General features: G+C 53.9%; 52 protein-coding genes and 1 pseudogene (1 of these 53 only partly in view). 22 read left to right on the top strand and 31 right to left on the bottom strand.

The genetic code is table 11. The annotated features are described in order from the left end of the window. Positions 1 to 563 carry the 5' portion of a histidine phosphatase family protein gene (locus tag AC0VXT_RS20915; protein WP_475546936.1) on the bottom strand. The gene continues 46 nt to the left of window position 1, outside the view, so only the first 563 of its 609 coding nucleotides appear in the window; its start codon is at positions 561 to 563; its stop codon lies beyond the left edge, outside the window. 58 nt (positions 564 to 621) lie between these two features. Continuing rightward, positions 622 to 1,443 carry an adenosylcobinamide-GDP ribazoletransferase gene (cobS, locus tag AC0VXT_RS20910; RefSeq protein ID WP_475546935.1) on the bottom strand — a complete coding sequence of 274 codons (822 nt, stop codon included), beginning with the start codon at positions 1,441 to 1,443 and terminating at the stop codon, positions 622 to 624. 287 nt (positions 1,444 to 1,730) lie between these two features. Between cobS and cobT the strand changes: the two genes are divergently transcribed. Continuing rightward, entirely contained in the window at positions 1,731 to 2,759 is a 1,029-nt protein-coding gene (gene cobT / locus AC0VXT_RS20905) for a nicotinate-nucleotide--dimethylbenzimidazole phosphoribosyltransferase (RefSeq protein ID WP_022733785.1), read from the top strand. Positions 2,760 to 2,825: 66 nt separating this feature from the next. Here cobT and AC0VXT_RS20900 read toward each other — a convergent pair whose 3' ends face one another. Beyond that, positions 2,826 to 4,055 carry an EAL domain-containing protein gene (locus AC0VXT_RS20900; RefSeq protein ID WP_022733784.1) on the bottom strand — a complete coding sequence of 410 codons (1,230 nt, stop codon included), beginning with the start codon at positions 4,053 to 4,055 and terminating at the stop codon, positions 2,826 to 2,828. Positions 4,056 to 4,290: 235 nt separating this feature from the next. Here AC0VXT_RS20900 and AC0VXT_RS20895 point away from each other — a divergent pair, with 235 nt between their 5' ends. From AC0VXT_RS20895 to rfaE1, 3 genes are read left to right on the top strand one after another with little or no spacing between them, the layout of a single operon-like run. After that, positions 4,291 to 5,244 (top strand): UDP-glucuronic acid decarboxylase family protein, encoded by a 954-nt coding sequence (locus AC0VXT_RS20895; protein WP_475546934.1) that lies wholly within the window; start codon positions 4,291 to 4,293, stop codon positions 5,242 to 5,244. Positions 5,245 to 5,283: 39 nt separating this feature from the next. Continuing rightward, the gene (locus AC0VXT_RS20890) at positions 5,284 to 5,868 is read left to right on the top strand and encodes a D-sedoheptulose 7-phosphate isomerase (RefSeq protein ID WP_475546933.1); all 585 of its coding nucleotides are present in this window, start codon (positions 5,284 to 5,286) and stop codon (positions 5,866 to 5,868) included. Positions 5,869 to 5,909: 41 nt separating this feature from the next. Beyond that, entirely contained in the window at positions 5,910 to 7,382 is a 1,473-nt protein-coding gene (gene rfaE1 / locus AC0VXT_RS20885) for a D-glycero-beta-D-manno-heptose-7-phosphate kinase (protein ID WP_475546932.1), read from the top strand. Between the two features lie 2 nt (positions 7,383 to 7,384). Here the strand turns inward: rfaE1 and AC0VXT_RS20880 are convergent, their stop codons facing one another. Both AC0VXT_RS20880 and cbiB read right to left on the bottom strand, forming a co-directional pair. Further along, entirely contained in the window at positions 7,385 to 7,987 is a 603-nt protein-coding gene (locus AC0VXT_RS20880) for a nucleotidyltransferase family protein (RefSeq protein WP_475546931.1), read from the bottom strand. Further along, entirely contained in the window at positions 7,984 to 9,039 is a 1,056-nt protein-coding gene (gene cbiB / locus AC0VXT_RS20875; RefSeq protein ID WP_475546930.1) for an adenosylcobinamide-phosphate synthase CbiB, read from the bottom strand. Before cbiB ends, AC0VXT_RS20880 begins: the two co-directional genes overlap by 4 nt. Before the next feature lie 393 nt (positions 9,040 to 9,432). On the opposite strand from cbiB, the gene AC0VXT_RS20870 reads away from it, so the two are divergent. The 13 genes from AC0VXT_RS20870 (at position 9,433) to bioB (ending at position 22,629) form a co-directional block, all read left to right on the top strand. Then, a complete protein-coding gene (locus AC0VXT_RS20870; RefSeq protein WP_475546929.1) occupies positions 9,433 to 10,443 on the top strand; it encodes a sirohydrochlorin chelatase in 1,011 nt (336 codons plus the stop codon). A gap of 32 nt (positions 10,444 to 10,475) precedes the next feature. Next, positions 10,476 to 11,159 (top strand): precorrin-8X methylmutase, encoded by a 684-nt coding sequence (locus AC0VXT_RS20865; protein WP_475546928.1) that lies wholly within the window; start codon positions 10,476 to 10,478, stop codon positions 11,157 to 11,159. After that, positions 11,156 to 12,409, top strand: a complete 1,254-nt coding sequence (gene cbiE, locus AC0VXT_RS20860) for a precorrin-6y C5,15-methyltransferase (decarboxylating) subunit CbiE (RefSeq protein ID WP_475546927.1) — start codon at positions 11,156 to 11,158, stop codon at positions 12,407 to 12,409. Before AC0VXT_RS20865 ends, cbiE begins: the two co-directional genes overlap by 4 nt. After that, positions 12,406 to 13,152 (top strand): precorrin-2 C(20)-methyltransferase, encoded by a 747-nt coding sequence (gene cobI, locus AC0VXT_RS20855; RefSeq protein WP_102785164.1) that lies wholly within the window; start codon positions 12,406 to 12,408, stop codon positions 13,150 to 13,152. The genes cbiE and cobI overlap by 4 nt, the downstream gene beginning before the upstream one ends. Continuing rightward, entirely contained in the window at positions 13,143 to 15,089 is a 1,947-nt protein-coding gene (cobJ, locus tag AC0VXT_RS20850; protein ID WP_475546926.1) for a precorrin-3B C(17)-methyltransferase, read from the top strand. The genes cobI and cobJ overlap by 10 nt, the downstream gene beginning before the upstream one ends. Next, positions 15,089 to 15,850, top strand: coding sequence for a precorrin-4 C(11)-methyltransferase (gene cobM / locus AC0VXT_RS20845; RefSeq protein ID WP_475546925.1), 762 nt, complete (start codon positions 15,089 to 15,091; stop codon positions 15,848 to 15,850). The genes cobJ and cobM overlap by 1 nt, the downstream gene beginning before the upstream one ends. 174 nt (positions 15,851 to 16,024) lie before the next feature. Next, complete coding sequence (locus tag AC0VXT_RS20840; protein WP_475546924.1) at positions 16,025 to 17,428, top strand: circularly permuted type 2 ATP-grasp protein; 1,404 nt, start codon at positions 16,025 to 16,027, stop codon at positions 17,426 to 17,428. An 18-nt stretch (positions 17,429 to 17,446) separates the two neighbouring features. Beyond that, a complete protein-coding gene (locus tag AC0VXT_RS20835; protein WP_475546923.1) occupies positions 17,447 to 18,394 on the top strand; it encodes an alpha-E domain-containing protein in 948 nt (315 codons plus the stop codon). A 1-nt stretch (position 18,395) separates the two neighbouring features. Beyond that, positions 18,396 to 19,214 carry a transglutaminase family protein gene (locus AC0VXT_RS20830; protein WP_475546922.1) on the top strand — a complete coding sequence of 273 codons (819 nt, stop codon included), beginning with the start codon at positions 18,396 to 18,398 and terminating at the stop codon, positions 19,212 to 19,214. Between the two features lie 16 nt (positions 19,215 to 19,230). Continuing rightward, a complete protein-coding gene (locus tag AC0VXT_RS20825) occupies positions 19,231 to 19,980 on the top strand; it encodes a proteasome-type protease (RefSeq protein ID WP_475546921.1) in 750 nt (249 codons plus the stop codon). Between the two features lie 84 nt (positions 19,981 to 20,064). After that, positions 20,065 to 20,736, top strand: coding sequence for a GntR family transcriptional regulator (locus tag AC0VXT_RS20820; protein ID WP_475546920.1), 672 nt, complete (start codon positions 20,065 to 20,067; stop codon positions 20,734 to 20,736). A gap of 272 nt (positions 20,737 to 21,008) precedes the next feature. After that, positions 21,009 to 21,605 (top strand): biotin transporter BioY, encoded by a 597-nt coding sequence (locus tag AC0VXT_RS20815; protein ID WP_475546919.1) that lies wholly within the window; start codon positions 21,009 to 21,011, stop codon positions 21,603 to 21,605. Between the two features lie 25 nt (positions 21,606 to 21,630). Further along, positions 21,631 to 22,629, top strand: a complete 999-nt coding sequence (gene bioB, locus AC0VXT_RS20810) for a biotin synthase BioB (protein WP_475546918.1) — start codon at positions 21,631 to 21,633, stop codon at positions 22,627 to 22,629. Positions 22,630 to 22,746: 117 nt separating this feature from the next. Here bioB and AC0VXT_RS20805 read toward each other — a convergent pair whose 3' ends face one another. Further along, the gene (locus AC0VXT_RS20805; protein ID WP_475546917.1) at positions 22,747 to 23,316 is read right to left on the bottom strand and encodes a CHAP domain-containing protein; all 570 of its coding nucleotides are present in this window, start codon (positions 23,314 to 23,316) and stop codon (positions 22,747 to 22,749) included. 94 nt (positions 23,317 to 23,410) lie between these two features. Then, on the bottom strand, positions 23,411 to 24,697 hold the full coding sequence (locus AC0VXT_RS20800; protein WP_475546916.1) for an MFS transporter: 1,287 nt from the start codon (positions 24,695 to 24,697) through the stop codon (positions 23,411 to 23,413). Between the two features lie 306 nt (positions 24,698 to 25,003). On the opposite strand from AC0VXT_RS20800, the gene AC0VXT_RS20795 reads away from it, so the two are divergent. Beyond that, positions 25,004 to 27,355 carry an alpha/beta hydrolase gene (locus tag AC0VXT_RS20795; RefSeq protein ID WP_475546915.1) on the top strand — a complete coding sequence of 784 codons (2,352 nt, stop codon included), beginning with the start codon at positions 25,004 to 25,006 and terminating at the stop codon, positions 27,353 to 27,355. Positions 27,356 to 27,607: 252 nt separating this feature from the next. Beyond that, positions 27,608 to 28,069 carry an OsmC family protein gene (locus AC0VXT_RS20790; RefSeq protein WP_475546914.1) on the top strand — a complete coding sequence of 154 codons (462 nt, stop codon included), beginning with the start codon at positions 27,608 to 27,610 and terminating at the stop codon, positions 28,067 to 28,069. Between the two features lie 306 nt (positions 28,070 to 28,375). Here AC0VXT_RS20790 and AC0VXT_RS20785 read toward each other — a convergent pair whose 3' ends face one another. Next, entirely contained in the window at positions 28,376 to 29,167 is a 792-nt protein-coding gene (locus AC0VXT_RS20785; RefSeq protein ID WP_475546913.1) for a class I SAM-dependent methyltransferase, read from the bottom strand. Positions 29,168 to 29,346: 179 nt separating this feature from the next. Between AC0VXT_RS20785 and AC0VXT_RS20780 the strand changes: the two genes are divergently transcribed. The 3 genes from AC0VXT_RS20780 to AC0VXT_RS20770 are packed head-to-tail and all read left to right on the top strand — an operon-like array spanning position 29,347 to position 32,356. Continuing rightward, positions 29,347 to 30,477, top strand: a complete 1,131-nt coding sequence (locus AC0VXT_RS20780; protein ID WP_475546912.1) for an ABC transporter substrate-binding protein — start codon at positions 29,347 to 29,349, stop codon at positions 30,475 to 30,477. A 35-nt stretch (positions 30,478 to 30,512) separates the two neighbouring features. Beyond that, positions 30,513 to 31,538 carry a FecCD family ABC transporter permease gene (locus tag AC0VXT_RS20775; protein WP_240626367.1) on the top strand — a complete coding sequence of 342 codons (1,026 nt, stop codon included), beginning with the start codon at positions 30,513 to 30,515 and terminating at the stop codon, positions 31,536 to 31,538. Further along, positions 31,532 to 32,356, top strand: a complete 825-nt coding sequence (locus AC0VXT_RS20770; protein ID WP_022733758.1) for an ABC transporter ATP-binding protein — start codon at positions 31,532 to 31,534, stop codon at positions 32,354 to 32,356. The genes AC0VXT_RS20775 and AC0VXT_RS20770 overlap by 7 nt, the downstream gene beginning before the upstream one ends. Positions 32,357 to 32,464: 108 nt before the next feature. On the opposite strand, the gene AC0VXT_RS20765 is transcribed toward AC0VXT_RS20770, so the two are convergent. The 23 genes and pseudogenes from AC0VXT_RS20765 to AC0VXT_RS20655 all read right to left on the bottom strand — a co-directional run bounded on the left by AC0VXT_RS20765 (position 32,465) and on the right by AC0VXT_RS20655 (position 57,637). Next, positions 32,465 to 32,749 carry a YciI family protein gene (locus tag AC0VXT_RS20765; RefSeq protein ID WP_101301301.1) on the bottom strand — a complete coding sequence of 95 codons (285 nt, stop codon included), beginning with the start codon at positions 32,747 to 32,749 and terminating at the stop codon, positions 32,465 to 32,467. A gap of 69 nt (positions 32,750 to 32,818) precedes the next feature. Beyond that, a complete protein-coding gene (locus AC0VXT_RS20760) occupies positions 32,819 to 33,247 on the bottom strand; it encodes a rubrerythrin family protein (protein ID WP_022733756.1) in 429 nt (142 codons plus the stop codon). A 240-nt stretch (positions 33,248 to 33,487) separates the two neighbouring features. Further along, positions 33,488 to 33,934, bottom strand: a complete 447-nt coding sequence (gene irrA / locus AC0VXT_RS20755; RefSeq protein ID WP_276654863.1) for an iron response transcriptional regulator IrrA — start codon at positions 33,932 to 33,934, stop codon at positions 33,488 to 33,490. Positions 33,935 to 34,127: 193 nt separating this feature from the next. Beyond that, entirely contained in the window at positions 34,128 to 35,522 is a 1,395-nt protein-coding gene (locus tag AC0VXT_RS20750; protein WP_028791762.1) for an NAD(P)H-dependent flavin oxidoreductase, read from the bottom strand. Positions 35,523 to 35,621: 99 nt separating this feature from the next. Next, entirely contained in the window at positions 35,622 to 37,745 is a 2,124-nt protein-coding gene (gene pnp, locus AC0VXT_RS20745; protein WP_475546911.1) for a polyribonucleotide nucleotidyltransferase, read from the bottom strand. A 208-nt stretch (positions 37,746 to 37,953) separates the two neighbouring features. Next, the gene (gene rpsO / locus AC0VXT_RS20740; RefSeq protein ID WP_022733752.1) at positions 37,954 to 38,223 is read right to left on the bottom strand and encodes a 30S ribosomal protein S15; all 270 of its coding nucleotides are present in this window, start codon (positions 38,221 to 38,223) and stop codon (positions 37,954 to 37,956) included. A 17-nt stretch (positions 38,224 to 38,240) separates the two neighbouring features. Continuing rightward, a complete protein-coding gene (gene truB / locus AC0VXT_RS20735) occupies positions 38,241 to 39,167 on the bottom strand; it encodes a tRNA pseudouridine(55) synthase TruB (RefSeq protein ID WP_022733751.1) in 927 nt (308 codons plus the stop codon). Next, complete coding sequence (rbfA, locus tag AC0VXT_RS20730) at positions 39,167 to 39,586, bottom strand: 30S ribosome-binding factor RbfA (protein WP_022733750.1); 420 nt, start codon at positions 39,584 to 39,586, stop codon at positions 39,167 to 39,169. Before rbfA ends, truB begins: the two co-directional genes overlap by 1 nt. A 17-nt stretch (positions 39,587 to 39,603) precedes the next feature. Beyond that, positions 39,604 to 42,286, bottom strand: a pseudogene (gene infB, locus AC0VXT_RS20725) (translation initiation factor IF-2). An 80-nt stretch (positions 42,287 to 42,366) separates the two neighbouring features. Further along, on the bottom strand, positions 42,367 to 42,957 hold the full coding sequence (locus AC0VXT_RS20720) for an RNA-binding protein (RefSeq protein ID WP_022733748.1): 591 nt from the start codon (positions 42,955 to 42,957) through the stop codon (positions 42,367 to 42,369). 18 nt (positions 42,958 to 42,975) lie between these two features. Next, on the bottom strand, positions 42,976 to 44,544 hold the full coding sequence (gene nusA / locus AC0VXT_RS20715) for a transcription termination factor NusA (RefSeq protein ID WP_028791761.1): 1,569 nt from the start codon (positions 44,542 to 44,544) through the stop codon (positions 42,976 to 42,978). A 9-nt stretch (positions 44,545 to 44,553) separates the two neighbouring features. Further along, positions 44,554 to 45,093: a ribosome maturation factor RimP gene (gene rimP / locus AC0VXT_RS20710; RefSeq protein WP_022733746.1), complete on the bottom strand. Its 540-nt coding sequence runs from the start codon at positions 45,091 to 45,093 to the stop codon at positions 44,554 to 44,556. Between the two features lie 137 nt (positions 45,094 to 45,230). Next, positions 45,231 to 45,857, bottom strand: coding sequence for a biliverdin-producing heme oxygenase (locus AC0VXT_RS20705; protein WP_475546910.1), 627 nt, complete (start codon positions 45,855 to 45,857; stop codon positions 45,231 to 45,233). Between the two features lie 125 nt (positions 45,858 to 45,982). Beyond that, positions 45,983 to 46,852 (bottom strand): HlyD family type I secretion periplasmic adaptor subunit, encoded by an 870-nt coding sequence (locus AC0VXT_RS20700; protein WP_475548610.1) that lies wholly within the window; start codon positions 46,850 to 46,852, stop codon positions 45,983 to 45,985. A gap of 45 nt (positions 46,853 to 46,897) precedes the next feature. Beyond that, on the bottom strand, positions 46,898 to 47,347 hold the full coding sequence (locus tag AC0VXT_RS20695; protein WP_475546909.1) for a hypothetical protein: 450 nt from the start codon (positions 47,345 to 47,347) through the stop codon (positions 46,898 to 46,900). Beyond that, positions 47,344 to 48,996, bottom strand: coding sequence for a type I secretion system permease/ATPase (locus tag AC0VXT_RS20690; RefSeq protein ID WP_475548609.1), 1,653 nt, complete (start codon positions 48,994 to 48,996; stop codon positions 47,344 to 47,346). Before AC0VXT_RS20690 ends, AC0VXT_RS20695 begins: the two co-directional genes overlap by 4 nt. Positions 48,997 to 49,189: 193 nt before the next feature. Continuing rightward, on the bottom strand, positions 49,190 to 49,924 hold the full coding sequence (locus AC0VXT_RS20685) for a calcium-binding protein (protein WP_475546908.1): 735 nt from the start codon (positions 49,922 to 49,924) through the stop codon (positions 49,190 to 49,192). A 175-nt stretch (positions 49,925 to 50,099) separates the two neighbouring features. After that, positions 50,100 to 52,817 carry a TonB-dependent receptor gene (locus AC0VXT_RS20680; RefSeq protein ID WP_475546907.1) on the bottom strand — a complete coding sequence of 906 codons (2,718 nt, stop codon included), beginning with the start codon at positions 52,815 to 52,817 and terminating at the stop codon, positions 50,100 to 50,102. A gap of 211 nt (positions 52,818 to 53,028) precedes the next feature. Then, positions 53,029 to 53,949 carry a FecR family protein gene (locus AC0VXT_RS20675; RefSeq protein WP_475546906.1) on the bottom strand — a complete coding sequence of 307 codons (921 nt, stop codon included), beginning with the start codon at positions 53,947 to 53,949 and terminating at the stop codon, positions 53,029 to 53,031. A gap of 120 nt (positions 53,950 to 54,069) precedes the next feature. After that, positions 54,070 to 54,570 carry an RNA polymerase sigma factor gene (locus AC0VXT_RS20670; protein ID WP_417824849.1) on the bottom strand — a complete coding sequence of 167 codons (501 nt, stop codon included), beginning with the start codon at positions 54,568 to 54,570 and terminating at the stop codon, positions 54,070 to 54,072. Positions 54,571 to 54,805: 235 nt separating this feature from the next. Further along, positions 54,806 to 55,525: a tRNA (guanine(46)-N(7))-methyltransferase TrmB gene (gene trmB / locus AC0VXT_RS20665; RefSeq protein ID WP_475546905.1), complete on the bottom strand. Its 720-nt coding sequence runs from the start codon at positions 55,523 to 55,525 to the stop codon at positions 54,806 to 54,808. A gap of 136 nt (positions 55,526 to 55,661) precedes the next feature. Continuing rightward, the gene (metK, locus tag AC0VXT_RS20660; protein WP_417824851.1) at positions 55,662 to 56,834 is read right to left on the bottom strand and encodes a methionine adenosyltransferase; all 1,173 of its coding nucleotides are present in this window, start codon (positions 56,832 to 56,834) and stop codon (positions 55,662 to 55,664) included. Positions 56,835 to 57,142: 308 nt separating this feature from the next. Then, a complete protein-coding gene (locus tag AC0VXT_RS20655; protein WP_198413508.1) occupies positions 57,143 to 57,637 on the bottom strand; it encodes a helix-turn-helix domain-containing protein in 495 nt (164 codons plus the stop codon). Between the last annotated feature and the right edge of the window lie 34 nt (positions 57,638 to 57,671).

Here is a 57,671-nt window from a genome sequence, read left to right as displayed (position 1 = left end):
ACACCGTCAATATATTCCAGTCGCGTTAGCCCAAGTGTGTCGATGTGAAACGACAAGGCGGTTTCAAGCGATAGGCCAAGTGCATTGGCAAGCACCGCACGCACGGTCCCGCCGTGGATCACGGCGACAATATCGCGTCCCGCCCAATAGCGGTTTAGCCGACTGAAAATCGGCCCTACACGGGCAACAACATCAGAGAAACTTTCCCCGTTCGGGGGATGCTGACGGGCGAAATCCGTCCAGAATTTTGTTGTTTCGCCTTTGGGTAAATCATTCCAATGCTGCAATTCCCAAGCCCCGAAATGTTGCTCGGCAAGGGCTGTTTCGCGCGTTGGAACGACGTCTTCGTCAATCAGTTCCTGCAATTTAAGGGCGGTATCAAGTGTCCGCGATAAATGGCTCGTCACCCAGACGGCATCTTTTGGCAAATGGCGGGCCAGAGCACGTAGTGCTTTTTCGTCTGACAAATCAACGGGCATGTCGCTTCGGCCATAGACCAGCCGTTCCGGGTTAAGAACCGGCGCATGACGGACCAGCCACCAGCGTGTTGTTTGACTTTTCATAGTTCCCCCGCGGACTGCGTCTTTCTATCGACCCGAAGATAATGACATCAGATACCTCTTAGATATTGCCCATCGTCGCGACAAATCCAATAGCAACAAACAGTTCAGCCACCATTTGTGTCGCCCCCAAGACATCCCCGGTTTGTCCGCCAATTTGCCATCTGGCGATCCCCCCCATCAAAGCCGTCGCCAGCATCGCAGCCACAACAACCGAAACCATCACGACAGGCCCGGACAAAAGCCAAACAATCGCGATGGCAATCGCGACACCCAGCATCACATGACGCCATTTGGGTTGACCGGCATTCTTGCCAAGTCCGTTATCGCGCGCCGGTGAAAGAACCGTCATTAAAACTGGCATCGCACCGCGCGATGCCACCGCCATCACTAGCAAAAGCATAACCGCCTGCCCAGCGTCAGCAGCCCGCACCAGCAACGCAATGCGCAGCCCAAGACACAAGACAAGGGCCACCACGCCATACGTGCCAATACGGCTGTCACGCATGATTTCAAGTTTTCGAGCACGATCAAGCCCGCCGCCAAAACCATCGGCGCAATCGGCCAGACCATCTTCATGCATCGCCCCCGTCAACAGAACCAACGCAAGGACGGCGACAATGGCAAAAACCACCGCACTTTCCGTCAAATAAGCTGCCAACTGGGCCGGTATGAGGGCAATGCCGGCCAAAAACAGCCCAACCAAGGGCCAGCACCAGACCGACCGGGCAATCAAGGCTGGGTGAAAATCATTGATCTGGAAAACCGGCACCCGACTGAGCAGCACGAGCGCACGAAAGAAATCAGACACCACCGGAATCTTGCCTACAACAAAGGTGCTGTCTTCTGGTGGGTTTTCGGTGCCACCATCAGAACTTTGCATATTTGTTTCGTTTTGATTATGATCTTTAGATGCCGTCATTTTTCGATTTTCGATCTGGTGTTATGGTGACCATAGGCCTAGGTTGAGGCCTCAATTATTTAGAAGGTTTCGTTGTTGCTCAAAGACCGCGCATCAAAACACTTTTCACTGCTAGCTTAAGCTGTTTGCCCCCAAACGACAGCTTATAGCGAAACGTCCTAAGCAATTGGGCTCTCAACCTAATCTTTACCGTAACAGAAGCCAAGCGGAACACGCTTGACGCCACCGCCTGCCAGCCGGAGACCAACATGTTCAACCCGAAGCACCCGCCGCAAAACCTTGACGAAATCCGCGCCCTCCTTGCCGATCTGCCATCAGCAGACAGTGAGGCACAGGCAGCCGTTTTGCAGCGTGAGCCAACTCTGACAAAACCGGCAGGATCGCTGGGACGGCTTGAAGATTTCAGCCTGTGGCTGGCGGGATGGCAAGGAACGTCGCGCCCCAATATGTCGCGCCCGCGCGTCACTGTCTTTGCTGGCAGCCATGGTGTCGTGGCACAGGGTGTTTCGGCCTTTCCGGCAACGGTCAATCAGCAGATGGTTGAAAACTTTATCAATGGCGGGGCCGCCATCAACCAGATTTGCAAATCGGTTGATGCCGAACTGCGTGTGATGGAAGTCGCCCTTGAAATTCCCACCAATGATTTCAGCCAAGAACCTGCCATGGATGATGAGGGCTGTGCGGAGGCCATGGCGTTTGGCATGAGTGCGATTGAAAAGGGGCTCGATTTGTTTGTCCCCGGCGAAATGGGCATTGGCAACACCAGCTCGGCCGCGGCCATTGCGCACGCGTTGTATGGTGGTGAGGCTGCTGACTGGACCGGTCGGGGAACCGGAATTGATGACGAAACCCTGATCCGTAAAACCCGTGTCGTGGGTGATGCCATCATTCTGCACAAAAATCAGATGCATGACGGGCTTGATGTTCTGCGCTGTGTCGGGGGACGTGAAATTGCCGCCATGGCCGGGGCGATTATTGCCGCCCGTTTTGCGCGTGTGCCGGTTCTACTTGATGGATATGTGTCCTGTGCGGCGGCCGCCGTCTTGGCCGCCATCCGCCCCGATGCACTTGATCACTGTCTGGTTGGCCATGTGTCGGCAGAGCCCGGCCACAGTCGCCTTATTGAAAAGCTGGGCAAGAAGGCGCTGATTGATTTCGGGATGCGCCTTGGTGAAGGATCGGGTGCCGCATTGGCGATCCCGCTTCTGCGCGCGGCTGCGGAATGCCACAACAACATGGCGACCTTTGACAAGGCAGGCGTTGACGGCAAGGATTAGGACTTAAAGCCTGAACCCACTGAGCAAAGCCAAGGATGCACAACAATAGCGCCGATTAAATCGGTGCTATTTTTTTGTCCGTTCGCTCATCAGGTGCTCAACATGGCGGCCCTGGAACATGGTGATATTGATCCCGTGACCAAATTTGATCGCCCGTTCATCATCACAACGACACAGGATCACACGGGTATCACCGGACTCGGCAACCGCATCACGCATGGCTGTTTTATGCTCGTCATCCATGCTTTCCATGTCCGTATCCCAGATCATTTTGATCATATCAACGCCAAGCTTGTTGCGGTTGATATAGGGCAGCGACAGATGACTGATGCCGTCAATACAGATGCGATAGCCACGATCCCGGCAGAAATCACGCGCAAAGAAAAACGCCCCAAGATCAGCGAAAATATCGATCTTTTGCAGTTCCAGAACAATCGTGCCGCGTTGACCGGCCTTAACGTTACTATCGAACGTCAGAAAATCAGGGGATAACAGGGTCGATACATTTAGATTAATACTGACCGACCCGGTAACCGACGCATCATTGCTGCGCGTCAGCAGCGACAGCATGCGACGGTCCAGGATTTCTGTGAGATGCTGGAACAGCCAGCGATTGGACAACACATTGACATCGGGCAGCAGGGTTTCCTGCAAATCCTTGATTGAAATGAACAGTTCGTGGAAGACCGGCGTCGGGTTGGCGTCCCCAACCACCGCACAAATTGCCTGACGGCGCATCAGATTTGATAAATCGGCCCGCCGCAGGGATTCATCAATACGCCCCAGAATTTTGGGCGTTAACGGCATCCTATCATCACCATAATCGGGATGATCATTGTGACGTTCGGCGGCCTTGCTGACCACACGCGGGCGATTGGCGTTGGAGCGCACCAGTGTCTGGGTCAGATGCAGGAAATCCTTATATTCCTGCCCGACATCGAAATAATCGGTAAAGGTTGCCGGTGCGCCACTTTCATCCTTGCCATCGCTGATCAACGGATCATCGTTAAACAGGAATTTCAGCCGGAAAATGACCGCATTGACCTCATCCATCTCGGCGGCATCGAAAATGAAAATCAGATCCTGATTGGACAGGGTAAAGATGCGCCCGGTGACTTCAGGGACGATTTCTTCAAAGGCGCCAATGGCCGTGCGGATATGATGGTCACGGCGGTTAAACGCCAACAATTTTGAAAAATGCACATGAATAGCCCCCACCCCTTCCTTACGCCGTTCAAGGCGTCGCACATAGTCGACGAGGAAGGCTTCAGGTGATGGAAGTGAGCTATCAGACATAAATATGATGACCAGATTGTGTGTTGCGCCGGAAACAGAGCCGATACTCCGCCCGTATTATCATAGGGCCTGCTAATTAACAGCTTATGTATTTATCATCCCCACCTATTGAAACCAAAGGTGAAAATCGGACAAATTCAGGCGACGATCCGAAAAAGATAAGTCGTAGCTTTCCGCTATTCAAACTGATAGTTTCAGCGCGATTTAGCATCTAACAAACAGGGTTGAAAACAATATGTGGCGACGCAAACGCATTCTGGTAACCGGTGGTGCGGGATTTCTAGGTTCGCATCTGTGCGAACGCCTGCTTGGAGAAGGGCATGACGTGCTTTGCGTCGATAACTTCTTCACCGGAACCAAGGATAATATTGTCCATTTGCTCGAAAACCCACATTTCGAGCTGATGCGTCACGATGTAACCTTCCCGCTCTATCTTGAAGTTGACGAGATTTATAACCTCGCCTGCCCGGCTTCCCCGATTCACTATCAGCACGACCCGGTCCAGACGACCAAAACCAGCGTGCATGGTGCGATCAATATGCTCGGCCTCGCCAAACGTGTTGGTGCCAAAATATTCCAGGCATCCACCAGCGAAGTTTACGGTGACCCGGAAGTCCATCCGCAAACCGAAGATTACCGCGGCAGCGTCAATCCAATTGGTCCGCGCGCCTGCTATGACGAAGGCAAGCGCTGCGCTGAGACACTGTTCTTTGATTACCATCGCCAGCATGGCCTTGAAATCAAGGTTGCCCGTATCTTCAACACCTATGGCCCGCGCATGCACCCGCAAGATGGCCGGGTAGTATCAAACTTTATCATTCAGGCCCTTCAGGGCGAAGACATCACCATTTATGGCAATGGCGAACAAACCCGTTCGTTCTGTTTCTATTCCGACCTTCTGGAAGGGTTCATTCGTTTGATGGCCACCGATCCGTCGGTCAGCGGTCCGATGAACCTTGGCAATCCGCATGAAATCACCATTCGCGAACTGGCCGAACGCGTGATTGACATGACCGGGGCAAAATCCAAACTGATCTTTAAGGACCTGCCAGCAGACGATCCGTTGCAGCGCAAGCCCGACATTACCTTTGCCCGCAATACTTTGGGGTGGGAGCCGACTGTCGCCCTTGAAACCGGTCTCGGGTCTACCATCGACTATTTCCGCAATCTGATTGCCCAACACGGCTGATCCCACGTCTTGTGATCCCACGTCCTTGGATTTGGAAAAATGGATATCAAAGCTTTCTTCGATGCTGAATTTGACGAGCATCTTGATCTGGTCAACAAGACCCGCGAAGTAACCCGCGATGCCTTTATCGAATTGGTCGAGATTTGCACCGATGCCTTAAACGACGGCAACAAATTGCTGTTTTTTGGCAATGGCGGATCAGCCGCAGATGCCCAGCATATCGCGACTGAATTTACGGTGCGCTATGTTCATGACCGCCGTGCCCTTCCGGCGATTGCGTTGACGACCGATAGCTCCACATTGACGGCAATCGGCAATGATTTCGGGTTTGATCATTTGTTTTCGCGCCAGATTGAGGCGCTTGGCAATCCTGATGACGTCGCGATTGGCATTTCGACATCGGGCAACAGCAAGAACGTCAATCTTGGTCTGGCCAAGGCGCGCGAGATGGGACTGGTTGCGACCGGCTGGACCGGCAAGACTGGCGGCGACATGGTTGATCTTTGCGACCCACTGATGATTGTGCCCAGCAATACCACTGCCCGTATTCAGGAAATGCACATTCAGATCGGTCAGATGCTGGTGGGCGCACTTGAACATACGCTTGGTTTGGCCAAGAAATAATTCGATCCTTTCGCGATAACGACACAGCAAAGACATCAAAAATGACCGATCTCAGCCATCTGGCCCTTCAGGTTGAACAACTCACCAACGCCAAGGTCCTGTGCATTGGTGATGTCATGCTCGATCGGTTTGTCTATGGCACGGTAAACCGCATTTCCCCCGAAGCCCCGATCCCGATCATTCGGGTCGAGCGCGAAAGTGCGATGCTGGGCGGGGCGGGCAATGTCGCGCGCAATGCCACCGCCCTTGGGGCGGCTGTGCAGTTCTTATCACTGGTCGGTGATGACCTTCCCGGACGCGAAGTCATGGAATATGTCGCTAATGACGCCGGTGTTGAGCCCTATATCCAGACAGAGCGCAACCGTCCAACCACGATCAAGACCCGCTATATCGCCAGCGGGCAGCAATTATTACGATCTGACAACGAAACCACATCGCCCATTGCAGCAGATACCATCAGCAACCTTTCCGCCCTTGCCGGTCAGCTGTCCCCGGATGTCGAAGCGATCATTCTGTCGGACTATGGCAAGGGTGTCTTGCATCCGGATGTTGTCGCAAGTGCAATCAATGCGGCCCGTGCGGCAGGCAAACCGGTGATTGTTGACCCCAAAGGGACCGATTACAGCATCTATCGCGGGGCCACGGTTGTGACGCCAAACCGCGCCGAAGCACAGGCTGCCACTGGCATTGCTGTTAACAGCGACGAAGATGCCATTGCCGCCGCGACCAAAATCATCACCGATTGCGGCATTGATAACGTCCTTCTGACCAGAAGCCAGGACGGTATGACGTTGGTGACCAAAGACGGAGAGGCCATTCATCTTCCGACCGAAGCACGCGAAGTTTTTGATGTCTCAGGGGCCGGGGATACGGTTGTTGCCTGCCTTGCAGCGGCGATTGCGGCGGGATCGAGCCTTTCAGATGCGGCGCGCATTGCCAATGTGGCGGCGGGCATCGTGGTCGGTAAAATCGGCACGGCGATTGTTTACCCCGATGAGTTGATTTCCGCCCTGCATCACCATGACCTGATGATTGGCGAAGCCAAACTGATGCCACTTGATCGCATGGTGGACCGTGCGGAGCGTTGGCGGCGTAAGGGATATAAGGTCGGCTTTACCAATGGCTGCTTTGATCTTTTGCATCCCGGTCATCTTAGCTTGCTCAAACAAGCGCGCGCGGCCTGTGACCGGCTGATTGTCGGGCTTAATTCCGATGCATCGGTCAAACGGCTTAAGGGCGAAGCCCGCCCGGTTCAGTCCGAAGCGGCCCGTGCGGCTGTACTTGGATCGCTTGAAACCATCAGTGGCGTGGTGATTTTTGGTGAAGACACCCCGGTTAACCTGATTTCGGCGATCAAACCCGACATTCTGGTCAAGGGCGCGGATTACACCATTGATAAGGTGGTCGGGGCCGAGATCGTTCAAGGGTATGGCGGCAAGGTGGTTCTGGCCAATCTGGAAGACGGTTTTTCAACCACATCGACCATTGCACGCATGAACAAGGGCAAGGACTGACCTTAAGCGTCATCCGGCCACGGCATCACGCGAAGGTCTGGCCAGATGCTTTGCCATCTGGCGGTTTTGGCTTCATAGACCTGACGGATCGGCAAGACCGGGTTGGGGATGATCGTGCCGCTTAAAACTGCGTCCAGCCCAAACGGGACATACAGACGATATCCATCAGGATCTTTGCGCAGTCCGATGGCGGTTGTGCGATAGGCAAACCGGTCAATGCCGTCACTGGCGGCATCCACCGCGCCATATTCAATGCCGAACTTTTGCCGATACCAAATCGGCACGCGGGCCTGATTGCGCACTTCAATCCGGATTGGCAGGTCTGACAACAGCTCGGTAATCGCGGTAATGACGTTATCCTCGGCATCCCAACTGGTATCGGGATCGTAATAAAACAGGTCGTAATCAGCTATTCCGTTTTCCGCCGGACGATTGGTTGATACATTCCAGACCGATTGCGCCAAACACCCGGCGGTCAGCCACCAATCATCAAACCCAAAATCACACCACCGATCCAGTATGATGCGATTGAACCGGTTGCGCAAAACCAAATCAAGGAAGGTCTGCCCGTTCGCAACCTGATTGATCGGAACGCCGGTGCTCATAGCAGGACCCAAAGCGCCTTTAGCGCGACCGGCCATGCCGCATTGATCAGGCAAGATATTGTATAAAGCGAAAGAGCGCGGTCGATATCAGCCGCCGACGCATTGCGCCTGCCCAACCCGATATAGGGATCATCGACGACCTCATCACCATATTGGCGCGGCCCGGCAAGCGATAGACCGAGCGCCCCGGCAAAGGCGGCTTCCTGCCAGCCGGCATTGGGGGATTTGTGTTTTTTCGCATCGCGCATCAATGTGTGCCACCCAGCCCGGCCACTGGTTTTTGAACCCAGTGCCGCGGCCAGACAAATCACAGCCCCGGCAAGGCGGGCCGGAATGAAATTAACCACATCATCAAGCCGGGCGGCAAACCGCCCGAAATAAAGATAGCGGGCATTGCGATGACCGATCATCGAATCAAGGGTGTTGATCGCCTTATAGGCACACAGCCCAATCGGCCCGCCGAGCACATACCAAAACAGCGGGGCGACCACGCCATCGGAAAAGTTTTCCGCACAGCTTTCAATCGCCGCCCGGCTGACCCCGGCCTCATCCAATGTATCGGGATCGCGCCCGACAATCATCGATACTGCCGCCCGCCCGCCCGAAAGCCCATTCTTTTTCAGCGCGACCGATACCGCCTTAACATGCTGATACAGTCCTTTTTGTGCGATCAAAACCGCCAGCAGGAAAACCTCGGCCGCATAAAAAACATCACCGATGGCTGAAATCTGCGCAATAACGGCCCCAAACAGGCCCGCCGCACCGATCACCGCAAGGCTGGTGATCGTACCGCGCACGATCAGGTCCATATTGCTGCGGTCAGAACGGTTGAGACGTTTTTCGAACCAGCCAATCAGGTTCCCAACCCAGACAACCGGATGGGGCACCCGGCGAAACAGCCAGGGAAAATCACCACAGATCGCATCCAACACCAGTGCCAGCACCAGTATTGTAAAAAGCGGGCCGGAAAATCCGGACGTTGGGATCAGAAAATCAGTAAGAAACGCATCCATGGCGGCAATGTGCGCGGTGACAGGCAAACCGTCAATCACAATGAGATTTTCGCACCATAACGACCTGTGGCTACACCGCGATTTGCAAAATTTGGCTTAGCTTGCTAAAAGAAATTCATACAAAATGAATTTTCTTCATACTATAACTCACTGTCATTTTGATGATCCCGTGATGCGCTTTGTTCGTATCAAATTTAAGTAAAATAAATCCCAAGAGGCATTTCGCACACACAACATCTTTGGCATGCCGATGCATTCGCCACACAATAACTGGTATTTTTCGCACCTGACCCATCTTCGGCACATGTTATGTTACCTGCCGCTTGCATTCCGCAGGCCAATCGGTGAAAACGGGGGTGGCTTCGGGTACCGCGATTGCGAAAACGCATCGCGCAGCACCACCATCAGAGAGAGACAAAGGAGCAGCCTTTTATGTCCCCCAAAGGCGCAGTAATGATTTGCGGTCATGGTTCGCGCGACGAGCGCGCGGTTTCACAGTTCAACGCCATGGTTGAAACGATGAAACACACCCACCTGGCCGACTATGATGTCGAAAGCGGCTTTCTCGAATTTGCGCACCCGATCCTGCGCGATGGTTTTGAAAAGCTCAAAGCCATGGGTCACAAAAAGATTTATGCGCTTCCGGGCATGCTGTTTGCCGCTGGTCACGTCAAAAATGACCTGCCGAGCGAGGTCAACAATTTCGCCAATGAAAACCCAGATATCGACGTAAAATTTGGCCGCGATCTGGCGATTGACCCCAAATTGCTGAGTGCCGCCAAAGACCGCATCGAAGAAGCACTTGCCTCTGTCGATGACAGCATCGCGCGCGAAGATACGCTTTTGATGGTTGTTGGTCGCGGCACGAACGACCCGGATGCCAATTCGAACGTCTATAAAGTCGCCCGGATGCTGCAAGAAGGTCTTGGTTTTGGCCGCACCGAAATCAGCTATTCCGGTGTCACCCATCCGCGGGTAAATGCCGGTCTGCGCGAAGCGATGAAACTGGGCTATAAACGCGTTGTCGTTTTCCCCTATTTTCTGTTTGCGGGCATTCTGATCGACCGAATTTACACCCACACCGACGAAGTTGCCGCCGAGTTTGGCGATGTAGAGTTCATCAAGGCCGGGTACCTCAAGGACCATCCGATGGTTCTGGCAAGTTTTGCCGAACGGTTGGCCGAGATCGATACCGGCGATAACAACATGAACTGCCAGCTGTGCAAATACCGCGAACAGATCATTGGCTATGAAGGCGATGTTGGCACACCGCAGGTTGGCCATCATCACCATGTGATGGGGATCGGCACGGATGGTGGCCATAGTCACGGTCATGGGCATGGGCACGGACATCACCACCACGGTCATGGACATAGCCATGATCATGATCACGGGCACAGCCACGATCATGCCCATGACGACGCGAAATCGACCGGTTCATAACCGGTTGACACGACCACCTGAAAGGCACGGCAATGTTTGACTATCTGCGTGATCCGCAGGAAATCTATGCCAAAAGCTTTGCCACCATCGAAGCCGAGGCCGACCTTGCCCGCTTTTCAGATGATCAGCGGCCCGTTGCCATACGCATCATTCATGCCTGTGGCATGGTGGAAATCACCGATCAGATTGCCTTTGGCGGCGATGTCATTGCCAATGCCACCGATGCATTGCGGAACCGCAAACCGATCCTCTGTGACGCGGAAATGGTCCGGCATGGCATCATTTCGCGGCTGCTTCCGGCGGAAAACCCGGTTCTGTGTACCTTGAATGATGGCGATACCCATGGGCTGGCCCGTCAGATGGGCACAACCCGCTCCGCCGCCGCAGTTGAGGCGTGGGCCGATCATATCGAAGGCGCAATAATTGCCGTCGGTAATGCGCCGACAGCACTTTTCCATCTGCTTGATGCCATTCATCATGGCCGCATGGCCAAACCAGCCGCGATTATTGGTATGCCCGTCGGGTTTGTCGGGGCGCGTGAAAGCAAGGATGCGCTGATTGAATATGCCGGGGACGTTCCGTTCATCACGCTGCGCGGTCGATTTGGCGGCAGTGCGGTGGCCGCCGCCACCGTAAATGCCCTGGCGCGGCTGGCCCGCGACGACGGAGCAACACCGGATGGCACCCCGGGTCGCACGGCAGGGGTATCATCATGAACGAACAAGCTCCGTTAAAAGGCCGCATCACGGTGATTGGCATTGGCGAAGATGGCTATGACGGCCTGTCGCCCATGGCGCGCACCATCCTTGAAAATGCCCGGATTATTTTTGGCGGTACGCGCCATATTGCCATGTTGCCCGGAACCAACACCGCAACCCAAAACAAATGGATCACCCCGTTTGAAGCCAATCTTCCGATGATTGAGGATTGCCTTGATCAAAACCCGGTGGTTCTGGCCAGTGGTGACCCGATGTATTTCGGGGTAGGCAATACGCTGATTAAGTATTTCGGACCCGAACCAATATATGCCATCCCGGCACCATCAAGCATTTCCATCGCCGCATCGCGGCTGGGTTGGCCGCTGGCCGATTGTGATGTGATTACATTGCATGGGCGTGCCCCGGAAGGTATCCGGTCGCATTTGCGCCCGCACGGCAAGCTGATCGCGCTCAGTGCCGATGGATCGACCCCGGCCTTGGTCGCGGTGATGCTGTGTGAAGCCGGGTTCGATCAAAGCCGCATGACGGTTTGTGAACGACTTGGCGGATCAGAAGAACGCATCACCACCCAGACCGCCCAGACTTGGCAGTCCACCGCAACGTCGATGCCCGATGTCAAACCGGTTGATCCGCTAAACCTGATCATGATTGACCTTCAGGCCGGCCCAAAGGCCCGACCACTGCCCAAAGGACCAGGCTTGCCTGATGATGCCTTTATCCATGACGGCATGATCACCAAGTCGGAAATCCGTGCGCAGACTTTGTCATCATTGGCCCCGTTTGACGGTGGGGTTTTGTGGGACATCGGGGCGGGATGTGGATCGGTTTCAATTGAATGGATGCGTATGGGCGGTGTTGCAGTCGCGATTGAGCGCGACGCAGAACGCTGCGCGATGATCGGTAAAAATGCCATTCTCCTTGGTGTCCCGGGCATTGCAGTTGAAGAAAAAACCATCGAAGAAGCCCTTCTGTTCGCAGATCGCCTTCCCGTTCCAGATGCCATTTTCATTGGTGGGGGCATTACCCATGACGGCCTGCTTGAGAAATGCTGGGATGTCTTGCCAGTACACGGACGGCTGGTCGCCAATACGGTGACACTGGAAGGCGAAGAAAAATTGTTACGTTTCTATAATAAAATGGGTGGCACGCTGTCGCGACTGTCGGTATCCCGACTGGTCCCGCGTGGCAACTTTAAGGGCTGGAGCAACCTTGCCCCCGTCACCCACTATGTCGGAGTAAAAGCATGAACCGTGCGGAACCATTATCCGCAAGCCCCCAAAGCCATCCGGTCGCCGGAACGGCTTATGGTCTTGGCATCGGTCCGGGGGAGCCCGACCTGATCACGTTAAAGGCCTATAACATCCTGCAAAAGGCCGATGTGATTGCCTATCCCGCCCTTGAAGATGGCGTCAGCCTTGCCCGGCAAATCGTCGATACGCACATCCCAAAAGGCCGCACCGAAATTGCCATTCGCATCGAAATGGGCAAACCGGCTGATCCGATCTATGACGCGGCTGCGCTTGAAATTGGCCAGCATCTGGCGGCGGGTAAAACGGTGGCGGTTTTATGCGAAGGCGATCCGTTCTTCTACGGCAGTTTCATGTATCTCTATGGCCGTCTGGCCGATGCCGGGCATTCGGTTGAAACGGTCCCCGGTGTCAGTTCGATGATGGCCTGTGCCGCACAGCTTGGCGCCCCACTTGCCGCCAAGAATGACGTTTTGCAAGTCATCCCCGGACCGCTGGATAAAGACCGCCTGCGCACGCAGCTTGGCAATACCGATGCCGCCGCAATCATCAAGCTTGGCCGTCATTTTACCAAAGTCCGCGATGTGATTAATGAGCTGGGCCTGACGGATCGGGCGCGCTATATCGAACGCGCCACCCTTGATAGCCAGAAAATGGTGCCATTGGCCGATCTTCCAGCCGATGCCACGGCCCCGTATTTTTCGATGATCCTGATCCACCGTCGCGGAGACGCATGGCGATGACCGCCCATAACAGCTCAAACACTCCGGTACCGGCCTTGCCGACCCATCCGATTGCCCCGATTGCGGTGATTTGCCTCACACAGCGCGCCCTTCCGATGGCAAAACGCATTGCCGCCAGCCTGCAGGGCGCGTCGGTTCATGGTCTGCGCACCCGGGTTTCGACCAAGGATGTCGATGTCGCCTTTGACGATACCATTGCGCATCTGCAACGAACATTTTCATCCGATCATGTGATCATTGGTGTCTGTGCGTCGGGCATTCTGATCCGCGCACTCGCACCGCTTCTGGCCGGAAAGTGGCAGGATGCCGCCGTGCTTGCAGTTGATGAAGCCGGTAAAACCTTTATCCCGCTTTTGGGCGGGCATCATGGTGGTAACCGGCTGGCGCGCGATTTGGCAGACCGCCTTGGTGGCATTGCGGCCATCACAACACCGGGCGATGCCATGCTGGGGCTTGCCCTTGATGAACCGCCCAAGGGGTGGAAACTCGGCACGCCTGAAACGATCAAGCCCGCGACCGCCGCCCTTTTGGCCGGGGCAACTGCGCGTCTTGAGATTGAGGCAGGGTCTGCCGCATGGCTGACCAACAGTACCCTTCCGCAGTCTGAGGACGGCACCATCCTGATCACGGCAACCGCACGCGAAGGTGCCGATGATGGCGCGATCAGCGATGTATCAGATACGGCCATCACATATCACCCGCCCGTCCTTGCGCTGGGCGTTGGGTGTGAGCGTGGCTGTCCGATTGATGACTTGTATGACCTTGTCACTGAAACGCTGGCAGGGCAGTGTCTGAGCGTCAAGGCAATTGCCTGTGTCACCTCGATTGATCTTAAGGCCGACGAGGCGTGCGTCCATGAACTGGCCCGTCGCCTTGGTATCCCGGCCCGGTTCTTTGATGCGCAAACGCTTGAGGCCGAGGCAGACCGGCTTGTCACCCCGTCTGATGTGGTCTTTGCCGAAACCGGCTGTCACGGCGTTGCCGAGGGTGCCGCCCTTGCGACCGTTGGTCCAAATGGCAAATTGATCGTCCCCAAACACAAAACCAAACGTGCGACCTGTGCGGTTGCATTGTCACAAGATGACATCACACCTGAAACCGTGGGCAAAGCCCAGGGCAAGTTATCGATTGTCGGCATTGGGCCGGGTCAAACCGGCTGGCGCAGCCCGGAAGCCTCCGAACTGATTGGTCGGGCAACCGACATTGTCGGCTATCAGATGTATCTTGATCTTCTGGGTCCGTTAATTGACGGCAAGGATTGCCATCATTCCGACCTTGGCGCCGAAGAAGCCCGCGCGCGCCATGCGCTTGAACTGGCGGCGACCGGCAAGGACGTTGCCCTGATCGGATCGGGCGATGCCGGGATTTATGCGTTGGCAACATTGGTGTTCGAACTGCTCGATCGTGAAGATCACAGTGACTGGAACCGGGTTGCGGTTCAGGTGTCACCGGGGATTTCCGCCCTTCAGGCCGCCGCATCGCGGATTGGTGCACCGCTGGGGCATGATTTCTGTGCGATTTCGCTGTCGGACCTTCTGACCCCGCGTGACGATATCCTGCGCCGCCTTAAGGCTGCAGCCGAAGGCGACTTTGTCATTGCGTTCTATAACCCGGTATCCAAACGCCGCCGTGATTTGCTGGCCAAGGCGCGTGATATCCTTTTGGAACACCGCAATGCTGATACGCCCGTCGTACTTGGCCGTCAGCTGGGCCGCCCTGATGAGGAAATCACGGTCGTTCCGCTTTCGAAACTAGAAGTTGATATGGTCGATATGTTGACCACGGTTCTGGTCGGATCAAGCAACAGCCGCCACGTTACCCGTGGTGAAAACCAATGGGTCTATACCCCGCGCGGTTATGCCAAAAAGGGCCCGGATGCCGCCAACGCCCCGGTTTCCAGCAGTACCTCCACATCCAAAAACGACAAGGCAGAATAATGACCGTTCATTTTATTGGCGCTGGCCCCGGCGCCCCGGACCTGATCACAGTACGTGGTTTGCGGCTGATCGAAAAATGCCCGGTGTGTCTGTATGCCGGATCGCTGGTGCCCGAAGAAATCGTGACATCGGCCCCGGAAGGTGCGCATGTGGTTGACACCGCATCGATGCATCTTGATGAAATCATTGACGAAATCGAAGCGGCCCACGCCAAGGACCAGGATGTTGCGCGTGTTCATTCGGGCGATCCGTCGATTTATGGCGCCATTGCCGAACAAATCCGCCGACTGGATGATCTTGGCATTGCCTATGACATTACGCCGGGCGTTTCGGCCTATGCGGCAACCGCGGCTGAAATCGGGGCGGAATTGACCCTGCCCGACATTTCACAAACCGTGATCCTGACGCGCACAGCCATGCGGTCATCAAGCATGCCAGACGGCGAAAGTCTCTCGGAACTTGGTAAATCGCGTGCAACACTGGCGGTGCATCTGTCGATCAATAATCTGGTCAATGTCGTGCGAGATCTAACCCCGCATTACGGCGAAGATTGCCCGGTGGTGATTGCCTATCGTGCAACATGGCCCGATCAACAGTATATCTTTGGCACCCTTGGCGATATCCGTGCGAAAGTCAAAGGCAGCGGCATCACCCGTACCGCCCTGATCATGGTGGGCGACGTTTTCGGGCGAAAAGATTTTACCGACTCCCGACTTTACGCCGCAGACCACACTCATGTTCTACGCCCGGCCAAGGCATAAGAAATCCGGGCGGGCGCATGTCCGCCCGTTTTTTGCACAAAGCGCCTAAGCACGAAGTTTATTTTTTACGCAGAACCAACAGTTTGCTGAAAAATATGACATTTCAACCCTGAACATCCTTGACCACCCAATCCCGTGACGCCTTTAATCAAAAGGTCACAAAGGGAAGAGCGCATGTTCAATGAGATGAAGATGGACGACCAGGTTCGCGAACCTTATCGCGCCTTGGTTGAATGGATGGAAGCAAGCGGCCCCGAGGTTCTCGAACAAAAACGTCTCGAGGCCGAAACTCTGTTCCGTAAGATCGGGATTACATTTGCCGTTTACGGCGAAGGCGGCGATCCCGAACGGCTCATACCCTTCGATTTGATCCCGCGTATTTTTACCGCTGGCGAATGGCGCAAGCTTGAACGCGGCGTCAAACAGCGTGCGCGCGCACTCAACACATTTTTATATGACGTCTATCACAATGCGGAAATCATCAAAGCCGGGATCGTTCCTGCCGATCTGGTTTTCAAAAATGCGGCGTTCGAGCCCGCCGTGATCGGCATTGATCCACCGCGCAAGGTTTATAGCCATATTGTCGGTGTCAACATCGTGCGCACCGGGCCAGAAGATTTTTACGTTCTTGAAGACAACTGCCGCACACCATCTGGTGTGTCTTATATGCTTGAGAACCGCGAAATCATGATGCGCATGTTCCCCGATCTGTTCAAAAGCCTTCGGATTGAGCCGGTCGAAAGTTATCCCGACATGTTGCTCAAGACGCTCAAAAGCATCGCGCCCGATAAATGTGACCGCGATCCCAATATTGTGGTTCTGACCCCCGGCGCGATGAACAGTGCCTATTACGAACATTCATTCCTTGCTGACCAAATGGGCGTCGAACTGGTCGAAGGACAGGATTTGTTTGTGTCCGATGGCCGGGTTTATATGCGCACCACACGTGGTCCGGAACGGGTTGATGTGATTTATCGCCGCATTGATGACGACTATATCGACCCGCTTTGTTTCCGCTCTGATTCAGTTCTGGGTATTCCCGGCCTTATGAATGTCTACCGATCCGGCGGGGTTGCCATTTGTTCGGCCCCGGGGGCCGGGGTTGCCGACGACAAGGCGGTTTATACCTATGTCCCGGACATGATCCGTTTTTACCTTGGTCAGGAACCGATCCTTAATAACGTTCCAACGTGGAAATGCGGCAAGCCTGATGATCTGAAATATGTGCTCGAAAACCTCGGCGAATTGGTGGTTAAGGAAGTCCATGGTTCGGGCGGATACGGCATGCTGGTTGGCCCGGCATCGACCAAAGAAGAACAGGTCGCCTATGCCCAACGTATCAAAGCTGATCCGGGCGATTTTATTGCCCAGCCAACCCTTGCGCTTTCTGCCTGCCCGACGTTCGTTGAAAGTGGCATTGCCCCGCGCCATGTCGATTTCCGGCCCTTCTGCCTTGTCGGAGATACTATTCGTCTTGCACCGGGTGGATTAACCCGTGTTGCCATGCGTGAAGGATCGCTTGTGGTGAACTCGTCACAGGGCGGCGGGGTCAAGGATACATGGATCATGACCGATTAACGAAAAGGGGGTTTAGAGATGCTTAGTCGTACTGCTGACAACCTTTTCTGGTTGTCGAGATATGTTGAGCGGGCTGAAAATATGGCCCGTCTGATGGAAATGGGCTATCGCATGGCGATGATGCCAGCGGTCGGTGATGGCAATCGATCCGAATGGGAATCGGTTTTGTCCGCGTCGGGCTGCCACGCCGGATATGATCCCAATGCGCCGCTTCGCCAGGAAGAGGTTGCCAATTTCCTGATCTTTAGCCGGGAAAACCCGTCATCGATCATTAATTGCTTTGAAGCGGCACGCGCCAGTGCGCGCGCCATGCGCACAGCCATCACCGCAGAAATGTGGGAGGCACTTAATAATGCCTTGATGGAGCTTCGCCGCCCATCAATGCACAATCTGGCCAAGAATGATCTTCCCGAATTCATTGATTGGGTAAAACGTCAGGGGTCACTGTTTCGCGGTACAACCGATTCAACACTTCTGCGCAATGACGGCTATGACTTTATCCGTCTGGGCACCTTTATTGAACGGGCCGATAACACCGCCCGCCTTCTGGATGTGAAATATTACGTCCTGCTGCCTGAAACCAGCATGGTGGGTGACGGGGTTGATAACTATCAATGGACCACGGTCTTACGTGCGGCATCGTCATTGCGTGCGTTCCACTGGGTGTACCGGGATGATTATTCGCCCTACCGGATTGCGCATTTCCTGATCCTGAACCCGTTTAGTCCGCGCTCCCTTGCCCATTGCTCCGAACAGATCACCCAGCATCTTGAACGGCTGGCGCGCCATTACGGGCAACGTCGCCCGGTTCACGGCGAAGCGGTTGAGATGTATTCAATGCTGACCCAAAGTGACATGGAAGAAATCTTTGCAACCGGACTCCATGGCTTTTTGAATGACTTTCAGGCGCGCAACCGCGCACTTTCGGCTGCAATTGCCGAGACCTATTATTTTGGGGGACAATGAAATGCGCCTGACAGTCGAACATCACACCCACTACCGGTATGACACTCCTGTGCGTTATGTGGTGCAAAGCCTTAAAATGACCCCGGCGGAATTTGACGGTCAAAAAATCCTGAGCTGGTCGATCAAGGCCAAGGGATGCGTAATCAGTTCGGAATTCACCGACGGGAACGGCGATATTATCAGCACCTTAACCGCAGTCGGACCGGTCGATGACGTTGAAATTGTCGTCACAGGCGAAGTTGAGACCACCGACATGGCTGGTGTTTTACGCGGGCACAAGGAACGCGCGTTTCCCGAAGTGTTCCTGCGGTCAACCCCCATGACCAAATCAAGTGCGGCCATTCGCAAACTGGCCGAAAAGGCTGCCAAAAAGACCAAAGACGGAAACCTTCTTGAACGTGCCCATGCATTGGCCGATGCCGTGTCAGACGCGATTGTCTTTGCACCGGGCACGACAGATGTTCACACCACCGCCGCCGATGCATTGGCCGATGGTAAGGGGGTTTGTCAGGACCACACACATGTTCTGCTTTCTGCAGCACGTCATCTTGGCATTCCGGCACGCTATGTTTCGGGATATTTGTTTGCCGACCTGCATGGCAAACCACACGAGGCATCCCATGCATGGGCGGAGCTTTACTTACCTGAATTGGGGTGGGTCGGATTTGATGCCGCAAACCGCTGTTGCCCGACCGATTTTTATATTCGTCTGGGGTCTGGACTTGATGGGCAGGTGGCCACACCTATTAGGGGCGTACATACTGGTGGTGCTAACGAGAATTTGGATGTATCAGTGGTCGTTGCGCAATCACAACAATAGCCGGACCCATTAAGACATGACCTACTGCGTCGGTTTGATGCTGAAAGAAGGATTGGTTTTCCTTTCTGATACCCGCACGAATGCTGGCCTTGATAACATTTCGCGCTATCGCAAGATGTTTACTTGGGAAGTTCCGGGTGACCGCGCGATTGTGGCACTTTCGGCTGGTAACCTTGCGATTACACAGGCCGTCATGAGCACATTGCATGAAGCCATCGATGATCCCGATACAAAGCCCGGCGATTGCATCCTTAGCGCGCCAAGTATGTTTTGCGTGGCCGAGTTGGTCGGTCAGGCCATGCAAAAGGTCCAACTGAAATACCATGATACGCTTGAACAGCATCATGAAAGCAGTGCGGCCTCGATCATGATCGGCGGGCAGCGCAAGGGCGGCGATCAACGCCTGTTTCTGGTCTATGCGGCGGGCAACTTTATTGAAGCCACCGAAGACACGCCATACCTGCAAATTGGCGAGCATAAATACGGCAAACCAATCCTTGATCGCGTGATCACGCCCAACACCCCGATCCACGAAGGGGTTAAGGCCGCCTTGCTGTCGATGGACTCGACCCTGCGTTCGAACCTGTCGGTCGGCATGCCGCTTGACCTTGCCGTACTGCCCGATGATGCATGTGAATTTTCCGAATTGCGCCGGATCGAAGCCGAAGACCCCGGTTTTCACGCGCTGTCATCTGCCTGGTCAACGGCCCTGCGCGATGCCTTTGCCATGATGCCTGACGAACATAGCACCCCAACAGACGACTAAACCCCGTACGGAACAAAGACGTTTTACACATTCCCCGCCGATATAAACCCCGGTGGGGAATTTGCATGCTCGACAAGTGCGCGCATGCAAATTATCTATAAAATCATGAAAAACGAATCTGATACCACGATCACCGGGCGCATCACCCGTGCCTTGGCCGACCGCATTATTTCTGGCGACATCGCGCCGGGCACCAAATTGCGTCAGGATCACTTTGCCGAGGAATTTGACGCCAGTCACGTACCGGTCCGCGAGGCATTCAGGCGGCTCGAAGCGCAAGGGCTTGTCGTTAGCGAACCACGCCGGGGTGTCCGCGTTGCCAGTTTCGATATCGCCGAAGTGCGCGAAGTCGCTGAAATGCGCGCATCGCTTGAAGTTCTGGCCCTGCGCCACGCAGCCCCGCATCTAACCAGTGCGATCCTTGACGAGGCAGAAGCCATCAACCGGGCCGGGGAAAATGCCCCGGATGTCCGCGCATGGGAGGAAGCCAACAAGGCGTTTCATCGTATCATTCTTGAACCCTGCAATATGCCGCGTTTGATGGCGACAATTGATGATTTACATGCCGCAAGTGCACGGTTCCTGTTTTCGGGATTCCGTATGGAATGGGAAGCCCCGACCGATCAAGACCACCGCGCCATTCTACGCGCCCTGCATGAACATCAGTTTGATGTGGCTGCCGCGACCCTTGCCCGTCACGTCAAATGGATCGGCACCAAAACCGGGGCCAAACGACATATGCGCGCGCCTTCATAAGCCGAAATCACCCCTTTTTCTGGTCTGATGATTGGATGGATGCCACGGCTTGCATCTGCCTGTGCCGTATTATGCGTAAATTTTCCAATTTTATAGATAATTTTTAGTGTTTAAATTCAATAATATAAGTGTATGCCGTTAAATATTTTGCCGAATTTTGCCGTTTGGTGAATTTTAAGATTGATTTTAAGCACCAATAGCGCCGTAATTAATAGATCAGATTCATTTTTATAGATAATTTTGAATTCCGGTCTTAAGGAGCCGTCATCATCATGGTCAGTCCCGTTTCACATGCGACATCTCCATCATTGAATAATCCGGTTATGGCAGGGGCAAAATACTGCCTTATGGTCGTGCTTGGCGTCGCTTTGATCACCGCCAGTGCCAAAACCACCGTTCCGTTCTGGCCTGTACCGATGACCTTGCAAACCATGGCGATCATGGCAATTGCGGTCGCCACTGGCCCGCGCATCGCCGTTGCAACCATGCTGGCCTATCTCGCGGTGGGGGCCGCCGGTTTACCCGTCTTTGCCGGAACGCCGGAACGCGGGATTGGCATTGCCTATATGATGGGCCCAACCGGTGGCTATCTGGCCGGATACCTGATTGCGGCGGGCTTTGTTGGTGCGCTGGCGCGTGGTCGCGGTGCTTTTGGCCGCTTTGTCGTGATGATGGCGGGCATGGTGCCGGTTTATCTTTTGGGGCTAGCAGGGCTTTCGGGTTTTGTCGCCTCGGAAAAGGTTGTTGCGCTTGGCTTCACCCCATTCATTTTGGGCGACACCATCAAGATTGCACTGGTGGCCCTTGGCGGTGCTGCGATCACGCGCCTGACCAAACGTAAACCATCAAACCGCGCTGATGCGGCCTGATCCCATGACAGCAGGATCAACCGATATGGCAACGGCCCCCCGCACCCTTTGCGGCGATGCGCCCAAAACCTCATCCGATGCAGCGCGCCATGACTGGACGGTTGACGCGGTTGAGGCGATTTATCGCAGCCCCCTTCTTGAACTGCTGGGGCGGGCCAATGCCGTGCATCGCATCCATCACGATCCGACGCATGTGCAAAAGGCCAGCCTGCTGTCAATCAAGACCGGCGGTTGCCCCGAAGACTGCGCCTACTGCCCGCAATCGGCCCACCACCGGGAGGTCAAACTGGGCAAGGAACAGTTGATGGACCCGGCATCGGTCATTGAAATGGCCACCCGTGCAAAGGATGCAGGCGCGGATCGTTTCTGTATGGGGGCGGCATGGCGCCAAGTGCGCGACGGGGCCGCATTTGATGCGGTACTTGAGATGGTGCGCGGTGTGCATGACCTTGGCATGGAAGCCTGCGTCACATTGGGGATGCTCGAACCCCATCACGCGCAGCAGCTTAAACAGGCCGGACTGACTGCCTACAACCATAACCTTGATACCAGCCCGGAATTCTACGACCAGATCATCACCACGCGCACCTATCAGGATCGGCTTGATACACTGGCCGCCGTGCGCAGCCACGGTATTGATTTGTGCTGTGGCGGGATTATTGGCATGGGTGAAACCATCCGTGACCGGGCATCGATGCTTCAGGTTCTGGCCAAGTTTTCGCCCCATCCCGAAAGTGTGCCGATCAACGCCCTTGTTCCGGTGGCGGGAACGCCACTTGCCCATCGCGATCCGATTGATCCGCTGGAACTGGTGCGCATGGTTGCAACCGCACGCATCGTCATGCCGACATCGACCGTGCGCCTGTCTGCCGGGCGTACAGACCTTAACCGCGAAGCACAGATCATGTGCCTGATGGCCGGGGCCAATTCGGTGTTTTACGGTGAAAAGCTTTTGACCACGCCCAATCCGGAAGAAGACAGCGACACTGCCCTTTTCAAGGCACTGGGTCCGATCGCGGCCTGAAACAGTTCAACCCCCGAACCCGTACCGCCCGTACGGGTTTCAATTGGCGAAGCTCCTTTAATCCGGGGGCTTCGCCATTTTTTTTAATCGGTGGGTATCTATGGGCAGGAAAAGGGATCAGTTGGCTTCTGCCGTTTCGCGGGGCTGATAGATAAAGCCATGAGCCGGATAGATACGGCCAAAGGTGCCCAGTGTGTTCATCATGCGCACTTGCGACCAGTCATTATTGGGCGAAACGTCAACCACGGGCTGACGGTAATGGACTTTGCCGCGTGTGCGCGAATCACCGCCCCAGTTGGCTTGGTTCACCAATATCTTGCGATTATCGAGAATGGCTGAAACAACCGCAACATGGCCCAGTTTCAAACGTGACGTTTTACGCAAGGTCAGGACCGCGCCAACTTGGGGCTGATGTCCACGTGCGTAATTCTTGTTGCCAGCCTGCGCCCACCATGTCCAGGCATCGCCATAAATCTCAATCCCTGAGACTTCACGGGCATAGGGCACACATTGCAAAAACTTGCTGGTCGGGGCAAAGCTGTTGAGATGGGAGTTCGGCACGCTAACATTGGTCAGGAGCTGAACCGTATCACTGGGCATCGGCCCATCAGACCGGGAAACCGATTTTGCGGTGGTAAAGCATGCAGACAGCATCAAACACAATCCGACGATCCCGATCAGGCGCATCTCAGTTCCCCAAAAACATCACAATGAATGACCTTAGCCCGACAGGGTTTAAGTAATTGTTTATTGTTGCCCGTCATTGGCATGACATCGGCATTTAACGGCGCGCCCCGATCTTGCCAATCCGATACAGCCGCCACAGGCCAATAAGGGCGGCACACAAGATCAAGACGCCTGACCCGCGCGCGGTATATTGAATGTTACCGGCCTCAGATATCGCGCCAAGCAACGTCCCACCCAGCGCCATGCCGCCAAAGCTGGTTGCACTCCAGAAACTCATTACCCGACCGCGCAGCCGGTTATCAACGGTCAGTTGCAGGGCGGTTTGCGACCCCACCCCGACCAATGTCAAACCCCCACCGGTCAGTGCGACCAGAACAACCGCCATTTCGTACCATGGGGCAAATCCAAGCCCCAGCATCCCGACCGACGCGCCAAAGGCACCATAAATCGTAATGCGCTGATAATCGGCCGCGTTCGATCCGACCCGTGACAGGAAAAAGGTCGATGCCACCGCCCCGACCCCGCCCGCAGATGCCAGCATGCCAAGCCCGGTGACACCACGTTCATAAACCGCCTCGGCAAAGACCGGCATCAGTTCGACCATGCCGGTTCCCACCAGCGACACAAAGCATGACAACGCCAGTACAGACCGGATCATCGGATGGTGAATAGCATAACGCGCCCCATCGACAAGCGATGCCCAGATACGCCGACTTTTGGCATCGGGCGCGCGGTCCATATGGATCGTCACCACCGAAATCACAAAGATCATTGGAAGGTAACTGAGCGCGTTGATCATAAAGGCCGCACCCGTGCCCCAAGTCGCAATCACAACCCCACCAACAGCCGGTCCCACCAGACGCGAAATATTGAAATTCATCGCCGCATAGGCCACGGCCCGGCTCATGAATTCGCGCTTTACAATCACCGGCACCAGTGACAGCCGCACCGGTGTCATCGCACTGCCCAGAATGCCCATGGATCCCGCCAGCACCACCATCCACGGCAGGCTCATCATATCGGCATAGGACAAGCCCATCAGAAGGAACGACACAGCCGCCTGTCCCAGATTGATCACCATGGCGGTACGGCGCAAATCAACCCGGTCGGCCATCACCCCGAAAATTGGACCAAGGAAAAAGGCCGGTGCGAAATTCAATGCGGCAATTGTCCCGGTCCAGAATGCCGATCCAGTCAAAGACCACGCCAGCCATGACATGGCGATTTTCTGCACCCACAGGCCCTGGGTCGTGATGCATTGCCCAACCAGAAACAGGATAAAATTACGATCAGAAAAGATCGACCGCGGACGTATATCGCCCGACGTGGAAACCACGCGCGTTGATGATGGCTCGGGTTGGTCAGGGGCAGGTGACGGCAAGGAGACTCCAATCGTCAAAAGACAGGCAGATCAGGTTTGGCAAGGACGCAAGGAGGGATGGCACAAAAGCGCCCAAGAAGTCGCACACCGCCAATGATCTATCACAAAGACGATAAGGGCGATTGTCCGATTATACGAAAGACATGCCAGATTGGCATTAATTCTTCGCAATTCATTTGTAGAATACCTTCCCAAAGCAGATCAAAGAACACATATCAAAATCGGGAAACCTGCCGGTCAAAACAGCAAGAAAGCCGGAGAACGTCCTCGAACAGCCTTTGTGACAGCGCCGGGGTATCGCACCGAATGAACCAGTCTTTCCGCGAGATCGAACGCGAACAATTCGCTATTAATCCGAAAACGTGCGAGTGGACGCTGCGCGCGATGACCGCCCTTCGCGCCAATATCGACATCAATATCAAGATGCATGGTGCGCAAGACCATCTGGCACAGGGCGATATTTTCATGTTCAACCATTTCGCCCGGTTTGAAACATTTATCCCGCAGTATCTGATCGCATTGGAAACCGGTGTTTATTGCCGCTCCATCGCATCGGGGGAATTTTTTGCGCAGGACAATACCTTTTCACGCTATTTGCGTGCGCTGGGCGGGGTGCCCAACAATTATGAACGGCTGTTGCCCTTTCTGGCCGAGGAAATCCTGCGCGGCGGCAAGGTCGTCGTCTTCCCCGAAGGCGGCATGGTCAAGGACCGGCGCGTCACGCTTAACGATCGCCCACATCCCAAACGCCCCGATTATAGTGTGTATTCCCGATCCGCCGACGCCAGACGTGCCCACCATACCGGTGCCGCCCTTCTGGGACTTTGTATTGATGGCTTTAAAATCGGTTTGTCCGCGCTGATTGCCAAGGGCGATACGCGTGAACTTACCCGCTGGGCCGGTATTCTTGAGGTCGATGAAGATACGCTGCGGACCGTTTTGGCCAAACAAACCTTGATGTTCCCGGCCAACATTACCTTTCATCCGCTCCGCGTGGATCAGAATATTCTTGCCCGGGCGGCTGACATGTTTACCGGCGGGCTGAGCCCGAAAATGGCCGAAGAACTGATCATTGAAGGCAACCTAATGTTCAAACAGACCGATATGGATATTCGTCTGGGCGATCCGGTTGACCCACGCGGTCAGTTTAACTGGCTTGATCGGCGGCTTCTGGCCCGGCGCGTACAACGCGCGGGCAGCATTGATGATTTATTCAAACCGGCCAAAACCCTTGAAACCCTGCCAGATCGGGTTACGCAGTATGCCCTGACGCGTCATATCTCGCCGCTTCGCGATCACTGCATGGCGGTGATGTATTCCAACCTGACGATCAACGTCAGTCATCTGGCGTCACGCCTGATTATGATGTGGCTTGATGATGGGGTCACGGAAGTCGATATCGAACATTTTGACCGCACGCTTTATCTGGCGATCAAAAACATACAGCAGGTCGATACGGTTCATCTGCATCGCGGCATGCTGAACCCGGCCGATTATATTGGCATCTTTGATTTGAAGTGTCCGCAAATCCGGTTCTTTATCGACAGTGCGGTTCAACTGGGCCTGATCGAGCGCCGTGACGGAAAATACTGCTTCCTGGAGAAATTACAGGCCGAAGCCGGGTTTGATCAAATCCGCATGGACAACCCGATCATGGTTTATGCCAACGAAATGTCCCCAATCCATGCGGTATGGCAGGCACTTGAACGGGCCCGTGCCGAAGTTGATAACCTGACAGATCGCGACATTGCCCATCGCCAGTTCGATGATGAAATCCGGGCGTGGCAATGGAACCGCAAAAGATACGAAAAACGCAAGTACGATACGATCAATTCACAGGAAACCGCCACTGCCGACAGCCGCCCTTACTTGAACCTGCCCAACGGCAATGAGCATTTCACACTTGGCATTTTGCTGGTGCACGGGTTTCTGGCATCCCCGGCGGAACTGTATGAACTGGGCGAAAAATTTGCCGCACAGGGCCATGCCGTCATGGGTGTACGGCTTGCAGGTCATGGGACATCGCCCCATGAATTACAAAGACGCAAATGGACCGATTGGTTGGCATCTGTCCGACGTGGCTATGACATTCTCGCACCGTTTTGCGACCAGATCATTATCGTCGGTTTTTCCACTGGCGGTGCACTGGCAGCGATCCATGCAAGTTCCCATCCTGAAAAACTGACCGCCTTGGTTCTGGCCGGAACACCGCTTAAGTTCCGCAATCGCAATCTGATGTTTGTGCCGTTGCTGTATGGTGCGAACAAGCTGATGGGCTGGATGCCATCGGCACAGGAAATGCTGAGCTTCCGAACAAACGAGTCAGAACATCCCGAGATCAATTACCGCAACATTCCCATCGGCGGATTGTATCAGTTGCGCCAGGCGGTGGCGGAAATGCAGCGTTGTCTGCCCGATATTGAATGCCCGACCCTGATCTTGCAGGGCGATGGCGATCAGGTGGTTGATCCGGCCAGTGCACGCATGATCAAACGCCTTGCCACCGGCATAACCGATCTGGATGTGCAGATGCTGAAATCCGATCGTCATGGCATCCTCAATGAGGATATCGACAATGCGCAGGAACGCATCCTGCAGTTCGTCGAACGTCATGTCAACTCACCACATCGTATGCCCAAGGTGATTTCTGCGGAATAGCGTCATGGCCTAGCCCACCACGGCGGGAATAAACCCTCACAGGTCTGTTTGGACATGGATGAATGTCAGTTGAATGGTGCAAGACACTTCGGCATCAGGACTTGATATCTTTTGGGCGCCATTTGCGCCATTTGCGTCATTTGCACCATTGGAAACCTCGATCATCATCATTGCGCAACTTCCGCGGCCAAGGCATTCTATGCTCCGTTATCCCCACTAACATCGGGGCAAGCCCCATAAACGGAGCCCTCCATGAGCAGCTTTGGCGCAGAAGTTATCTGGACCCGTTCGGCAACGGAAAAGTTTACCGACCGCCGGTATTCCCGCGGCCATGTCTGGCGATTTGATGGCGGGGTCGAAATTCCGGCGTCATCATCGCCGCATGTCGTGCCGTTGCCCTATTCGGTTGAGGAAAATGTCGACCCCGAAGAAGCCTATGTCGCCGCACTTTCAAGCTGCCACATGTTGTTCTTCCTGCATTTTGCGTCTGATAGCGGCCTTGTTGTTGACCGTTATGTCGATGCTGCCACAGGGGAAATGGCAAAGATCGATGGCAAAACCATGATCACCAAAGTTGCGCTTAAGCCAAGTGTGACCTATCTCGGCAATGCGCCGGACACAGGCCTTGAAGCCGAGCTTCATCATCGCGCCCACGAAGCCTGCTTTCTTGCCAATTCGGTCAAAACAGAAATCACGGTGACCCCGGTATCATAACCGGCACCACCGTGTATTCCTGACCGTAGGCTCAGGACCTATTAATTTGGTTTGAATGGTTGATCGGATTTGTGCGGATACGCGGAGCGAAGCCGCAGGAAGTTATATATCTTTCAAGGTTTTGCGACAAAGTAGCCCGTGCAAATCCGGTTAATCCAAGGGACAGACGTTATATTTGCAAACTCCTGCGTCAAACCCCTTGTCCGGGATACCAGCCCGCCCGGCGGGCTTTTCCTCGGATTTCACAAATATAACGTCTGCCATTCCAATCAAATTAATAGGTCCTGAGCCTAGACATTCCAGCAATCAGCTGGTCGGTTTTTGTGCGCAAATGGCATAGCGATGCTGTGCGCCGCGCTCAAGCCCCTTGGCAAAGCTGATGTGTTTCTTTTGCGCGCTGTGGATTTGCTTGAGGTCGAAATCAACCGTGATCGGGTCAAACCCGGTTTGGCGGAGCATTGCTGAAACCTCATCAGACCGTGCGCCACCCGAAAAATGCACGCGGGCCAGAATATCACGGTGGGTTTTCATCTGTGGCGCCACCTCGGCCGCTTTGCGCAGGCCAAGTGTCTGAATGACATCGGCCATCGCCTTATTAAGCTTACTGGCCCAAGTTGATGAAACAAAATCACCATCGACCACCAACAGTTTTCCGCCCGGTTTCAGCACCCGGAACCATTCAACAAATGCGGCGGCCGGATCAACCAGCGTCCAAACCAGATGGCGCGTCACAATCACATCATAACTGTTATCTGGCTCAAGCGTATTTTCCGCGTCGCCGAGCAGGAACTGGATATTTGAGCCGCGCTGTTTTGATTTGGCGCGCGCCTTTTCAAGCATGGTTTCAGACCAATCAAGCCCGGTCACCGCAAACTCAAGATCATGCATCAGATGGCTGATCACAGCGGTCCCACTGGCAAGGTCAAGGGCGCGGCGACCATTGCCTTTTCCAATGTGACGTTCAAAAAGCGCATGCCACGCCGCCCGTTCCGTTTCAGAAAAGATTTCATGGCCGGGTTGTTCGTCAAAAGTCGCCGCACGCATCGACCAATATTCTTTGATCTCTTCACGCAGGGAGTAATTGCTGGCCTCATTCATGGTGTCGTTATGCCCTCAACAGCGGAAAACGCGAGATTTCCGCGATTTGTCTCGATCTCTAACAGATGTTCAAATTGCTATTTCGCAAATAAATCGCATTAGCATTGCGAAAAACATTGATTTGCATTCTCAATAACTGATAATCCCGCATCAGGGCAATCCTAAATGAGGGAACGGGAATGAAAATTTTTGGTGCAATTGCAGCGCTGACGATGTTGGTTGCGGGGTCTGCACAGGCCGCCGAATCGGTTAAAATTACCGACGTCGCCGGACGGGAAGTTTCGGTAAACCTGCCGGTTGAACGCGTAATCCTTGGCGAAGGCCGCCTGATTTATGGGTTGGCAACGCTTGATAGCGAAGATCCTTTCGCCCGTGTTGTTGGCTGGCGCGATGACCTGAAAAAGGCCGACCCGCAAACCTATGACATCTATGCTGCGAAATATCCGCGCGTTGACGAGATTCCCACCTTTGGTGGCATGAAGGATGGCACGTTCGATGTCGAACAGGCGATCTCGCTGAAACCGGATGTCGTGATCATGAATCTCGAATCCAAAGGTGCGACCGAAGATGGCGGTTTTGATGAAAAACTTGCCGCCGTTGGCATTCCGCTGGTCTATATCGATTTTCGTGAAGCGCCGATCAAGAACACCGAAACCAGCATGAAAATTCTTGGCCAACTGACTGGCAAGGTTCAGAAAGCCGACGAATTCATCACATTCCGCAGTGATCATATCAACGAAGTCACCGCACGGCTTTCCAAGGCAAATCCGGAAAAACCCAATGTCTTTATCGAACGTGCTGCGGGCTATTCCGAAGAATGCTGCATGTCGTTTGGCAACGAAAACTTTGGCAAGATGGTTGAAATGGCCGGCGGTATAAACATCGCTGCTGCGATCATTCCGGGCACATTTGGCACCATCAACCCCGAACAGGTTGTAGCATCAAACCCCGATCAGGTGATTGCAACGGGTGCCAGCTGGGAAGCCTATTCCCCCGGTGGGGCCTGGGTTGGACTTGGCCCGAATGCCGATATGGTTGAAGCCCATCGCAAACTTGTTGGCCTGACAGAACGCCCGGCCTTTACCGGCATCAAGGCCGTCGAAAACGGCAAGGTTCATGCGGTATGGCATCAGTTCTATAACAGCCCTTATCAGTTCGTTGTCATCGAACAGATGGCCAAATGGCTGCACCCGGATCTGTTTGCCGATATCGACCCTGAAGCAACCTTCAAGGAACTTCACGACCGCTTCCTGCCGATTGACTATCAGCCGGGTTATTTCATCTCCATTAGCGATACCGTCACAAACTAATGACACCCAAACAAATATCTGTCGAAGCCGGGAGCGTGCACTACAAAGCACGCTCCTTGCGTCGTTTTTTGCTGCTGCTCGCGATGGGCGGGGCATTGTTTCTCTCGTTTGCGGTCGATCTGGCGACGGGACCGGCGAACTATCCGCTGTCTGATGTGATTGCCACCCTGCTTAATCCCGGGGCTGCAAGCGATCAGATGCGTGTCGTGATCTGGGAGATCCGCATGCCGGTTGCGCTAATGGCGCTAACTGTCGGGGCAGCCCTGTCAACGGCTGGTGCACAGATGCAAACCATCCTTGCCAACCCGCTTGCCAGCCCCTTTACGCTTGGCATTTCGGCCGCCGCCGGATTTGGCGCGGCCCTGGCGCTGGTTCTGGGCGTCGCGCTCGTACCGTCCCTTGTCGAATTTATCATTCCGATCAATGCCTTCATCATGGCCATGGGCGCAGCGCTGATCATTCATTTCTTTAGCCGTATGCGTGGTGTCACGGTCGAAACCATTGTTTTGCTGGGCATCGCACTGGTCTTTACCTTCAACGCGCTTCTGGCCCTGTTGCAATATCTCGCCAGTGAGCAGGCGCTGGCTGCTGTTGTCTTCTGGACGATGGGTAGCCTGGTGAAAGCCACCTGGACCAAGGTTGCGGTCACTGCCGCCGCCGTTGCGATTGCCCTGCCGCTGTTTACCAAACAAGCATGGGCCTTGACCGCCCTTCGTCTGGGCGATGCCAAGGCAGAAAGTTTCGGCGTCAATGTTCAGGGTCTACGCCTGCGCACCATGCTGATCGTAAGCCTTCTGGCGGCAATCCCGGTATCGTTTGTTGGCACCATCGGCTTTATCGGGCTGGTTGGCCCGCATATCGCCCGCATGCTGGTGGGCGAAGACCAGCGCTTCTTCCTGCCCGCTTCGGTTCTGTGCGGGGCCCTGATCCTGTCGGCAACCTCGGTACTCTCCAAATTGCTGATCCCAGGTGCGATCTTGCCGATCGGGGTGATTACCGCCCTCGTCGGTGTGCCGTTCTTCTTCTCGTTGATTTTCGCAAGTCGGAGGAAATCATGGTAACGCTGCAACTTGAAAATATCGGAGCGCGGTATGGCAAGGTTCAGGTGGTTTCGGGTGTTACGACACCTTTGATCAAACCGGGCACTGTCACCGCCGTCATCGGCCCCAATGCAGCAGGTAAATCCAGCCTGTTCAAACGCATTGCGGGACTGGCCAAGGGGGAGGGCACGGTCGATACCGGGTCTGCCGCCAAACAGCGCAACACCATTTGCTATATGCCGCAGGATACCGGATCAACCGCCGTTTTGTCGGTCTATGAGTCGGTCATTCTTGCCGCCAAGCAGGGATCAAGTTTACGCGTGCGTGATGATGAACTGACCCGCATTGATGGCATTCTTGCTGCCTTGCGTATTTCAGACCTGTCGGCACGCAATCTGGGCGAGCTCAGCGGCGGACAACGCCAATTGGTTGCCATCGCCCAGACACTGGTGCGGGACCCGAAAATCCTTCTGATGGATGAACCAACCTCGGCCCTTGATCTGCATCGCCAGATGGAGGTTCTGTCTTTCATGCGTGATATCGCCAAAGGGCAAAACATCATTGTCCTGATCGCCATTCACGATCTGAACCACGCGCTTCAATATTGCGATCAGGCCATGGCGATCCGCGATGGCCGCATGGTGGCTTTCGGCCCCTGTGCCGATGTCATCGACAGCGACCTGTTGCGCGATGTCTATCAGGTCGATGGCCATGTCGAATATAATTCGCTTGGTCATGCTCACGTTGTCTTGCGCGGCCCGCATGATGAAACCAACAGCCGCCATAGCACAGCCGTGATGCATAATCCCGTCTCGGACATGTCACTGGCTGCTCAATAAGCATTCGCAAGAATCTCTGCTGACACGGATACATGGAGGACGTCAGGACAAACACATCGTTCTGACGTCCATTCTACGCCCTGTCACATTGAAGAGACTTGGTATTTATCAGCCCTGCAAGGCGTCCAAGCCATCCGCCACCATGACAGGATCAAATTCCGTGATCGTGTAATCGGCCAGATCATGTTGATGAAACGGATCACGGGTCAGTTCTTCTTCAAGTAGAGCCCGGTCACCCTTGGCAAGGATCACCCCGCCATCACGCGGAATTTTACGCCCGGACGCCAGAAACATCCCCTTGGCATAGGCTGATTTCAGCCATGCGATGTGCCCGTCAATATGGGCATCCACTTCTTCAAGCGGGACTTTGTAACTCAGCGACACAACAAACATCTTTGATCCAGTCCATTATCTTGGAAAACAAGGTCGATCAACATACCCGAAAACCGTCAGATATGTGGATCAGGATGACGCTTCACCAACGCGCTCGATCAGCCGTTCAATCCGCTGGGCATGGGCATTTTCAACGCGCGCCAGACTTTCAAACCATGCGGCAACGTCATCAAGGCCTTCTTCCCGCGCGATACGCGCCATTTCCGGATAGGTCTGATCGGCTTCAGCTCGTTCTAAGGCCAATGCCGCTTCCAGATTGAGCTTTGTCGTCCCCAATGCCTTGCCGGTCGTCGCATCACCGGTTTTTTCCAGAAATTCCAGATGTCCGAACGCATGACCGGTTTCCGCCTCGGCGGCGGCTCGGAACAGCTCGGCGGCGTCGGTATCGCCTTCGATATCGGCCTGCTGGGCGAAATAAAGGTATCGACGGTTGGTTTGTGCTTCTGCGGCAAAGGCTGCGCGCAGATTTTCCTCGGTACGTGTTCCCTTAAGCGCCATGTGCGCTGTCCTTATATTATTGTTCGCAAGGATCATTTGCGTGGATGCATGCGAAAGGTATCAAACAAAACAGGCGGCAAACCCTTGCGGTTCTGCCACCCCTGTATTTGTCCTGAAATCGTTCTGCGTCAAGCAGCATCAAACCAATTTGCACCACCTGACGGCAGATTTCATCAGCCTGTCACCTTGTACCCAAATGCCGAAATTACCCCGCGACCAAGGTGCTGCATACAAGAAGAATCAGGCCGCGCTTCTGGCCGCTGAATTGCGTTTCAGACGGAAAACAAGATCAACCGACTGCAGTTCCGTGCCGCGCGGCATGTTGGGAATACCGGCAATCTGAATGGATTCAGCGGGAATGTCTGACAGCATGCCGTCTTCTTCGCAGTAAAAATGATAATGCGGGGCGGTGTTGGTATCAAAATATGAACGGCCCGAATCAACCACGATCTCATTAAGCAAACCGGCATCGGTGAACTGGTGCAAAGTGTTATAGACCGTTGCCAATGACACCTTGATGGTGTTGGTCATCGCTTCGGAATGAATTTGCTCTGCTGTGATATGGCGATGGCCATCTTCAAACATCAGACGGGCCAGGGCCAGTCGCTGCCGGGTGGGGCGCAGATTGGCCTCTTTAAGGCGATTAAGTGCATTGGTGTATGGACGCCCGGCGGTGGCGGTACGCATGATCTTGCCCCTTCACTTTCCTGACGGGCCAATATTCATTTACGGCCCCGATCAATTCCAAGGCTACCTTAGGGAACCTCTGCGCGCGGTTCTTTGATTTTGATCAACTCCAATCACATCAATCCGCGGCATCCGCCCATAAAAAAGGGCCGGTGAAAAACCGGCCCTTTGAAATGATCTGACAGATCGGTGATCAGTCACCGGTCATGATGCGATCAACAAGCTGTTTGACGGTCGGAATATTGCCGTTGGCATAGAACGGGTCTTCGCCAAACTTATAGGCATTATGGCCGGCAAACATCAGTTCGTTTTCAACCTTCGCACCGTGCGCAATGTTCTGAAGCGTTTTCTGAATACAGAAAGAACGCGGATCAGCCCGTTTGCCGGTCGTGCCACTGTGCTGTTCCCAGTTGGAAAACTGGCACTGCGACAAACAGCCCATGCAATCGATCTGATCTTTCTTAACCGTCAATGCGCTTTCAGGCGTCAAAAACACCATGGTTTCATCCGGGGTCGGCATGCCTTCGGTGTATCCGGCATCAAGCCAGCCACGCACCTTGTCGGCATCATCTTCGCGGACGTAAATCGGACGCCCACGACGGCCCAGCGGAATACCGACATGCAGGTCTGCTTCGGCGGTACGCGAATAGCGCACCTGACGATCAGACCGCTGATGCAGGTCTTCGAGGAAAGTATTACGCACCGCCGAGCTATAGAAACCCGTCGGGCTGAATTTATGCAGTGATACGTCGCCATCCTGAAGACTGGTCAGGCGCTGTTTCCATTCGTCGGAAATCTCGCTTTCCTGAGTCAGAAGCGGACGGGTACCAAACTGGAAGGCCACCGGAGCAACTTCCGGGTTGTCGATCCAGTCTTCAAAATCACGCAGGAACCAGACACCGCCAGCCATAATGATTGGCACATGGTTCAGGCCAACCGAATTCATGAATGTACGCAGGTCACGGACACGCGGGAACGGATCTTCGGGCACAAGCGGATCTTCGGAATTCGACAGGCCGTTATGGCCACCGGCACGCCATGGATCTTCATAAACCACACCGCCCAGCCATTCCGGGGTCTTTTTATATGACCGCAGCCACAATGCGCGGAAAGCACGGGCCGAAGACACAATCGGATAATAGTGAACGCCATAGTGGGCTGAAATCTGGGCAATCTTGTAGGGCATGCCCGCACCACAGGTCACCCCGTGAATAAGGCCTTTGGCACCTTCAAGCACACCCTCAAGGATCGGCTCAGCGCCGCCCATTTCCCACAAGACGTTCATATGCAAACGGCCTTCGCCGTTCCGCATTTCGTGGGCAATCTGAGCCTGTGCAATGCCGCCGCGAATACCGTACGCAATCAGTTCCTGATGGCGGTCTCCGCGGGTTTTTCCTGCGTATTCGATCGGAACCATGTTGCCGTTCTCGTCATACGAGTCAGCATTCACAGCGGAAAAAGTCCCGATACCGCCGGCAGCGGCCCATGCGCCGGAACTTTTGCCCGTCGATACAGCGACGCCTTTGCCACCTTCGATAACTGGCAAGACTTCTTTACCCGACATGACGAGCGGATTAAGGGCTTTCAAGTTCGTCTCTCCCATTCGGCAATTTGCCAGCGACACCCCTGCATCGCTTTGACTGCCGGACGACGTTACATTTTTATCGTCGTCCGGCATCCAATTTGCTTATTCGGCGTCGCCTGCTTCGAGGTCTGCACCGGTTTCCTGGTCGACACGTTTCATCGACAGTTTGATCTTGCCGCGATCATCGAAACCGATGACTTTGACTTTAACTGCATCGCCTTCTTTCACGATATCCGAAACCTGTTTGACACGCTCAGGTGCCAGTTCGGAAATGTGAACGAGACCGTCGCGGGCGCCAAAGAAGTTTACGAACGCACCAAAGTTGACAGCCTTAACGACCTTACCATCATAGATATGATCCAATTCAGGTTCTGCAACGATTGATTTGATCCAATCAACAGCTTGCTTGCCTTTTGCACCATCGGTATGTGCGACAGTGATCGAACCATCATCTTCGATATCGACTTTTGCGCCGGTTTCTTCGCAGATTTCGCGAATAACCTTACCGCCCGAACCGATGACATCACGAATTTTGTCTTTCGGGATCGAGAACTGGGTAATGGTCGGTGCATTGCCCGATACTTCACCACGTGCTTCCGGAAGCGCCTTGGACATTTCACCAAGGATATGCAAACGGCCGTCACGTGCCTGTTTCAGGGCGATCTGCATGATGTCTGCGGTCACCGAGGTGATCTTGATGTCCATCTGCAGCGAAGTGATGCCGTTTTCGGTACCAGCAACTTTAAAGTCCATGTCACCAAGGTGATCTTCATCACCCATGATGTCAGAAAGAACAGCAAAGTCGTCTGATTCCTTGATCAGGCCCATCGCAATACCCGCAACCGGACGTACCAGCGGAACACCGGCATCCATCATTGCAAGCGAGCTTGCACACACCGTCGCCATCGAAGACGAACCGTTTGACTCGGTAACTTCCGAAACAATACGGGTGGTGTACGGGAAGGTGTCTTTGGTCGGCATCAACGGATGCAACGCACGCCATGCAAGTTTACCATGACCGATTTCACGACGGCCAGGCGACCCCATGCGGCCAGCTTCACCAACCGAGTACGGCGGGAAGTTGTAATGCAGCATGAAGCTTTCACGGTATTCACCGTCAAGAGCATCAACGATCTGCTCGTCCTGACCGGTACCAAGGGTAACAACAGCCAGTGCCTGCGTTTCACCACGGGTAAAGATTGCAGAACCGTGCGAACGCGGCAGAACCGAAACTTCGCCCATGATCGAACGAACGTCTGCGCCAGTACGGCCATCAATACGTTTGCCGGTTTTCAGGATCGCACCACGAACGATGTCTTTTTCCAGATCCTTGATGATCGACGAAACTTTGCCTTTAAGCCCATCAGGAACTTCATCGCCAAGTTTCTCGACGATTTCAGCTTTGGCAACCGAAATGGCAGCCGAACGTTCCTGTTTGACAACATGGCCATAAGCTTTGGTCAGGGCATCGGTGCCAAGACCAGCAACTTTTTCGACCAATGCGTCATAGCCTTCTGGCAGTTCAGCAATAGCGCGCGGCTCTTTGGCAGCATCTTCAGCCAGATCAATGATCAGGTCGAGAACGCCCTGGAACTGATCGTGACCGAATTTAACCGCACCAAGCATGATTTCTTCGGACAGCTCGGATGCTTCGGACTCAACCATCATCACGCCATCGCGGGTACCCGCAACAACAAGATCAAGATCGCCTTCTTTAACCGAGTCGGTCGCCGGGTTGAGGATATACTCACCATCGGCATAACCAACGCGCGCAGCACCAATCGGGCCGAGGAACGGCAGGCCAGAAATCGTCAGCGCAGCCGAGGTACCAATCATGGCAACCACATCCGGGTCGTGTTCCATGTCGTGCGACAGAACGGTACAAACGATCTGGGTGTCGTTGCGATACAGCGGGTGGAACAGCGGGCGGATCGGACGGTCGATCAGACGCGAAACAAGCGTTTCTTTTTCCGAAGGACGGCCTTCACGTTTGAAGAAACCACCCGGGATTTTACCCGCGGCAAATGCTTTTTCCTGGTAGTTAACCGTCAGTGGGAAAAAGTCGACATCCGGGCGCGGCTGTTTGGCGCCAACAGCAGTACAAAGAACAACGGTCTCACCATAGGTGACCTTGACAGCGCCATCGGCCTGACGGGCGATTTTACCGGTTTCAAGGGTCAGAGTGGCGTTGCCCCACTGCATTTCCTTACGGACGACATTAAACATTATTTTCTCTTCCTCTTACAAACATCTGACGGACCCGTAATCATACACGAGTTCCGAACACATTAATTATGAGGCTTTGGTAACAGCTTCATAATTAATGGGTCCGGATTAAGCATCTGGTCGGCCCATCCGACCCTACTTCCCGTGTTCTGATCCATCAGAACAATAAAAAACGACGGCGGAGGTGACCCTCCGCCGTAGTTCGAAATCAGCGGCGAATACCGAGACGTGCAATGACGGTCTCGTAACGCGACTGGTCTTTGCGCTGCAGATACTTCAGCAGGCGACGACGCTGGCCGACCATCATGAGAAGACCACGACGGCTATGGAAGTCGTGTTTGTGTTCTTTCATGTGTTCGGTAAGGTTCTTGATCCGTTCGGTCAGGATTGAAACCTGGACTTCGGGGGAACCGGTGTCACCGTCTTTCTGAGCGTATTCTTTGATCAGCTCGGCTTTGCGTTCAGCAGTAATCGACATCAGGCATCCTTTCGCCTTTAGAGATTAAAAACACGTACGGGCCGAATTTCGCCACCACTTATCTCCGCCAACGCAACAGCGCGGTTATGGAGCATGGCACAGACGATTTCGTCCTGCACGACGGGGTTTTCGAGGGCACTTCGCTTTGCAACCGGCAACAGTCCTACGGACTGGCCAGATGAAAGGCGTTGCGCCTCGACTTCGGTCAGGGCCAGCGCCGGGATGTCGTCCAGCGCGGTCTCAACCGGAAGCATTTTCTTCAACACCTCTTCGGGGTCCATTTCGAGCAGATCCTGCAAGCGAATGGAATCACCCTCCGAAAACGGCCCCGCCGAAGTTCGGCGAAGCGCGGCGATATAGCCAACAGTACCAAGGCGCAGCGCAATATCGCGCGCCAAAGATCGCATATATGCCCCTTTGCCCGATATGACATCGAACACAGCATGATCGCGATCTGGCATATCGACCAGTCGAAGATCCTTGATCAGAATCGGACGTGGTTTTAACACCACCTCTTCATCGCGGCGCGCAAGATCATAGGCACGCTTGCCATTGACCTTGATCGCCGAAAACTTTGGCGGCACCTGCTGAATTTCACCCGTGAATTCATTCAGCACGGCCTTAATTTCGTCTGCGCTCGGACGATGATCAGACGTTTCGATAACGTCGCCTTCTGCATCATCCGTGCTGCGTGCTTCGCCGAACTTCAGCGTAACACGATAACTTTTGCTGCCATCCATGACATAAGCAACCGTTTTGGTTGCTTCGCCAAAGGCAATTGGCAACACACCAGACGCCAATGGGTCAAGTGTCCCGCCATGTCCGGCTTTGGCTGCATCTAACAGACGACGCACCTGATTGACCACGGTTGATGACGTGATCTCCAGTGGCTTGTCGACCGCCAGCCAACCATTAATGCTTTTACCGCGACGACGACGCGCCATCAGTCGTCCTCATTTTCCGGTTCGTTTGAACCACCATCCGCAAGATCCTGAGCAACGTGCGGATCGCGCAACAAAGCTCCGATATGGTCGGCGACATCAAAACTTTTGTCTTCGATAAATCGCAATGCTGGCACATATTTCATGTGAACTTTCTGGGCCACATGATTGCGCAGGTGACCCTTCTGGCGCGTCAGCGCCTTGAGCGAGGCTTCCGCCTCACCCCCGCCAAGCGGCGTGAAGGATACCATAGCATTGCGCATATCCGGTGAAAGACTGACACCCGTAATGGTGACCGGGCGACGGGTCAGTTCCGGTTCGTAAATATCGCCGCGTTCCAACGCCTGCGACAGCGCCTGGCGGATTTCTTCCGCCACTCGGAGCTGTCGCTGACTTGGTGCTTTGGCTGGTTGCTTCGCCATTTCAGATCCTCACCGCCTTACAGTTCGACGGCGATTTCCTCGTTTTCGAAGCACTCAATCATATCGCCGGCCTGCAGATCATTATACTTGGCGAACGACATGCCACATTCATAACCCTCGCGGACTTCTTTGACTTCGTCCTTGAAGCGACGCAGGGTCGAACAGCTCGCCGGAGTGAATGACCACGTTGTCGCGCAGAAGGCGGACACCTGCACCACGTTTGACGGTACCTTCGGTAACCATACAACCAGCGATCTTGTTGCCAGAGATGGTGAACAGGTCGCGGATTTCGGCGTAGCCCAGGAACTTCTCGCGAACTTCCGGCGACAGCATACCCGACAGCATCTTTTTAATGTCATCAGCAACATCATAGATGATCGAATAATACCGAATATCAACGTTATCACGACGCGACTGTTCGCGGGCCTGCTGGTTTGCACGCACGTTAAAGCCGATGATCAGCGCATTCGATGCACGGGCAAGTGTGACATCCGACTCGTTAATGCCACCAACGCCGCTGTGCAGGACGCGAACCGAGACTTCTTCGTTACCAAGCTTCTGCAAGGTCCCGATAAGCGCCTCGACCGACCCCTGAACGTCACCTTTGATGACAATCGGAAGTTCTTTAACTTCACCGCTCTGCGCGAACATGTTCTCAAGCGCGGATTTCTTCATCGCCGCAGCCTGCGTTTCGCGGATACGACGCTGACGGAAATCAGAAACTTCACGTGCTTTTGCTTCGTTTTCAACAACCACGAAGTCATCACCCGCTGCTGGAACACCGTTCAGGCCAGTGACCTCAACCGGCATCCCCGGAATGGCATCGACAACACGGTTACCGTGATCATCGACCAGCGCACGAACACGGCCCCATTCTGCACCCGTGACAAAGATATCACCGGTTTTCAGCGTCCCGCGCTGAACCAGAACGGTTGCGACCGGACCACGGCCTTTTTCCATACGGGCTTCGACGACAACGCCATCGGCAACACGTTTGGGGTTGGCTTTAAGGTCAAGAACCTCGGACTGAAGCAGAATGGCTTCTTCAAGTTCGGTAAGACCAAGACGCTGTTTGGCCGAAACCTCGACAGCCTGAACGTCGCCGCCCATTTCCTCGACCACAACTTCATGCTGAAGCAGCTGGGTTTTAACCCTTGATGCATCGGCACCCGGTTTATCGATCTTGTTGATCGCAATAATCATCGGAACACCGGCTGCCTTGGCATGGCTGATGGCCTCGATCGTTTGCGGCATGACCGAGTCGTCGGCTGCAACAACAAGAACAACGATATCGGTAACCTTCGCACCGCGCGAACGCATTTCGGTAAATGCCGCGTGGCCCGGGGTATCAATAAAGGTGATTTTCGCACCGGTTGCCATGGTGACCTGATAGGCCCCAATGTGCTGGGTAATACCACCGGCTTCGCCACCGGCGACATCGGTTGCACGCAGCGCATCAAGCAAAGAGGTTTTACCATGGTCAACGTGGCCCATAACGGTCACGACCGGCGGACGACCAATCAGATTGTCGTCATTCTCATCAACCGACACCAGCGATTCTTCAATATCAGCATCCGAAACACGCTTCATGTTATGGCCGAATTCTTCGACCACAAGCTGGGCGGTATCTGGATCAAGGCTCTGGTTGATGGTCGCCATAACGCCCATGCCCATCAGGGACTTGATCACATCAGCTGCACGTTCGGCCATACGGTTGGCAAGTTCCTGAACAGTAATGACGTCAGGAACGACCACATCACGCACGACTTTCTCCTTAGGTTTCTGCGGGCCCTGAGCACGGGCCTTGGCTTTGGCCTGCTGGCGCTTGATCGATGCCATTGAACGACGACGACCACTTTCGTCACCGCTCATGGCATTGTTGATCGACAGTTTGCCACGGCGACGGCCATCATCGGTTTTGGCGCGCGCAGCCCCACCCTTTGCTTCTTCTTCGGCACGCTTGCGTGCTGCCAAACGAGCATTTTCTTCGTCGATTTCCTTGCGGCTTTTGGTCTTGGCAGCAGCAGGGGCCGTACGACGACGCTCTTCAGGAACAAGCGGTTCGGCCGGTTCACCAGGCATGATTTCTTCGGCAGCTTTTGGCTTGCCAACCGGTTTGGGTTTGGAAGGTTTGCCTTTGGCCGTTGATGCTGCAATCGACTTTTCAACGTCTTCGACAGACATCGAGCCATCTTTAACCGGAGCATCTTCTGCTTTGTCGGCAGCTTCTGCCGCTTTGGCTTCTTCTGCCTTGCGGGCGTCTTCTTCGACCTTGCGCGCAGCTTCTTCGCGTGCACGCACCTCGGCATCCGCTTCATCCTGCTTGCGGCGCTCTTCAGCAGCCTTCAAAGCAGCCATGCGGGTTGCACGCTCACTGTTGGTCAGATTGCCCTGATCTTCGACAACCGGACGCTTTTTTACTTCTTTAACCGGTTCCTTTTTAGCTTCCGGTGCCGATTTGGCTTCCGGTGCTTCTGGCGCCGCCTGTGGCTCCTCGGCAACGAGATCCTTTTTCACTTCACGGAAGCGACCGGATTCGTTCTTTTCGAATGTCCGCTTCTTGCGCACTTCGACGGTCACAGATTTTGACCGTCCATGTGAGAAGTTTTGGCGAACCTGCCCTGCCTCGACCGTCTTGCTCAATTCAAGTTTCGATCTGTTGAGGCTCAGCGGTTTCTTCTCCTGATCGCGATCACTCATAATCCGTCCAACTTCCTCATTTCCTGCGGGATCGACTTCACACGTCAACCCTGTCCTGTCCGTCCGGCGCACGCCTGTTGTCAGACTGCGCGAAATCCTTCAAGCCGCTTCAAGGAGCGACCCAGCCGTTTGGCCAGGCCTCCTGGCGCAACGGCCACATGTACTGCTTTTTCACGACCAAAAGCCGCGCCGATTTCAGCAGCGTTCAGAACGGAATAAATCGGCAGATCCCGGGCCTTGGCCTCGATCTTGGATTTTCCGTCTGCAGCACCATCGCGTGCTGCCAATATCAGAGCCGCGCCCTCAGCAATTTGGGCACGTGCTTTTTCAAACCCGGCAACGGCTTGACCGGCACGTCGTGCAAGCGACAACAGATCAAGACATTTCTGCGTTAGCAGCTGCTCGATCCGGTCAGCAAGCTCGGGGTCGATCACGACTTTTTGCCGCGCTGCCCGGGCAAAGGCATTCTTTGCACAGGCGGTATTTATCACATCCCGCGACGGGCACAACCATAATCCCCGTCCCGGCAACCGTTCCTCAAGATCGGGAACAACCGAACCATCTGGTCCGATTACAACCCTGAGAAGATCTTCCTTGGCCCGGACCTCGCCGGTGACAATGCACCGGCGTTCCGGAACCTCGGCTACCTTGCCGCCTTTGCGATGCGACATGGCGTCCTCCGATCGGCCTTAGGCCTGTTCGCTTTCAACTGCTTCGTCAGCAGTCTCAACGGTCTCTTCTTCAAGACCTTCGAACCAGCCAAGCTTGCGACGGGCTTCCATGATCATGTCGTTCGCCTGATCCATGGTGATATTGTCGGCATCGCCGGCAAATTCGATCAGCTCGTCACTTGCCAGATCGGCGAAATCTTCAAGGTTTTTAACCTCATTCTCGCCAAGACGCACAACAACTGCCAGCGACAGGCCATTAAATTCGACCAGATCGTCAGCAACCTTAAGTTCTTCGCGGCGTTTCTGAAGACGTTCAGCTTCGTCCGACAGGAAGGTCCGCGCACGGGTACGCAGTTCCTCGGCGATTTCTTCTTCGAAACCTTCGATTTCTGCCAGCTCGGCCAACGGCACATAGCCAACTTCCTCGATCGAGGTAAAGCCTTCGGCGACCAGGAGATGGGCGATAACTTCATCAACATCAAGTGCCTTGATGAACATTTCCGCACGCTTGCGCGCTTCTTCCTGACGACGTTCGCTTTCGTCTTCTTCGGTCAGAATATCGATATCCCAACCGGTAAGCTGAGATGCCAGACGCACGTTCTGACCACGACGGCCAATGGCCAGGCTCAGCTGATCATCTGGCACAACGACTTCGATACGATTGGTTTCTTCATCCAGAACAACCTTGGTGACCTCCGCAGGCGCCAATGCGTTCACAACAAAGGTTGCCGGGTCTTCCGACCACTGAATGATATCGATTTTTTCGCCCTGCAATTCGGCAACAACCGCCTGCACACGCGAACCGCGCATACCGACACAGGCACCGACCGGATCAATCGAGGTGTCTGACGACTGAACCGAAATTTTGGCGCGCGAACCCGGATCACGGGCCACCGATTTGATTTCGATAATACCGTCGTAGATTTCCGGTACTTCCTGGGCAAAAAGTTTGGCCATGAAAGCAGGATGGGTCCGCGACAGGAAGATTTGCGGGCCGCGCTGTTCGCGACGCACATCCAGAATCACCGCACGAACGCGATCACCCTGACGTACTGTTTCACGCGGGATCAGCTCTTCGCGGCGCAGGATGGCCTCGGCACGGCCGATATCAACCAGGACGTTGCCAAATTCAACACGCTTGACCAAGCCATTGATGACTTCGTCGGCACGGTCTTTGTATTCTTCGAACTGACGTTCACGCTCTGCGTCGCGCACTTTCTGAACGATAACCTGTTTGGCGGTCTGTGCAGCGATACGACCAAAATCAATCGGCGGCAGCGGATCAATCAGGAATTCACCCAGATTGATGTTTTCATCACGGATACGCGCCTGTTCGAGCGACATTTGCGTAAAATCGTTTTCGATGTCATCGGTGACTTCAACGAAACGTGCGAGTTTGATCTCGCCGGTTTTACGGTCGATATGGGCACGGATGTCATGTTCATGGCCATATCTGGAGCGGCCAGCCTTCTGAATGGCCTGCTCCATTGCGCCAAGAACTTCATCACGATCAATGCCCTTTTCACGGGCAACGGCATCAGCAACTTGCAAAAGTTCCGGCCGTGGCATTCCCGAAGTGGCTTCCATATCCAACCTCTATTCTGCGGTGTCGTCAGTCCGGCGTTGGCCGGTGACATGCGCGATCAATTCATCCGTCAACACCAATTTCGACTTCGCGATATCGGCCAGCGGTAACAAGACACGTTCGCCATCAACAATCAGGGCGACCGCATTATCTTCAATCCCATCCAGCAAACCGCTGAAACGGCGACGACCATTTTGGGCCATCGTCAGTTCGACCTTTGCCTCAAACCCCTTCCACACTTCAAAATGCGGTGCACGGGTTAAAGGACGGTCGATACCCGGGGAACTGACTTCAAGGTGATACGCACCTGAAATCGGGTCCTCGACATCCATAAGGGCAGAAACAGTACGGCTGATTTCGGCGCATTCAGTAACATTGATGCTGCCTTTGGCGTCCGCACGATCTGCCATGATCTGCAGGATATTGTGGTCCTGTCCGGTCATGGAGACGCGGACAAGTTCAAAACCCAGCGCGTTGATCGACGGTTCAATAATTTCCGTGACCTTCGCCATCAACGGGTCTTTTAACTGCTGTCCAATCAGTTCGGCCATATAGCGATGCCATACCCCAAAATGCACAAAAGAGCGGGCGCAAGGCCCACTCTTTGTCCGGTTTTACAAAAAGCTTGGCGGCTTTATACAGCCGGTTTGCGCAGAAATCAAGTCGGGATACCCACCAGCAGAGCCTTTCAACCGCGAGATTGCGTGTCAGCCGTGCGCGCGGCCTCTACCATCAGCAGATTACGGAAAAATTCAAAGGCCGCACAGGCACCATCGCGAACCATCTCATCTTCATTCTTTACAAGTGCCAAGCTATTGACCTGATCGACAAATTCACGCCAATGACGCCCTCGGCCATCTGCATGTGCTCCCAGATGACGCGCCCCGAAATCAGCGGTAAGACCGATCCCCGCAGCCGCCTTTAACAGAAAGGCAGCGCCCAGCGATGATCCCTCACAAACATAAAGCCAGCCAACACGCGCCATCCCGATCTGCGCTATATCTTGGCGACTCCTGAAATCAGGAACCTCACATCCCATGTCGTCAATATCCATCGACACAGCACCATATCGGCTTCGATCTGCCAGCCCCGGCATCAGTTGGTTCAGGTCATCGGCCACATAAAGCGGCCGCATTGCGCTATGAAATATATATTGCAGCCGAAGAAACCGTTTGTAGTTTTCCAGGCTGTCAAAGGGTGCCATTGCCATCACCATATCATCAACACTCTGATGATCGGTCCGCGTTGACTGTTTCAGCTCCGCCAATCGCGTTAGCTGGCCTCGCATCGTCTCTGGTTGTGATATCTCGTTCACGTCAAAGCCCCTCGTGACTGTTCTATTTGGCTAAACTGGCTGCTGGTAAACAGCCCATAGAATCTGAAACGATCCGGACCACGTGATATCTGAACGCCGCAATGTTTTCCTGTCACATTGGGATGTTAATCCTCTCGAAAGGCGCGCGCGAACTGATCCGACAAAGGTTTAAAAAGATAACTCAGTGCCGAACGTTCTCCGGTTGCCAAAAAGGTTTCAACGGGCATGCCTGGGACAAGCTCCTGCCCATCAAGTTTGGCAAGTTCGCCAGCGCCAATACGCACGCGCACCACATAATAACTCTCCCCCGTCAGCTCATCGCGATCCAACTCGGCGGAAATCCGCGACACTTCCCCAGACAATTCCGGCGTTGTCCGCTGGTTAAAGGCTGTAAAGCGTAGCATTGCGGTTTGACCAGGCATGACCTGTTCGATATCACGCGGATTAACATGTGCTTCGATCACCAATTCATCGCGGTCAGGGACAATTCCCATGATGCGATCACCACCGGCAACAACACCACCCACCGTATGAACAGCCATCTGATAAACTGTCCCGTCATAAGGGGCACGAATGTCAATCCGGCGCAGTTGATCATTAAGCGCGATCTGGCGTTGCAGTAATTCGGCAAGTTGCTGATCAATTTCAGTCAGTTCGGACAGAACGTCTGTCTGACGGTCACGATCAAGTTGTAAAATCTGCATTTCAGTTTCAGAAATCTGCATATGGGTCGCCGCAATTTGTGCGGTCAGGGCACCATGCGCACCATCAAGGCTGGCCCGTTCACGCCGCAATGCTGCGACCCGTGTAATCGGCACAAGTTGCTTGGCATACAGCAGCTCTAATCCGGCAAGCTCATCGACAATATGCCTGCGTTCCTCTTCATTTGCTGATTTCTGTGCCGTTAATCCGACAATTGTTTCGGAAAGCTGGGCCAGTTTTTGCGCAAGCTGTTGTTTTTCACCTTCAAGGCTGCTGCGCCGTGCCGCAAACAGGCGGTTTTCGGCACTTACCAGTTCAGAAAGCTTGGCATTCTGCTGTCAACTTTTAAAAGCATCCGGCAGGGACAGCTCATCATTTACATCGCGTTCTGCGACCAGACGCATCCGACGCGCTTGAAAGGCATCAAGCTGGGATTCGACAATGCCAAGACTGGCACGCGCCATTGTATCATCGAGCCGGATCAAAAGATCACCGGCCTTAACCTGATCACCGTCATGGACGTGAATTTCACCAACGATGCCACCATCGGCATGCTGGACATCCTTGACGTTGCTTTCGACCACCATTTTGCCAGATGCCACCACGGCCCCGGAAAGCTGGGCAAGAAACAGCCACACCATCAAACCTGCCATCAAGGCAAAGACAATCCCGCCGCCCCAAAACATATGCTTTCTTAATGCCAGTTGCGCCGCAGATAGACCCGTCTGTTGCCGGCCTGCTGCCAAGCGGGATACGGACATCGCACGCACAGATGAAACACCGATCATGCTGTTTCTCCTACCTGTCGGACGGTTTTGCGCAAGATGTCATCGCGCGCACCAAAGGCGACCTGACGTCCGTCCTGAATAATGGTTGTCAGGTTAACCGTCGCCAGTGCACCGGGACGATGCGCTATCAAAACAACAATGGCACCACGTTCACGCGCATCGCGGACTGCCTGCAAAAGCGACTGTTCACCCGCGCTATCAAGATTGGAATTGGGCTCATCAAGCACGATCAGGAATGGATCACCAAACAGGGCGCGCGCCAAGCCAATCCTTTGACGCTGCCCCCCTGACAAAACCACGCCACCCGCCCCGACTTTGGTGTCATAGCCATTGGGCAGGGACTGGATCAGATCATGCACACCAGCAGACCGGGCCGCCGAAACGATGTCTTCGGATCTGGCATCAGGGATAAGCCGGGCAATGTTGCGGGCAACCGTATCGTCAAACAGTTCAACATCTTGCGGCAAATACCCGATATGACGCCCCAGCCGGTCAGGATCCCAATGTGATAATTCAGCTCCGTCAATACGGATGGAACCACCCCGAATGGTGCCAATGCCGACCATTGCCCGCCCAAGAGTTGATTTTCCCGATCCGCTGGGACCAATGATCCCCAAACCATCTCCGGCCTTAAGCACCAGATCATTAACCCGCAACAATACTTTTTGGGCATGTACAAACTCCCCACCCGACGTTGCCACCACAAGATTTGAGATTGTCAGACCTTGCGTTGGCGCAGGCAACTGCATGCGTTCGGAATGAGCGTCCTGTTTACTGAGAATGTGATCCAGACGGGTGCGCGCTTGTCGGGCTGCGACAAACCCCCGCCAATTGGCAATGGCCTGCTCGACCGGTGACAGTGCGCGTGCGGTCAGGATTGATGCCGCCACCATGGCACCCGGCGTCACTTCCTGCCGGATCGCAAGATAGGCCCCAAGGGCAAGCACAATGGATTGCAACGCAAGCCGAATGACCTTGATATAAGCCGAAAATGTTGAATTAACGTCGCCAACGACGGTGTTTTCCCTCAAGTAGCGATCATTTTGCTGACCCCATTGGTGCCGAAAAGCCCCCAACATCCCCATCGCCCGAATGGCTTCGGCGTTACGGCACCCTGCTTCGACCAGATTGCTTTGCACGACTGTTTGCGCATTCATGTGCGCGACCTTCTTACGGGTCACCAATTCACTGACAAATGTCAGCGTTATTAAAACAATCCCACCGACCAACGCCAATATGCCAAGCCAAGGGTGGAAAACAAAAACAATCCCCAGGAAAAGCGGCATCCACGGCAGATCACAAATCGCAATAGGACCGGCCCCACCAAGGAATTGGCGAATTTGATCAAGGTCATTGAGTGGCTGCGCCGTTTCCCGACCATTGCGCAAGCGAATGGCAAGCGTCTGTTCCAATGCCTTTGGCCCAATCTGCTCATCAACCCGCCAGCCAATCCGCACCAGCATGCGCGCGCGCAGGGCATCCACACCGCCCAGAAACAAATAAAGACCGATCACAAGACCAATCAACGCCAGAAGGGTCGGGACACTCTGACTGGCCAGCACACGATCATAGACTTGGAGCATAAAAAGCGGGCCCGTCAGCATCAGCAGGTTTGAGATACCGCTCAACCCTGCAACAACCCAGAACACACGGCGCAAAGAGGCAATCGCGGATCCAATTGGTGATTGGGGGGTACCATGGACAGTGCTTTGGGCCGATATTTTGCCAAACACGTTTTTTATATTCCAAAGATGTTTTATGCTGGGGTGGGTGCCGCTGTTACGCGGCACCCTGCATCAAGACTTTGCGCCCGTTCCGCTGCTTGTGGGACGGGCCGTTTTGTTAAACGAAGTCAGTTGCGTCGATATCGGTGTAATCAACACCGGTCAGCGTGACCGTGCCATTGGCATGGGAGATCAGCGCATTGCCGCTGCCATCATCGGCAACAGTGACCGAGGCATAATCGATATCAAGAAGATCGGTACCGTCGGTAAAATCGGTCACGGTGTCGTCACCGAAATCTGCTGACGTATCGAATTCGAAGGTATCCGCACCGCCATTGCCGGTCAGAACATCATCACCGGCCCAGCCGCCGATGACGTCATCACCAGTGCTGCCGTTAATTTCGACACCTTGAGCAAAAGTCGTTTCAAGTGTGGAAGTGCTGCCGGTATAGATGCCGGTAAGCACGCTGTTGGTATCGCTACCAGAAAGGCCCAAACCAGAGATATCGACTGACGAATCGGAAAATTCGTACTCACCAGCAACCGCGTCATAAGCCAACGTGCTGCCGAACGAAAAGCCTGCGAGATCACCAGCAATGGTGTGCGTGCTCATGTCATAGGCAAAATCGGTTGCCCCGGCAGTCGCAAGAACAGCCCCGGTATAAGAGCTGCCACTGTCCAGATCAGCAGCATAATATTGCGTACCCGCCAGACCAGCAGGCACAGCACCGTCAAAGAAGTAGCCGTGATTGCCTGAACCGAGCGAAAAGTTCGCATTGAAGTCTTCAAACACACCATGCAGATCAACACCGTTACCGGATAAATCAGCACTCAGATCGATCGTAATTGTCATTTGACTTCTCCTGTCAGTTTGTTGCCCAACCAACGAGCAACTAAATGAGAATGACTCTTATTATACTGAAGAGTCAACAATAAATTTGTTTAAAAACAATTACTTAAAGTGGATACGCCAAATATCCGGGCAGAGTAAATCTGCCCGGATATCATGTTAAAAATGCAAAAGCGGTCTAGAAATTACCGCTGAGTGTGATAACTGCGGTTCGCCCAGGTGATGGTGCATAGGTGCCACCAGTGCCTTGGACATACCCTTCGTCAAGCAGGTTGTTTACGGCAAAGCGAAGCGAGACATTTTCATTGACCTCATAGGAGCTGTAGAAGTCGAAAACCCGATATTTAAAATACTCTCCGACAATACTGGACGAACTGGTGTTGCCGAAATTGTCTTGCGGATACACAAAAGTCGCCCGCATACCCGTCACCAGATCCTGATCAAGAAGCCGCACCCCACCATCAAGCGTGTATTTGCGTTTTGGCGTCGCATAGATCCCGTATAGCTGATTACCGCCGCCATAAATCGGATCACCGACACCAAGCGGGCTTAGACCGGTATTGGCATATTGGTCATAATTGGCATCGAGAACGAACGGATTATAGTCCCCCTGAAGATCCATATCCGACAGGGTAAGCGTCCCGCCGAGATAGTATTCACCAGCATCATATGACAGCTCCATCTCGGTCCCATTGACGTAAACCGGATCCGTAAGGTTGACCATTGCCGCGGCCATCTTACTGCTGATCAGCATACCTGGAATTACGACTTCGGTTGTCGGCTGCGGGACATATGCAATTGTCGAGTAATTTTCAATTTTTGATCTGAAATATGCAACCTTGGCACGGAAGCCATCGCCTTTCTGAAGAACGTTATCAAATTTGAAGTTAACGCCGATCTCCTTGGTTTCGGATTCTTCTGCCTTCAAGTTTGCATTCGAATAGAACGGAATACCGACATTGCCAATATGGTCACCACTTAACATCGCTTCCTGAATTGTCGGTGCCCGCATATTTTCACGATAGTTAGCAAAAAACTGAACACCTTCGATGGGCGAAATACTTGCGCCAAAACTCGGAGAAACCTTGCTTTCTGTAAGATCAATATCAAGAGGGGTCCCTCCATCCGAGCAAAGGTTGCCAGATGCAGCTACCGTCTCACACCAAAATGCATCCCCATTCAGGTCATATCGGTCATATCGAAGGCCGCCAGTAAAACTGAACATGTCATTCCAACCGTACGTCGCGTTGACATAGCCACCGTAAACATCACGTTTGCCGCTCGGCGTTGACCCTTCGACCTGATAAGAAGCACCAGCACCACCTAGCCCGCCCATTTCAGCCATCGTCTTGGCCTTGTCGTGAAACAGCTCCGTGCCGTAATCAAAACTGATGCTGCTATGCCCGTCTCCGATCTTGTCAAACGAGATATCACTGCGATTGGCAATATCAGCGCCCGTCGTATCAAGGGTGTAATAATTATCAAATGAGTCTGTTGTTACAGTTCCCGAAGCATTAATACGTGCAGGTCGGAATTGATGATTTTCAGTTCTTGTCCAATACAAACTGGAATTTAGATTGATAAGGACTGACTCCGGGTTCCAATTATGTTTAGCCGTAAGCGTATGCGTTTCGGTTTCATTGAAATCCGTATAAGTGTTGTTCACATCGTTTGTCTTGGCGTAGTCGCTCATGGAGCCGACATAACCAAGGTTGAGTTCCTGATCTTCATTCAAATAAACATTTGCCTTCAGAAGCCCAGATGTCTGACGCAGGAATGTATATTTTGGGCGCGAGTTTTCCGTCGAGTAGTAGTTGCCGTTACCTGTGGTAAATAAGCCCGGATTGTGAGCGCCCGCGCGATAATTACCAACCACCTTGCGACTGAAGGCGGCCGAGACATCCAATTTTGGGGAAACACGAAAGCCCGCCGATGCATCACCGCCAAAGTCATAGCTGTTCGTCCCATGGCTGATATTGACCTTGCCGCCCCAGTCTTCGCCCTCATCGAGAATGTCCTGCGTGTTTAAGGTCCGCATGGTGACAATCCCTGCCGATGCACCAGCCCCACCATTTTGCGTCAAATTGGATTTTTCGATCTCGACTTCAGCCAACAAAGCCGGATCGATGTAAACACGTGAAGTTGTTCCATGGGTCAGCTGGTTATAGTTCTGTCGTGCCCCGTCGATATTAACGTTTACCCGGCCCATTTCCTGTTGCCCGCGCACATTGACCGTCAGTCCTGGATCGCGGGCATCGTTTGAAATGTTGACACCGGCAACATGATTAAAAATATCGCGCGCTTCTCGGATCGGGGCCTTGCGCATGCTTTCCTGCGTAATCACGACAACCGACCCGGGCGTTTCATAGACTTCATCAGGAACACCGTTTGGGCCCAGATTACGAAGGGAGGCTGTCACTGTGACAGGCTCGGTGACATTTTCCGAACTCTGCGCATTGTCCTGCCGTGGGTCTGCAATCGAAATCGTGCTTTGGTTGATCACGCTCCATGTTAAACCGCTTTGGCCCAGCAAAATATCCAGTGCGGTCGCAGCGGTCATATCACCATTCACACCCGTACTCGTGGCACCATCAGGCAGCACACCGTCAAACACAACATCCACGCCGGAAATACGCGAAAAAACAACCAACGCACTGCTTAATGACTGTGCTTCGATATCAAAGCGATGTTGCCCAGCCTGCAATCGCACCGGTCCAGTATCAGCCTGCGCCAGTTCCGGTCCTTCTCGCGTTTGCAGTAAATTTTCATTTTTGGACTGCGCCTGGGCAACGGCAAAACCCGGCGCAGACATCACGATACCAGCACTCAATATTGCGGCCACGACCAGATGCGAACGCCCCAATGATGTTGTCGCCCCAAGCAAATTTTTATTCATCGTGCAGCACACACGACCTACCCCGTCGGAAGGCATATTCAATTTCTCCTGATTTCTCAGAAATGCAAATGCGTCGCATTCATTTCCTGTTACTTTCTGAGACGAAGAAGAAAATCAGTTATCTGAAATTAAATGATTTATTGTGAAAATAATTTTCATTATCATTTAATTTCAGAGGCCATCCACTGCATGCGGAAGGTTTTCCAGGGAATTATGCGGCGCGAACAACCGTAAGATATTCGGTGAATTGATCGACCTTTATCGACAAAACTGTCGAAAGCGCATCCAGAACATGCCGTGACCGGTCAAGATCAACGACAATTGTTACCTTGCGCGATTTCAAGGCGTCTCCAAGGATGACGATCTTGCCATTTTGCCAGCGTTCAAGAATATTGACGACGTCGTCAAGACGCTCGCCAATGAACACAAGTTGTCCATTCCGCCAGGAAAGCGCATTGCCGACATTGACCTTTCTTGGATCGCTGACCCAACCATCGCCATATCGAACTTCCTGCCCGGCCTGAACCGGCTTCATGGTTCCGCCAGCCCGTAAGACAAGACCATTTTGCTCGGCGATCACGGTTGTCGTGCCAGCGTAGTTTGCCACATCAAACCTGCCGCCTTCCGACCAAGTGGTTCCGCCAGTCGCGGCAACAAAAAAGTTTGTCCCTGCAACTTGATGGTCAAACCAGGCCTCACCATGATGAATGGCGACACCTGAAACACCCTGTTTCGCAACAAGTGACAGGGACGTATCGCTGGCAAGCATCGCTTTAACACCGCCCGGTAGAACCATTTCGCGGCGCTCACCACTGGCTGTTCTGATGTCTGCCAAGGGATGGAACCGATGCGCAGTCCATCCAGTGCCGACAACCATAGCGGCAATTGTGCCCCCCAGAAATGCTCGACGGCCAAGGTTTCTGTTGGTGTCAATTTGCAAACTGGAACTGCCATTCCACAAACGTTCAATTTCATCGAAAGCATGAAGGTGACTCGGATCTTCGGCGACCCAGCGCGCAAAAGCTTTTCGGTCATTTTCCGTTTCGCTGCCATCAAGAAGCAACGCAAACCAGTAAGCGGCCTGATCGCTCACGGTTCTTGGCATGGTGTCAAAATGTGTTTCCGGGATCATATCGGCATCGCCGTTCTTTATAAAACTCCCCCGCAAAGACGCAAATATACGCTTTGATGTGCGGGACCTGATTATGAGACGAGCGAGATTTGAGGATTTCTGATCTGGCGATCATTTTTCTTATGGTTTTTCCATCGCCTCTTTGACAACGCCTAAGGCCTTGACCATCCGACTGAAAGCCGTTTGGGTCGGAATCCCCAACTGCTCGCCAATCTGGACATATGTTTTGCCTTCGACACGGGCCAAAATAAAGACATCACGCAATGGTCGGGGCAGGGACTCAAGCACCTTTTGAAGGTGACGCAGTTCCTGACGAGACCAGGCAATCTGTTCCGGAGACGGGGCGTCGTCGGCGATGACTTCAAACGCCAGTTCAGAATCCTGCACAAAGGTCAGAATGCGTTCGCGTCTGAAATGGTCAATGACAAGATTGTTGGCAGTTCGATAAAGATATGATTGCGCAAAACATTGCTCAGGCAGGCTCGGTGTTGCAACAACCCGAACAAAAGTATCCTGCACAATATCATCGGCAAGATGCCACGATATCCTGCGCTGCCTCACAAAATGCAACAAGCGCCCGCGATAGGTTCTGAACAGATTATTGACATCCCAGTGCGTCACGGTCTGGACCTTTGGAATTGACCAGCAGCCACAGAAATCCGTAACATTGGAATGTGGGCATGCGGTAACGTCAAGCAAGTTGAATGCCCTACTTATCGCATATGACAATCATTCTCAATAAAAATTTGCAACTTTTGATACAGATGACCCACGCTCATTCCCAGTAAAGGCCAGAAAATCACATTTTACTTATTCTGGAAGATCAGACGCAAGGCAGCAAAGAGCTTAAAGCATACTATGCCGCGCGTGGCTTACGCCGGAATCGCAGATAATTGCATTTCTTACCCTGACGCAGCGCCTTTTGCTCATAGCGGGTTTTCACCCAGTCTTCGGGTGGCGTGCGCCAGTCATCGGCACCTTCGGCCAGCCATTCAAAATCGGGATGGTTGTGCATGTGTTGCAACGTCCAGGAGATATATTGCATATCGTCACTGGCAACCCGGAACTCGGCACCGTCTTTAAGCAGACGCGCCAGCAGGACCAGGTTTTTCGGGCCGATAAAGCGACGTTCAGCATGGCGTTTTTTCGGCCACGGATCGGGGAACAGCAAAAACGCCCGATCAAAGCACCCATCAACAAGCTTATAGAGCAACGGGCGCGAGTCATCGGCAATGATCCGCACATTGGTCAGGCCGCGCTCATCAATATGACGGGCAAGGCTGCCCACACCATCCAAAAACGGTTCAGCGCCAATAACACCGACATTCGGGTTTGCCTGTGCCTGACCCGCCAGATGCTCACCACCACCAAAGCCGATTTCCAACCACACCTGATCGGGCGTGTCATCGAAATAGCTATTGGGATCAACACCACCCTGATCAGGATAGCCAATGCCAAACTTGGGCATCAGTCTATCAAGAAGCACACGCCGCGTATCCTTAAGCGGCCGGCTGCCACGGCGGCCATAAAAGTTCGGGCGGTCCGGTGTCGGGATGGGTCGGTTACTGTTGCGCATTATCTTGTCTGTCAGAACGGAAACGAAAAAGTTCGAAGCATTAAAATCAAACGGGCGGCTCCAAAACCGTTCGGAGCCGCCCGCGTCATATCATGTCAGGCAATTTTAGCAAATCGCCCTTTTGCAATGATGTTACCTATGCGCCAAATGCCGACTTGAGATCACCGACCAGATCGGTACGTTCCCAAGAGAACCCGCCGTCTTCGGTTGGCTTACGACCAAAGTGACCATAGGCAGAAGACGGGGTATAGATCGGCTTGCACAGCGCAAGATGTTCGCGAATGCCGCGCGGGCTCAGATCCATCAATTGACGCAGAACACTGCCCAGTTTGATTTCATCGACATTACCCGTGCCGTGGTTGTTGACATACAACGCCAACGGCTTGGATACGCCAATCGCATAAGCGACCTGGATGGTGCATTTTTCTGCCAAACCAGCGGCAACCACGTTTTTTGCAAGGTAACGCGCAGCATAGGCCGCAGAACGGTCAACCTTCGTCGGATCTTTGCCCGAGAATGCGCCGCCACCGTGCGGAGCTGCACCGCCGTAGGTATCAACAATGATTTTACGACCGGTCAAACCGGCGTCACCATCAGGACCACCAATAACAAAACGGCCCGTCGGGTTGATGTAAATCTCGTCTTCTGCTGGCAACCAGCCACTTGGCAGGGCTGCTTCGACATAGGGCAGAACCAGCGCACGAACGTCGTCCTGGCTCAGACCATCAGCATGCTGGGTTGACACCACAACCGAGGTCGCACCAACCGGTTTGCCATCGACATAGCGAAGCGTCACCTGGCTTTTGGCATCCGGGCCAAACTGGGCTGCGACACCTGAATGACGATCTTTTGCCATGGCACGTAAAATGCGGTGCGAGAACTGGATCGGCGCGGGCATCAATTCATCGGTTTCGTTACATGCGTAACCAAACATGATGCCTTGGTCGCCGGCGCCAAGATCTTTTTCGCCGGCCGAATCAACACCTTGTGCGATATCCACCGACTGCTCATGCACATGGCACTCGATCTCGGCGGTTTTCCAATGGAAACCTTCCTGCTCATAACCGATGGCGCGAATGGCATCGCGGGCCTTTTCGATCATGACTTCCTTGGTCACACTTTCAGGACCGCGGGTTTCGCCAGCCAGCACCACACGGTTGGTGGTCGCAAGCGTTTCAACGGCAACACGCGAATCTTCGTCTGCGGCCAGAAAAGCATCAACAATGGAATCGGAAATACGATCACAAACTTTGTCAGGGTGACCTTCAGAAACGGATTCGCTGGTAAAAAGATATTCGGAAAGTGACATTAAGACTTTCTCCGGTAATGGGTTTCCAAAACTGGACCGGAGGGCTCTCAATACATGTCTGTATCGATAGCGCCCACTTAGCCTTTTTTTGTGTGGTGGCAAGCGGTCCAAATCCGTCCACAATCTGCAAGCTTTGTTCAAGCTGCATGACGCTTTTGCCTGATGATCTTTTTAAGGTCAAGCACCATTGACGCAAAAACGTAACCGGAAAATTGCATCGCGTGCATGCGATCCGGGGTTAAAAGAAAAGGACGCATTCCCGATAACTTTGGAATACGTCCTTAATTTGGTTCAGTCGTCAGGTCAACTTACTTCTGGTCAGGATCGGCCGCGGCAATTACGCCCATCGATTTGACCAGTTCAAAGACTTTCTTGCGCTGGTTCGGATCAGTAATCCGGTAGTAGGCACGCACAAGTTCGAGCGTTTCACGCCGGTTCATCGGATCATTGTCAAACGGGTCCGGGCTTTCGGACATCTCGCGGCGCTCGTGAACCGATTTCGACGAGATTTCATCGGGCATATCATCAAAGAAGAACGATACCGGCACTTCAAGAACACGCGACAGATCATAAAGGCGTGACGCCCCGACACGGTTCGCACCACGTTCGTATTTCTGGACTTGCTGGAAGGTCAACCCAATGGCTTCGCCCAGTTTTTCCTGGCTCATCCCCAGCAGCGTTCTGCGCAACCGAACGCGCGCACCAACATGAATATCAACAGGATTGGGTTTGCCATTGGCAGTCCGGCCACGACCGCGCCCACGCGTGTTTTTTACTATCGTGTTTTCATCCTTAGGCGACATGTGCCTTTTTCCTTCTCTCACTCCGACCTACCCG

Source organism: Thalassospira sp. Z349TD_5 (assembly GCF_056173045.1).
This window is presented reverse-complemented; position numbering and strand designations above follow the sequence as displayed.

Bases quoted from the DNA above. Each gene is read 5' to 3' on its own strand.
- cobS (WP_475546935.1), bottom strand. From the start codon at position 1,443: ATGCAAAGTTCTGATGGTGGCACCGAAAACCCACCAGAAGACAGCACC.
- cobT (WP_022733785.1), top strand. From the start codon at position 1,731: ATGTTCAACCCGAAGCACCCGCCGCAAAACCTTGACGAAATCCGCGCC.
- AC0VXT_RS20900 (WP_022733784.1), bottom strand. From the start codon at position 4,055: ATGTCTGATAGCTCACTTCCATCACCTGAAGCCTTCCTCGTCGACTAT.
- AC0VXT_RS20895 (WP_475546934.1), top strand. From the start codon at position 4,291: ATGTGGCGACGCAAACGCATTCTGGTAACCGGTGGTGCGGGATTTCTA.
- AC0VXT_RS20890 (WP_475546933.1), top strand. From the start codon at position 5,284: ATGGATATCAAAGCTTTCTTCGATGCTGAATTTGACGAGCATCTTGAT.
- rfaE1 (WP_475546932.1), top strand. From the start codon at position 5,910: ATGACCGATCTCAGCCATCTGGCCCTTCAGGTTGAACAACTCACCAAC.
- AC0VXT_RS20880 (WP_475546931.1), bottom strand. From the start codon at position 7,987: ATGAGCACCGGCGTTCCGATCAATCAGGTTGCGAACGGGCAGACCTTC.
- AC0VXT_RS20870 (WP_475546929.1), top strand. From the start codon at position 9,433: ATGTCCCCCAAAGGCGCAGTAATGATTTGCGGTCATGGTTCGCGCGAC.
- AC0VXT_RS20865 (WP_475546928.1), top strand. From the start codon at position 10,476: ATGTTTGACTATCTGCGTGATCCGCAGGAAATCTATGCCAAAAGCTTT.
- cbiE (WP_475546927.1), top strand. From the start codon at position 11,156: ATGAACGAACAAGCTCCGTTAAAAGGCCGCATCACGGTGATTGGCATT.
- cobI (WP_102785164.1), top strand. From the start codon at position 12,406: ATGAACCGTGCGGAACCATTATCCGCAAGCCCCCAAAGCCATCCGGTC.
- cobJ (WP_475546926.1), top strand. From the start codon at position 13,143: ATGGCGATGACCGCCCATAACAGCTCAAACACTCCGGTACCGGCCTTG.
- cobM (WP_475546925.1), top strand. From the start codon at position 15,089: ATGACCGTTCATTTTATTGGCGCTGGCCCCGGCGCCCCGGACCTGATC.
- AC0VXT_RS20840 (WP_475546924.1), top strand. From the start codon at position 16,025: ATGTTCAATGAGATGAAGATGGACGACCAGGTTCGCGAACCTTATCGC.
- AC0VXT_RS20835 (WP_475546923.1), top strand. From the start codon at position 17,447: ATGCTTAGTCGTACTGCTGACAACCTTTTCTGGTTGTCGAGATATGTT.
- AC0VXT_RS20830 (WP_475546922.1), top strand. From the start codon at position 18,396: ATGCGCCTGACAGTCGAACATCACACCCACTACCGGTATGACACTCCT.
- AC0VXT_RS20825 (WP_475546921.1), top strand. From the start codon at position 19,231: ATGACCTACTGCGTCGGTTTGATGCTGAAAGAAGGATTGGTTTTCCTT.
- AC0VXT_RS20820 (WP_475546920.1), top strand. From the start codon at position 20,065: ATGCAAATTATCTATAAAATCATGAAAAACGAATCTGATACCACGATC.
- AC0VXT_RS20815 (WP_475546919.1), top strand. From the start codon at position 21,009: ATGGTCAGTCCCGTTTCACATGCGACATCTCCATCATTGAATAATCCG.
- bioB (WP_475546918.1), top strand. From the start codon at position 21,631: ATGGCAACGGCCCCCCGCACCCTTTGCGGCGATGCGCCCAAAACCTCA.
- AC0VXT_RS20805 (WP_475546917.1), bottom strand. From the start codon at position 23,316: ATGCGCCTGATCGGGATCGTCGGATTGTGTTTGATGCTGTCTGCATGC.
- AC0VXT_RS20795 (WP_475546915.1), top strand. From the start codon at position 25,004: ATGAACCAGTCTTTCCGCGAGATCGAACGCGAACAATTCGCTATTAAT.
- AC0VXT_RS20790 (WP_475546914.1), top strand. From the start codon at position 27,608: ATGAGCAGCTTTGGCGCAGAAGTTATCTGGACCCGTTCGGCAACGGAA.
- AC0VXT_RS20785 (WP_475546913.1), bottom strand. From the start codon at position 29,167: ATGAATGAGGCCAGCAATTACTCCCTGCGTGAAGAGATCAAAGAATAT.
- AC0VXT_RS20780 (WP_475546912.1), top strand. From the start codon at position 29,347: ATGAAAATTTTTGGTGCAATTGCAGCGCTGACGATGTTGGTTGCGGGG.
- AC0VXT_RS20770 (WP_022733758.1), top strand. From the start codon at position 31,532: ATGGTAACGCTGCAACTTGAAAATATCGGAGCGCGGTATGGCAAGGTT.
- AC0VXT_RS20765 (WP_101301301.1), bottom strand. From the start codon at position 32,749: ATGTTTGTTGTGTCGCTGAGTTACAAAGTCCCGCTTGAAGAAGTGGAT.
- AC0VXT_RS20760 (WP_022733756.1), bottom strand. From the start codon at position 33,247: ATGGCGCTTAAGGGAACACGTACCGAGGAAAATCTGCGCGCAGCCTTT.
- irrA (WP_276654863.1), bottom strand. From the start codon at position 33,934: ATGCGTACCGCCACCGCCGGGCGTCCATACACCAATGCACTTAATCGC.
- pnp (WP_475546911.1), bottom strand. From the start codon at position 37,745: ATGTTTAATGTCGTCCGTAAGGAAATGCAGTGGGGCAACGCCACTCTG.
- rpsO (WP_022733752.1), bottom strand. From the start codon at position 38,223: ATGTCGATTACTGCTGAACGCAAAGCCGAGCTGATCAAAGAATACGCT.
- truB (WP_022733751.1), bottom strand. From the start codon at position 39,167: ATGGCGCGTCGTCGTCGCGGTAAAAGCATTAATGGTTGGCTGGCGGTC.
- rbfA (WP_022733750.1), bottom strand. From the start codon at position 39,586: ATGGCGAAGCAACCAGCCAAAGCACCAAGTCAGCGACAGCTCCGAGTG.
- AC0VXT_RS20720 (WP_022733748.1), bottom strand. From the start codon at position 42,957: ATGTCGCATCGCAAAGGCGGCAAGGTAGCCGAGGTTCCGGAACGCCGG.
- nusA (WP_028791761.1), bottom strand. From the start codon at position 44,544: ATGGAAGCCACTTCGGGAATGCCACGGCCGGAACTTTTGCAAGTTGCT.
- rimP (WP_022733746.1), bottom strand. From the start codon at position 45,093: ATGGCCGAACTGATTGGACAGCAGTTAAAAGACCCGTTGATGGCGAAG.
- AC0VXT_RS20695 (WP_475546909.1), bottom strand. From the start codon at position 47,347: ATGATCGGTGTTTCATCTGTGCGTGCGATGTCCGTATCCCGCTTGGCA.
- AC0VXT_RS20685 (WP_475546908.1), bottom strand. From the start codon at position 49,924: ATGACAATTACGATCGATCTGAGTGCTGATTTATCCGGTAACGGTGTT.
- AC0VXT_RS20680 (WP_475546907.1), bottom strand. From the start codon at position 52,817: ATGAATAAAAATTTGCTTGGGGCGACAACATCATTGGGGCGTTCGCAT.
- AC0VXT_RS20675 (WP_475546906.1), bottom strand. From the start codon at position 53,949: ATGATCCCGGAAACACATTTTGACACCATGCCAAGAACCGTGAGCGAT.
- trmB (WP_475546905.1), bottom strand. From the start codon at position 55,525: ATGCGCAACAGTAACCGACCCATCCCGACACCGGACCGCCCGAACTTT.
- metK (WP_417824851.1), bottom strand. From the start codon at position 56,834: ATGTCACTTTCCGAATATCTTTTTACCAGCGAATCCGTTTCTGAAGGT.
- AC0VXT_RS20655 (WP_198413508.1), bottom strand. From the start codon at position 57,637: ATGTCGCCTAAGGATGAAAACACGATAGTAAAAAACACGCGTGGGCGC.